General features: G+C 62.0%; 48 protein-coding genes (1 of these 48 running past the window's edge). 33 read left to right on the top strand and 15 right to left on the bottom strand.

The features are described from left to right. Together LUB09_RS15805 and rhlB are read left to right on the top strand one after the other, a co-directional pair. Window positions 1–188: the 3' end of an alpha/beta hydrolase gene (locus tag LUB09_RS15805; RefSeq protein WP_231423010.1), read on the top strand. It extends 469 nt beyond the left edge of the window; only the last 188 of its 657 coding nucleotides appear in the window; its start codon lies off the left edge, out of view; it ends in the stop codon at window positions 186–188. 95 nt (window positions 189–283) lie between these two features. Continuing rightward, window positions 284–1,729, top strand: a complete 1,446-nt coding sequence (gene rhlB / locus LUB09_RS15800) for an ATP-dependent RNA helicase RhlB (RefSeq protein WP_231423044.1) — start codon at window positions 284–286, stop codon at window positions 1,727–1,729. A 149-nt stretch (window positions 1,730–1,878) separates the two neighbouring features. On the opposite strand, the gene moaE is transcribed toward rhlB, so the two are convergent. The 5 genes from moaE to LUB09_RS15775 all read right to left on the bottom strand — a co-directional run bounded on the left by moaE (window position 1,879) and on the right by LUB09_RS15775 (window position 6,007). Continuing rightward, complete coding sequence (gene moaE / locus LUB09_RS15795; RefSeq protein ID WP_231423009.1) at window positions 1,879–2,328, bottom strand: molybdopterin synthase catalytic subunit MoaE; 450 nt, start codon at window positions 2,326–2,328, stop codon at window positions 1,879–1,881. A gap of 2 nt (window positions 2,329–2,330) precedes the next feature. Continuing rightward, window positions 2,331–2,573 carry a molybdopterin converting factor subunit 1 gene (gene moaD / locus LUB09_RS15790; RefSeq protein WP_209988908.1) on the bottom strand — a complete coding sequence of 81 codons (243 nt, stop codon included), beginning with the start codon at window positions 2,571–2,573 and terminating at the stop codon, window positions 2,331–2,333. Next, window positions 2,570–3,043 (bottom strand): cyclic pyranopterin monophosphate synthase MoaC, encoded by a 474-nt coding sequence (gene moaC, locus LUB09_RS15785; RefSeq protein WP_209988905.1) that lies wholly within the window; start codon window positions 3,041–3,043, stop codon window positions 2,570–2,572. Before moaC ends, moaD begins: the two co-directional genes overlap by 4 nt. A gap of 97 nt (window positions 3,044–3,140) precedes the next feature. Next, on the bottom strand, window positions 3,141–4,535 hold the full coding sequence (locus tag LUB09_RS15780) for a PhoH family protein (RefSeq protein ID WP_209988883.1): 1,395 nt from the start codon (window positions 4,533–4,535) through the stop codon (window positions 3,141–3,143). 347 nt (window positions 4,536–4,882) lie between these two features. Next, window positions 4,883–6,007 (bottom strand): polysaccharide deacetylase family protein, encoded by a 1,125-nt coding sequence (locus tag LUB09_RS15775; RefSeq protein ID WP_231423008.1) that lies wholly within the window; start codon window positions 6,005–6,007, stop codon window positions 4,883–4,885. A 443-nt stretch (window positions 6,008–6,450) separates the two neighbouring features. On the opposite strand from LUB09_RS15775, the gene yaaA reads away from it, so the two are divergent. The 13 genes from yaaA (at window position 6,451) to LUB09_RS15710 (ending at window position 24,318) form a co-directional block, all read left to right on the top strand. Beyond that, the gene (yaaA, locus tag LUB09_RS15770) at window positions 6,451–7,230 is read left to right on the top strand and encodes a peroxide stress protein YaaA (protein ID WP_209988876.1); all 780 of its coding nucleotides are present in this window, start codon (window positions 6,451–6,453) and stop codon (window positions 7,228–7,230) included. Window positions 7,231–8,042: 812 nt separating this feature from the next. After that, on the top strand, window positions 8,043–9,359 hold the full coding sequence (locus LUB09_RS15765; protein ID WP_209988873.1) for a nucleotide sugar dehydrogenase: 1,317 nt from the start codon (window positions 8,043–8,045) through the stop codon (window positions 9,357–9,359). Between the two features lie 77 nt (window positions 9,360–9,436). Then, window positions 9,437–10,918, top strand: a complete 1,482-nt coding sequence (gene alg8 / locus LUB09_RS15760) for a mannuronan synthase (RefSeq protein ID WP_209988870.1) — start codon at window positions 9,437–9,439, stop codon at window positions 10,916–10,918. A gap of 36 nt (window positions 10,919–10,954) precedes the next feature. Continuing rightward, window positions 10,955–12,121: an alginate biosynthesis protein Alg44 gene (locus LUB09_RS15755; protein WP_209988867.1), complete on the top strand. Its 1,167-nt coding sequence runs from the start codon at window positions 10,955–10,957 to the stop codon at window positions 12,119–12,121. Between the two features lie 131 nt (window positions 12,122–12,252). Further along, on the top strand, window positions 12,253–13,635 hold the full coding sequence (algK, locus tag LUB09_RS15750) for an alginate biosynthesis TPR repeat lipoprotein AlgK (protein ID WP_231423043.1): 1,383 nt from the start codon (window positions 12,253–12,255) through the stop codon (window positions 13,633–13,635). Then, window positions 13,632–15,119 (top strand): alginate export family protein, encoded by a 1,488-nt coding sequence (locus LUB09_RS15745; protein WP_231423007.1) that lies wholly within the window; start codon window positions 13,632–13,634, stop codon window positions 15,117–15,119. Before algK ends, LUB09_RS15745 begins: the two co-directional genes overlap by 4 nt. Further along, complete coding sequence (gene algG, locus LUB09_RS15740; RefSeq protein WP_231423006.1) at window positions 15,119–16,687, top strand: mannuronan 5-epimerase AlgG; 1,569 nt, start codon at window positions 15,119–15,121, stop codon at window positions 16,685–16,687. The genes LUB09_RS15745 and algG overlap by 1 nt, the downstream gene beginning before the upstream one ends. An 11-nt stretch (window positions 16,688–16,698) precedes the next feature. Next, the gene (locus tag LUB09_RS15735; RefSeq protein WP_231423005.1) at window positions 16,699–18,147 is read left to right on the top strand and encodes an alginate O-acetyltransferase; all 1,449 of its coding nucleotides are present in this window, start codon (window positions 16,699–16,701) and stop codon (window positions 18,145–18,147) included. Between the two features lie 8 nt (window positions 18,148–18,155). Continuing rightward, window positions 18,156–19,265 carry a mannuronate-specific alginate lyase gene (locus LUB09_RS15730; protein WP_209988839.1) on the top strand — a complete coding sequence of 370 codons (1,110 nt, stop codon included), beginning with the start codon at window positions 18,156–18,158 and terminating at the stop codon, window positions 19,263–19,265. A gap of 156 nt (window positions 19,266–19,421) precedes the next feature. Beyond that, a complete protein-coding gene (locus LUB09_RS15725; protein ID WP_231423004.1) occupies window positions 19,422–20,954 on the top strand; it encodes an MBOAT family O-acyltransferase in 1,533 nt (510 codons plus the stop codon). A gap of 11 nt (window positions 20,955–20,965) precedes the next feature. Continuing rightward, window positions 20,966–22,144, top strand: a complete 1,179-nt coding sequence (locus LUB09_RS15720; protein WP_209988835.1) for an alginate O-acetyltransferase — start codon at window positions 20,966–20,968, stop codon at window positions 22,142–22,144. A gap of 16 nt (window positions 22,145–22,160) precedes the next feature. Beyond that, entirely contained in the window at window positions 22,161–22,817 is a 657-nt protein-coding gene (locus LUB09_RS15715) for an alginate O-acetyltransferase AlgF (RefSeq protein ID WP_209988831.1), read from the top strand. 49 nt (window positions 22,818–22,866) lie between these two features. Next, window positions 22,867–24,318, top strand: a complete 1,452-nt coding sequence (locus LUB09_RS15710; RefSeq protein ID WP_209988827.1) for a mannose-1-phosphate guanylyltransferase/mannose-6-phosphate isomerase — start codon at window positions 22,867–22,869, stop codon at window positions 24,316–24,318. Window positions 24,319–24,430: 112 nt separating this feature from the next. On the opposite strand, the gene LUB09_RS15705 is transcribed toward LUB09_RS15710, so the two are convergent. Continuing rightward, window positions 24,431–26,944: a dermonecrotic toxin domain-containing protein gene (locus LUB09_RS15705; RefSeq protein WP_231423003.1), complete on the bottom strand. Its 2,514-nt coding sequence runs from the start codon at window positions 26,942–26,944 to the stop codon at window positions 24,431–24,433. Window positions 26,945–27,547: 603 nt separating this feature from the next. Here LUB09_RS15705 and LUB09_RS15700 point away from each other — a divergent pair. From LUB09_RS15700 to LUB09_RS15670, 7 genes are all read left to right on the top strand, one after another. Then, window positions 27,548–28,012 carry a multidrug transporter gene (locus tag LUB09_RS15700; protein ID WP_209988821.1) on the top strand — a complete coding sequence of 155 codons (465 nt, stop codon included), beginning with the start codon at window positions 27,548–27,550 and terminating at the stop codon, window positions 28,010–28,012. Between the two features lie 14 nt (window positions 28,013–28,026). Then, window positions 28,027–28,839, top strand: coding sequence for an SDR family oxidoreductase (locus LUB09_RS15695; RefSeq protein ID WP_209988818.1), 813 nt, complete (start codon window positions 28,027–28,029; stop codon window positions 28,837–28,839). Then, window positions 28,840–29,241: a DUF4440 domain-containing protein gene (locus LUB09_RS15690; protein ID WP_209988815.1), complete on the top strand. Its 402-nt coding sequence runs from the start codon at window positions 28,840–28,842 to the stop codon at window positions 29,239–29,241. Window positions 29,242–29,473: 232 nt separating this feature from the next. After that, window positions 29,474–30,847 carry a TolC family protein gene (locus LUB09_RS15685; RefSeq protein WP_231423002.1) on the top strand — a complete coding sequence of 458 codons (1,374 nt, stop codon included), beginning with the start codon at window positions 29,474–29,476 and terminating at the stop codon, window positions 30,845–30,847. After that, entirely contained in the window at window positions 30,847–31,977 is a 1,131-nt protein-coding gene (locus LUB09_RS15680; RefSeq protein ID WP_209988811.1) for an ABC transporter permease, read from the top strand. Before LUB09_RS15685 ends, LUB09_RS15680 begins: the two co-directional genes overlap by 1 nt. Before the next feature lie 7 nt (window positions 31,978–31,984). Further along, window positions 31,985–32,737, top strand: coding sequence for an ABC transporter ATP-binding protein (locus LUB09_RS15675; RefSeq protein ID WP_231423001.1), 753 nt, complete (start codon window positions 31,985–31,987; stop codon window positions 32,735–32,737). After that, window positions 32,734–33,636, top strand: a complete 903-nt coding sequence (locus LUB09_RS15670; RefSeq protein WP_231423000.1) for an HlyD family secretion protein — start codon at window positions 32,734–32,736, stop codon at window positions 33,634–33,636. The genes LUB09_RS15675 and LUB09_RS15670 overlap by 4 nt, the downstream gene beginning before the upstream one ends. A 213-nt stretch (window positions 33,637–33,849) precedes the next feature. Here LUB09_RS15670 and LUB09_RS15665 read toward each other — a convergent pair whose 3' ends face one another. Genes LUB09_RS15665 through LUB09_RS15650 form a run of 4 tightly spaced genes read right to left on the bottom strand, consistent with a single transcriptional unit; the run spans window position 33,850 to window position 38,500 of the window. Beyond that, the gene (locus tag LUB09_RS15665) at window positions 33,850–34,710 is read right to left on the bottom strand and encodes an efflux RND transporter periplasmic adaptor subunit (protein WP_231422999.1); all 861 of its coding nucleotides are present in this window, start codon (window positions 34,708–34,710) and stop codon (window positions 33,850–33,852) included. A 10-nt stretch (window positions 34,711–34,720) separates the two neighbouring features. Further along, window positions 34,721–34,921, bottom strand: a complete 201-nt coding sequence (locus tag LUB09_RS15660; protein ID WP_231422998.1) for a DUF1656 domain-containing protein — start codon at window positions 34,919–34,921, stop codon at window positions 34,721–34,723. Continuing rightward, a complete protein-coding gene (locus LUB09_RS15655) occupies window positions 34,911–37,046 on the bottom strand; it encodes an FUSC family protein (RefSeq protein ID WP_231422997.1) in 2,136 nt (711 codons plus the stop codon). Before LUB09_RS15655 ends, LUB09_RS15660 begins: the two co-directional genes overlap by 11 nt. Next, on the bottom strand, window positions 37,043–38,500 hold the full coding sequence (locus tag LUB09_RS15650; protein WP_231422996.1) for an efflux transporter outer membrane subunit: 1,458 nt from the start codon (window positions 38,498–38,500) through the stop codon (window positions 37,043–37,045). Before LUB09_RS15650 ends, LUB09_RS15655 begins: the two co-directional genes overlap by 4 nt. Before the next feature lie 181 nt (window positions 38,501–38,681). On the opposite strand from LUB09_RS15650, the gene LUB09_RS15645 reads away from it, so the two are divergent. The 5 genes from LUB09_RS15645 (at window position 38,682) to LUB09_RS15625 (ending at window position 43,328) form a co-directional block, all read left to right on the top strand. Next, the gene (locus LUB09_RS15645; RefSeq protein ID WP_209988790.1) at window positions 38,682–39,650 is read left to right on the top strand and encodes a LysR family transcriptional regulator; all 969 of its coding nucleotides are present in this window, start codon (window positions 38,682–38,684) and stop codon (window positions 39,648–39,650) included. A gap of 326 nt (window positions 39,651–39,976) precedes the next feature. After that, the gene (locus tag LUB09_RS15640; protein WP_209988787.1) at window positions 39,977–40,951 is read left to right on the top strand and encodes a 2-hydroxyacid dehydrogenase; all 975 of its coding nucleotides are present in this window, start codon (window positions 39,977–39,979) and stop codon (window positions 40,949–40,951) included. Between the two features lie 136 nt (window positions 40,952–41,087). Further along, window positions 41,088–41,990: a chemotaxis protein CheV gene (locus tag LUB09_RS15635; protein WP_209988784.1), complete on the top strand. Its 903-nt coding sequence runs from the start codon at window positions 41,088–41,090 to the stop codon at window positions 41,988–41,990. Between the two features lie 3 nt (window positions 41,991–41,993). Further along, window positions 41,994–42,476 (top strand): GNAT family N-acetyltransferase, encoded by a 483-nt coding sequence (locus tag LUB09_RS15630; RefSeq protein WP_209988781.1) that lies wholly within the window; start codon window positions 41,994–41,996, stop codon window positions 42,474–42,476. 108 nt (window positions 42,477–42,584) lie between these two features. Further along, entirely contained in the window at window positions 42,585–43,328 is a 744-nt protein-coding gene (locus LUB09_RS15625; protein ID WP_231422995.1) for a YkgJ family cysteine cluster protein, read from the top strand. A 9-nt stretch (window positions 43,329–43,337) separates the two neighbouring features. On the opposite strand, the gene LUB09_RS15620 is transcribed toward LUB09_RS15625, so the two are convergent. From LUB09_RS15620 to LUB09_RS15610, 3 genes are all read right to left on the bottom strand, one after another. Beyond that, window positions 43,338–44,495 carry a transporter substrate-binding domain-containing protein gene (locus LUB09_RS15620; RefSeq protein ID WP_231422994.1) on the bottom strand — a complete coding sequence of 386 codons (1,158 nt, stop codon included), beginning with the start codon at window positions 44,493–44,495 and terminating at the stop codon, window positions 43,338–43,340. 201 nt (window positions 44,496–44,696) lie between these two features. Then, a complete protein-coding gene (locus tag LUB09_RS15615) occupies window positions 44,697–45,524 on the bottom strand; it encodes a transporter substrate-binding domain-containing protein (protein ID WP_231422993.1) in 828 nt (275 codons plus the stop codon). Between the two features lie 133 nt (window positions 45,525–45,657). After that, on the bottom strand, window positions 45,658–45,891 hold the full coding sequence (locus LUB09_RS15610) for a hypothetical protein (RefSeq protein ID WP_231422992.1): 234 nt from the start codon (window positions 45,889–45,891) through the stop codon (window positions 45,658–45,660). Window positions 45,892–46,103: 212 nt separating this feature from the next. On the opposite strand from LUB09_RS15610, the gene LUB09_RS15605 reads away from it, so the two are divergent. The 6 genes from LUB09_RS15605 (at window position 46,104) to LUB09_RS15580 (ending at window position 55,401) form a co-directional block, all read left to right on the top strand. Further along, window positions 46,104–47,270, top strand: a complete 1,167-nt coding sequence (locus LUB09_RS15605; protein WP_231422991.1) for an efflux RND transporter periplasmic adaptor subunit — start codon at window positions 46,104–46,106, stop codon at window positions 47,268–47,270. Then, entirely contained in the window at window positions 47,267–50,353 is a 3,087-nt protein-coding gene (locus LUB09_RS15600; RefSeq protein ID WP_209988765.1) for a multidrug efflux RND transporter permease subunit, read from the top strand. Before LUB09_RS15605 ends, LUB09_RS15600 begins: the two co-directional genes overlap by 4 nt. Window positions 50,354–50,362: 9 nt before the next feature. Beyond that, on the top strand, window positions 50,363–51,040 hold the full coding sequence (locus LUB09_RS15595) for a heavy metal response regulator transcription factor (RefSeq protein ID WP_004371973.1): 678 nt from the start codon (window positions 50,363–50,365) through the stop codon (window positions 51,038–51,040). Beyond that, entirely contained in the window at window positions 51,030–52,394 is a 1,365-nt protein-coding gene (locus LUB09_RS15590) for a heavy metal sensor histidine kinase (protein ID WP_231422990.1), read from the top strand. The genes LUB09_RS15595 and LUB09_RS15590 overlap by 11 nt, the downstream gene beginning before the upstream one ends. A gap of 106 nt (window positions 52,395–52,500) precedes the next feature. Then, window positions 52,501–53,817, top strand: coding sequence for an OprD family porin (locus LUB09_RS15585; RefSeq protein WP_231422989.1), 1,317 nt, complete (start codon window positions 52,501–52,503; stop codon window positions 53,815–53,817). Between the two features lie 87 nt (window positions 53,818–53,904). Then, window positions 53,905–55,401: a sensor domain-containing diguanylate cyclase gene (locus LUB09_RS15580; RefSeq protein ID WP_231422988.1), complete on the top strand. Its 1,497-nt coding sequence runs from the start codon at window positions 53,905–53,907 to the stop codon at window positions 55,399–55,401. Window positions 55,402–55,444: 43 nt separating this feature from the next. On the opposite strand, the gene LUB09_RS15575 is transcribed toward LUB09_RS15580, so the two are convergent. Continuing rightward, window positions 55,445–56,455 carry a hypothetical protein gene (locus LUB09_RS15575; RefSeq protein ID WP_231422987.1) on the bottom strand — a complete coding sequence of 337 codons (1,011 nt, stop codon included), beginning with the start codon at window positions 56,453–56,455 and terminating at the stop codon, window positions 55,445–55,447. Between the two features lie 152 nt (window positions 56,456–56,607). Further along, entirely contained in the window at window positions 56,608–57,342 is a 735-nt protein-coding gene (locus tag LUB09_RS15570; RefSeq protein WP_231422986.1) for a hypothetical protein, read from the bottom strand. Between the last annotated feature and the right edge of the window lie 329 nt (window positions 57,343–57,671).

Raw genomic sequence — 57,671 nt, 5'->3', positions numbered from 1 at the left:
GTATTCCGGCGCTGTGCCTGCATGGCCAGTACGACGAGGTGGTACAGAACGCCATGGGCCGCAGCGCCTTCGAGCATTTGAAGAGCCGTGGTGTCACCGTGACATGGCAGGAATACCCAATGGGCCACGAAGTGTTACCTCAGGAGATTCACGACATCGGTGCCTGGTTGCTCGCGCGACTGAGCTGAACCCGGCCTTTATGTAGCCGTATGACAGACGCACTACGCCGCGCCCGATTCTTGCATTACACTGGCCGGCGTACATTCCTTAACCCATTAATGAGATCACCGTGCTCAAAGCACTCAAGAAGATGTTCGGCAAAAGCGAGGCTGAGCCGCTCGCGCCAGTTGCCAGTGCGCCTGTTCCTGCCGCCCCTCGGCGCACGGACGCTCATCAGCCAGGACGCAGCGCGCCGATTGCCCAACCGCCTGAACCTGCCGCAGCGGTGGAACCCGTCGCCGCTCCCAGGCCACCTCGCGAACGTGCGCCCAAGCCCAAACCGGTAGTCATCCCCTGGAAACTCGAAGACTTCGTCGTCGAGCCTCAGGAAGGCAAGACCCGCTTCCACGATTTCAAGCTCGCCCCGGAACTGATGCACGCCATCCAGGACCTGGGCTTCCCGTACTGCACGCCGATCCAGGCGCAGGTGCTGGGCTTCACCCTCGCCGGCAAGGACGCCATCGGCCGCGCCCAGACCGGCACCGGCAAGACCGCCGCGTTTCTCATCTCGATCATCACCCAGCTGCTGCAGACGCCACCGCCCAAAGAGCGCTATATGGGTGAACCGCGCGCACTGATCATCGCCCCCACCCGCGAGCTGGTGGTGCAGATCGCCAAGGACGCCGCCGACCTGACCAAGTACACCGGCCTCAACGTCATGACGTTCGTGGGCGGCATGGACTTCGACAAGCAACTCAAGCACCTCGAAGCCCGCCACTGCGACATCCTCGTGGCCACGCCAGGCCGCCTGCTCGACTTCAACCAGCGCGGCGACGTGCACCTGGACATGGTCGAAGTGATGGTGCTGGACGAAGCCGACCGCATGCTCGACATGGGCTTCATCCCGCAAGTGCGTCAGATCATTCGCCAGACCCCGCCAAAAGACGAACGTCAGACCCTGCTGTTCTCCGCGACCTTCACCGAAGACGTGATGAACCTCGCCAAGCAGTGGACCACTGACCCGTCCATCGTCGAGATCGAAGCGCTGAACGTCGCCAGCGAAAACGTCGAACAGCACATCTACGCCGTGGCCGGTGCCGACAAGTACAAGCTGCTCTACAACCTGATCAACGACAACGGTTGGGAGCGCGTGATGGTGTTCGCCAACCGCAAGGACGAAGTGCGCCGCATCGAGGAGCGCCTGGTGCGCGATGGCGTCAACGCCGCGCAACTGTCGGGCGATGTGCCGCAACACAAGCGCATCAAAACCCTCGAAGGCTTCCGCGAAGGCAAGATTCGCGTGCTGGTGGCCACCGACGTGGCCGGACGCGGGATTCACATTGACGGCATCAGCCACGTGATCAACTTCACCCTGCCGGAAGTGCCGGACGACTACGTACACCGCATCGGCCGGACCGGTCGTGCGGGTGCCGCTGGCGTGTCGATCAGCTTTGCCGGGGAGGATGACTCGTATCAGTTGCCGTCGATCGAGACGCTGCTGGGGCGCAAGATCAGCTGTGAAACGCCGTCGACGCATCTATTGCGGGCTGTGGAACGCAAACGCCCATAAGGGCTAAAACGCGGTCAACAATGTGGGAGGGGGCTTGCTCCCGATAACAGGTTGTCAGTCAATGATGTTGTGACTGATCCACCGCTATCGGGAGCAAGCCCCCTCCCACATTTTGATCTCTGCTGGTGTTGAGATATGTGTCCGGCTGGCTATTTCCAGCGATCCGCAGCCGCGTGATCACTGCTGCGCCCTTCCACCCAACGCGCCCCGTCCGGCGTGTTTTCCTTCTTCCAGAACGGCGCCCGGGTCTTCAGGTAATCCATCACAAACGCACAGGCATCAAACGCAGCCTGGCGATGCGCACTGGCGGCCGCGACGAACACAATCGGCTCGCCCGGCTCCAGCGCGCCAATGCGGTGCAGCACTTCCAGCTTGAGCAACGGCCAGCGCTGCTCGGCCTCCACGCCGATTTTCGCCAGGGCCTTTTCGGTCATGCCGGGATAGTGCTCAAGAAACATCCCCGTTACATCGCGCCCGTCATTGAAGTCGCGCACATAGCCGACAAAACTGACCACCGCGCCCACACCGGCATTGGCCGCGTGCATCGCATTGACCTCGGCGCCCGGGTCAAAGGCGCCGGCCTGCACACGAATCGCCATGTTCAGCCTCCGGTCACGGGCGGGAAAAACGCGATTTCATCACCGGCCTGCACCGGTTCATTGAGGTCGCACAATTCCTCGTTGCGCGCACACATCAAGCTGCTCTCGTTGAGCACTGCGAATTCAGGGTCGCTCGCCAACGCCAGGCGCACTGCATCGACGGTGGCGAAATCGCCCTCCATCTCCAGCGAATCAAAGCCCACCGCTTCGGCGTAGCGCGCAAAAAACAGCACATTGATGCTCATTGCTCATCCGCCTTGAAATGCCCGCTCTTGCCGCCGTGCTTTTCCAGCAGACGCACGCTTTCGATGGTCATGCCACGGTCCACGGCCTTGCACATGTCGTAGATCGTCAGCGCGGCAACACTGGCGGCGGTCAGGGCCTCCATCTCCACGCCAGTCTGGCCGGAGAGTTTGCAGCGCGCCACGATGCACACGGTATCCACGCCTTCGGCGCTGAGTTCGACCTTGACGCCGGTGAGCATCAGCGGGTGGCACAGAGGGATCAGATCACTGGTTTTTTTTGCCGCCTGGATCCCGGCGATGCGGGCCACAGCGAACACGTCGCCCTTGGGGTGGGCGCCGTCGACAATCATTTGCAGGGTGGCCGGCAACATGCGCACCCGCGCTTGGGCCACCGCCTCACGGAACGTCACGGACTTGTCGGTGACGTCGACCATATGGGCGCGACCTTGGGAATCGAGATGAGTCAGCACGGGGCCTCCTTGAGGCAGCAAAAAAAGCTACAAGCTGCAAGCGGCAAGTGAAAAGCTCACTGGACCCGCTTGCGGCTTGTAGCTTAAAGCTTGCTACTCAGAGATGCGACTCTGCGTATTCAGCCAGAATCGAGCGGGGTACCCCTTGCAGCGCAATGTGCACGCCGTTCGGGAAGTCCTTGAAGCGTTCCGTCAGGTAAGTCAGCCCGGAGCTGGTCGCGGACAGGTAAGGGGTGTCGATCTGCGCCAGGTTGCCCAGGCACACCACTTTGGAACCGGCGCCGGCACGGGTGATGATGGTTTTCATCTGGTGCGGCGTGAGGTTCTGGCATTCATCGATCAGGATCAGGCTCTGCTGGAAGCTGCGACCTCGAATGTAATTGAGGGATTTGAACTGCAACGGCACTTTGCTGAGGATATAGTCGACACTGCCATGGGTGTTTTCATCATCCATGTGCAAGGCTTCGAGGTTGTCGGTGATCGCCCCCAGCCACGGCTCCATTTTCTCCGCCTCGGTGCCGGGCAAAAAGCCGATCTCCTGGTCCAGGCCCTGCACACTGCGGGTCGCGATAATGCGGCGATAGCGCTTGGTGACCATGGTCTGCTCGATGGCGGCCGCCAGGGCGAGGATGGTTTTCCCCGAGCCTGCGGCGCCGGTCAGGTTGACCAGGTGAATGTCCGGGTCGAGCAACGCATACAGCGCCAGGCTCTGGTAGATGTCACGCGGTTTCAGGCCCCAGGCTTCCTGGTGCAACAGGGGCTCCTGATGCAGGTCGAGGATCAGCAGCTTGTCGACCTGGATCTCTTTGATCCAGCCTACAAAACCCTGTTCGTCGATGATGAACTCGTTGATGTGCACGGATGGCAGATTGTCGATCAACTGCACCTGGTGCCAGGTACGGCCATGGTCCTGACGGGTCTCGACCTTGGCCACCAGGTCCCAGAACGAGCCCGGCACCGTGTGATACCCGCGCGAGAGCATCGACACGTCGTCGACCAGTTGGTCGGTGCTGTAATCCTCGGCCGCGATCCCGCAGGCGCGGGCCTTGAGGCGCATGTTGATGTCTTTGGTCACCAGCACCAGGCGCAGGTCCTTGTCGCGCGCGTGCAGGTCGATCAATTGGTTGATGATCTTGTTGTCGTTGAGGTTTTCCGGCAGCAGGCTGTTGGGCTCGCCGCGCTTGCTCATCAGGATCGACAGCAGGCCCTTGGGTCCGCTTTTGCCACGCTGGATCGGCACGCCTACTTCAACGTCTTCGGGCGAAGCCTCGCCCAGTGTCTTGTCGATCAAGCGAATGGCCTGGCGGCATTCGGCGGCCACGCTGTGGTGCCCGCTTTTGAGTTTGTCGAGTTCCTCAAGCACGATCATGGGGATGGCGACGTGGTGTTCTTCGAAGTTGAGCAGTGCGTTCGGATCGTGGATCAATACGTTGGTATCAAGCACATAAAGGATTGGCTGGTCGGAAGAAGGGTTACGTCCATGATCATCCATACTCGGTCACCTTTGTGGGAGCCATTCGACGCAATACCTGAGCGGTGCTGCGCCTCGATTCGACCACCGCGCACACCTGAGTGACGTCAAGTGCATTGCCCACAGGAGGAGTCTTGGAAGACGCCACCTGTGTTGCAGGGTTCGGCGGTCTGACTTCGTAATACCGCAAAACCCATGACAGAAAAAAGCACTTTGACGCTTTTTTGAAGTTTATTTTTCAGGATGACGAATAGCACTAGCCGAGTGCCATCTACCCCGCTAAAGTCGGAAGTCCGCCTGCCTTGAAATACTTCGAAAATTCACCGCAAAAACGCCTCATACCCAACAGGGCCGGGCACTTGCGCTTTTCAGCGAAACGCCTCCCGACAGTCCTGCCATCCCAGCCCGCTCTGCGCCGTTTCATGCAACAACATCGGCACTGCCAACCGCGCCCGGTCCTGGGTGTCGTGGAATACGATCACGCCTTTGCGCCATAACAGCATGAGAGTGAGCACCCGCTGCGCCGACTCATCGGCCTTGAGTTTGCCCGGCTCGTCCTGGGAGTCGATATCCCACAACGCCACCTGCAAGCCCTGGGACTGGAAAAAGCCCTGGCTGTCGGCACGGCGCTGCCCATACGGCGGCCGGAACTGCGGCACATAGTTTTCCGGCATCAGGTTCTGCGCCAGCGTGGCGCTGCGGGTGATGGAGCTTTGCCAGTCGACCCAGTGGCTGTGGGAACGGTACTGCCAACCCTGAGTCCCCACGCACTGCCCCTGATACAACGCCTGCACGTCACTGGCCGAACTGCGCTCCACACGGGTTTGCAGGCTGCTGCCGAGCACGAAGAAGGTCGCGTTCATTTTCTGTTTGCGCAGGTAATCGGTGAGCCAGTCGGTATTGCCGCCGACCGCTGCCGGGCCGCCGTCGAAGGTGAGCAGGAACAGGCGGTCATTGAATTCGTCGCCGTTGCGTTCATGGTCGCCGAAGCGCGCAACTTCGCTGCTGATCTGCGGGAACAGGGCCGCCTTGCGCAGTAATTCGTCCAGGTAGCGCTCATGGAAGGCATGGCTCGGTGCGGCCCAGCCTATATAGAAGGAGTCTTCACTGAGCTCCAGCTTGCCGGCCTGCTCGCGCAGGTCGTCCATGCTCTCCACCAGGTAGCAGAACGAGGCATCTTCCTCGCAGCTCTGCTGGGCGAAGGTGTAGTTGGCCAGCAGGCGTTTCCACAGTTGGCGGCGCAGATCGTCGATGGCGGCCAGGTTGATGATTTTCAAGCCCAGGCGCTGTTTGAGCGCGGGCTCATCGAGGGACTCGCTGGCCAACAGGCTGCGGGAAAACATCAGGATTTCGGCGCGTGAAGCTACGTCGAACAGCGCCGGGCTGCCGAGCTTTTCGGGCCAGGTGCCGCGGTCCAGGCTGGCGACGTCAGCGGGGGCGGCTTGGGCGTTCAGGCATAGCAGATATGCAGACAATAAGAGTGCTAATCGCACAGGGGGACTCCCTTCCGGAATTGTTGGGCACTATAGCTGATCGACTCGAGGGATTGGGGTAAGTGCCCACCACTCGGTGCCTCGCTTAGGCTCGGCATGCCCAAGCGCAGGCCAGCGTGGTTGGCGGGGAACTTGAGATCAAGATCAAAAGCCAGAGCCAAGCAGATCAAAAGCAGTGTGATCTCCATCAGACAAATGGAGATCCAAATGTGGGAGGGGGCTTGCTCCCGATGAGGGTGGGTCAGTCAGCTTATTGGTAGCTGACCCACTGCTATCGGGAGCAAGCCCCCTCCCACATTTTGCACAGCGCTCGGCAAACCATTCCGGTCGGCTATTGGGCGCGCCGCAAGGGCGGAGCCCCCATCAGCCATTACCGCAGCAACGGATATACCCCCAATCCCCGCAACCCCCTACAATCCCCCAACGACTAAAGGAGCCAACCCATGCTGACGGTCATTTCCCCCGCCAAAACCCTAGACTTCGAATCCCCCCCGGCTACCCAGCGCTTCACCCAACCGCAATACCTCGACCACTCCCAGGAACTGATCGAACAACTGCGCCAACTGACCCCAGCGCAAATCAGCGAATTGATGCACGTCTCCGACAAGATCGGCGGCCTCAACGCCGCGCGCTTCGGCAGCTGGACGCCCTCCTTCACCCCCGAAAACGCCAAGCAGGCGCTGCTCGCGTTCAAGGGCGACGTCTACACCGGCCTCAACGCCGACACCCTCAGCGACGACGATTTCAGCTACGCCCAGGACCACCTGCGCATGCTCTCGGGCCTCTACGGCCTGCTGCGCCCGCTCGACCTGATGATGCCGTACCGCCTGGAAATGGGCACCAAACTCGCCAACGCCCGTGGCAAGGATCTGTACGCCTTCTGGGGCACGCGCATCAGCGAATGGCTCAACGAAGCGCTAGCCGCACAAGGCGATGACGTGCTGCTCAACCTGGCTTCCAACGAATACTTCTCGGCGGTCAAGCGTCCGGCCCTGAAGGCGCGGATCATCAACACCGAGTTCAAGGACCTGAAGAACGGCCAGTACAAGATCATCAGCTTCTACGCGAAAAAAGCCCGGGGCATGATGAGCCGCTTTGTTATCGAAGAACGCATCAACGATCCGGCCAGGCTCAAGGAGTTTGACGTGCAGGGCTATCGCTTCAATGCAGAGCAATCCAAACCGGACAAGCTGGTGTTCCTGCGCGATCACGCACCGCAATAGCGCCTGATCGACACTGACATCCACAGGTGGGAGCACGCAGCCTCCCACTTTTCTACCTGCCTCTCACGCCACGAAATGGTGTTTTATTGGCGTCAAAAAAAATTCACATGAAATCCTGAAAAATCTTTCACTCGACATTCGTCGATTTTTTTCGTAGTGGCACCACTTTTCCAAAACACTAGTGGCACAAAACTATCTTTGCGCACCATGTCCCCATGACTACTGGCTTAAATAGCAAGTGCTATCAATATAATACCAGTGCCATCTTTTCTAATATTTCAAGAAATTTCCAGAAACAGGATGAGCGGCCAGGAACTTCACCTCAAAGCACTGCTCATACCACCGGTAACGAAATTCTATGTTTCTGTAGGAGATGACTTACATGGCAGACCAACGGAAGTAGCGAAGTTGTCACATCAACTTTCGCTCAGGGGTCACAACACCAACCCACTAGTTAAGAGCGGCGATAAGGATGCATTGCCACACACTATAAGGCCAAGGCCGAGCTTCCCCTGATGGGTCAGTGAGACTACCCAAGCTATTGATAATTAAAGGCTTATAGCCACTATCAAGGCTTTGCGGCACTGGCGCCACGTCCTTCTCCCAGGAAGGCTGGCTGCATTTGAGGGCAGGCCCCAATAATAAGGCCACGTTGCGCACAACTTGAGTGCAATCGTTAGTCACTCGTTATTCAACATGCCTGTATGCGGCAAGTCGGCGTCTATTCGCCTAACTTTCGCGGCATTAATTACGCTTGCAAACATGAACTCCGGCCATCTAATGGCACTGATTTAAATACAGAGGTAATTGCGATGCGCATCAGCATATTTGGTTTGGGTTACGTTGGCGCAGTCTGTGCCGGTTGCCTGTCTGCCCGTGGCCACGATGTGGTTGGCGTAGACATTTCCAAGGACAAGATCGACCTGATCAACGCTGGCAAATCGCCTATCGTTGAACCCGGTCTGGGCGAGCTGTTGAGCCAGGGTATCGAAACCGGCCGGCTGCGTGGCACTACCGACTTCGCCGAAGCGATTCGTGACACCGACCTGTCGATGATCTGCGTCGGTACGCCAAGCAAGAAGAACGGCGACCTGGAACTGGACTACATCGAAGCCGTGTGCCGCGAAATCGGTTTTGTGCTGCGTGACAAGGCCACCCGTCATACCGTGGTAGTGCGCAGCACCGTGCTGCCAGGCACCGTGGCCAACGTGGTCATCCCGATTCTCGAAGACTGCTCGGGCAAAAAGGCCGGCGTCGACTTCGGCGTCGCGGTCAACCCGGAATTCCTGCGTGAATCCACTGCCATCGCCGACTACGACCTGCCGCCGATGACTGTTATCGGCGAGTTCGACAAAGCCTCCGGCGACGTCCTGCAGTCGCTGTACGAAGAACTCGACGCACCGATCATCCGCAAGGACATCGCCGTTGCCGAGATGATCAAGTACACCTGCAACGTGTGGCACGCCACCAAAGTGACCTTCGCCAACGAGATCGGCAACATTGCCAAGGCTGTCGGCGTCGACGGTCGCGAAGTGATGGAAGTGGTCTGCCAGGACAAGACCCTCAACCTGTCCCAGTACTACATGCGCCCTGGCTTCGCGTTCGGCGGCTCATGCCTGCCAAAGGACGTGCGCGCCCTGACCTACCGCGCAGGTTCGCTGGATGTGGAAGCGCCGCTGCTCAACTCGCTGATGCGCAGCAACGAGTCCCAGGTGCAGAACGCTTTCGACATCGTCTCCAGCCACGACAAGCGCAAAATCGCCCTGCTGGGCCTGAGCTTCAAGGCCGGCACCGATGACCTGCGCGAAAGCCCGCTGGTGGAACTGGCCGAAATGCTGATCGGCAAGGGCTATGACCTGAGCATCTACGACAGCAACGTCGAGTACGCCCGTGTCCACGGCGCGAACAAGGACTACATCGAGGGCAAGATCCCCCACGTGTCGTCCCTGCTCAACGCCGACTTCGACGATGTGATCAACAACTCCGACGTGATCATCCTCGGCAACCGTGACGAGAAATTCCGCGCCCTGGCGCATAACGCACCGCACGGCAAGCAAGTGGTCGACCTGGTGGGCTTCATGTCCAAGGCCACCAGCGTCAGCGGCCGCACCGAAGGCATTTGCTGGTAACAGCAACGGCGAGTTTCAAGCTGCAGGCGCACTCGGCGCCTGCGGCTTGAAGCCTTCTTCACCTTCGGATGACGCTTATGTCCAAGTTAAAACATGTACTCCTGCAATCGGCTGGCTGGCTGTTCTTTCTCAGCCTGCTGATGGGACTCGCCCTGCTGCTGCCGGCGAGCACGTTCGACTCCGAGTCGAAGAATTTTATTTTCCTGATTGGCGCCGTGGGTATCTGGCGCTATTCGATGGGTGCGACGCATTTCTTTCGCGGCATGCTGTTCCTGTACGTGGTGTACCCGCACCTGCGCCGCAAAGTGCGCAAGCTGGGCAAGGCTGCCGACCCGTCCCATGTGTTCCTCATGGTCACCAGTTTTCGTATCGATGCGCTGACCACCGCGCAGGTCTACAGCTCGGTGATCCGCGAAGCCATCGAATGCGGCTTCCCCACCACCGTGGTCTGCTCGCTGGTGGAAATGTCCGATGAGCTGCTGGTGAAAAGCCTGTGGGAGAAGATGAACCCACCCGAGCACGTGAAGCTCGACTTCGTGCGCATCGCCGGCACCGGCAAGCGCGACGGCCTGGCCTTTGGTTTTCGCGCCATCTCCCGCCACCTGCCGGATGACCGCGCCGTGGTAGCCGTGATCGATGGCGACACCGTGCTGGCCGAAGGCGTGGTGCGCAAGACCGTGCCGTGGTTCCAGCTGTTCGGCAACGTCGGTGGCCTGACCACCAACGAGTTCTGCGAAGTGCGCGGCGGCTACATCATGAGCGAGTGGCACAAGCTGCGCTTCGCCCAGCGCCACATCAACATGTGCTCCATGGCCCTGTCCAAGCGCGTGCTGACCATGACCGGACGCATGTCAGTGTTCCGTGCCAGCGTGGTCACCGACCCGGGCTTTATCGCCGACGTGGAAAGCGACTCGCTGCAACACTGGCGCCTGGGCCGCTTCAAGTTCCTCACCGGTGATGACAAGTCCAGCTGGTTCAGCCTGATGCGCCTGGGCTACGACACCTTCTACGTGCCGGACGCCGCGATCAACACCGTGGAACACCCGCCGGAAAAGAGCTTTATCAAGGCCAGCCGCAAGCTGATGTTCCGCTGGTATGGCAACAACCTGCGCCAGAACTCCCGTGCCCTGGGCCTGGGTGTGCGTCGGTTGGGCGTGTTCACCAGCATCGTGCTGTTCGACCAGCGCGTGTCGATGTGGACCTCCCTGCTCGGCTTGACCGTGGCGATCATTGCCACTTTCAAGTACGGCGGCGCCTTCATCCTCGCGTACCTGCTGTGGATCGGCATCACCCGCCTGATCCTGACCCTGCTGCTGTCGTGCTCCGGTCACACCATCGGCCCGGCTTACCCGGTCATTCTCTATTACAACCAGATCATGGGCGCGCTGGTGAAGATCTACGTGTTCTTCCGCCTTGATCAACAGTCCTGGACCCGCCAGGACACCAAACTGACCCGCGATTTGGCCAGCTTTCAACGTTGGTTCAACACCTGGTCGTCTCGGACCATGACCTTCTCCGCCGGCAGCATTTTCGTCGCCGTGCTCTTGATGATGGTCTGACCCTGCCAAGCCTGAATTAACCTAGGAATTACACCGATGAATAGCCAAGTAAACGCCAACGTTGTCCACGAGTCCGAAGCCCAGCGCCAACATGCCCGGGTCAAAATCCCGGCCAAGCTGCGCTTTTTCAACACCGACCGCACCCAGACCGAAGCACGGGTGATCGACCTGTCCGCCGGCGGCCTGGCGTTCACCGCCACCCAGCCGTTGACCGTGGGTGAAGTGCACAAGGGCCGCCTGCAATTTGTGATCGATAACCTCGGTCTGGCGATGGACGTGGAGCTGCAGATCCGCTCCTACGACCGCCAGACCGGCCGCACCGGTTGCCAGTTCCAGAACCTCGACGCCCAGGATATTTCCACCCTGCGCCACCTGATCACTTCGCACCTGTCCGGCGACATCGTGACCATGGGCGACGTGCTCGCCACGCTGCAGCGTGACAACTTCACCAAGGCACGCAAGGTCAAGGACGGCGGCAGCGGCATGACCGCGTTCGGTCGCCTGCGCGCCGTGGTGTTCAGCGCCGGTATCTTCATCGTCGGCCTGGCCGCGTTCGGGTTTGTCTTCAAATCGGTGTACGGCATGTACTTTGTCAGCCACGCCCAGGCCGGCCTGGTCAGCGTGCCCGGCATGAACGTGACCATGCCGCGCGACGGCACCGTGCAGAGCCTGCTCAAAGGTGACGCGATTGCCGCCAAAGGCGCACCGCTGGCCACCTTCAGCACCAGCATGCTCGACGTCCTCAAGGGCCATCTGGACGAAGACCAGCTGCAACCGGCCAAGGTTGAAGAGCTGTTCGGCAAGCAAATGACCGGCACCCTGACCTCGCCGTGCGATTGCGTGGTTGCCCAGCAAATGGTCGCCGACGGCCAATACGCCAGCAAAGGCGATGTGATCTTCCAACTGGTGCCACGCGGCGCCCAGGCCAACGTCGAAGCGCGCTTCACCTATCGCCAGTTCGGCGACGTGCGCCCAGGCACGCCGGTGAGTTTCCAGGTGGCCGATGAAGAACAGGTGCGTACCGGCACCATCGTCAGCAGCACCAGCCTGAACAGCGCTGACCTGTCCTCCGACATCCGCGTGCAGATCAAGCCCGATGCACCGCTGGACAGCGCCTACGCCGGCCGCCCGGTGGAAGTCACCAGCGACCGTGGCCCGTCGCTGAACTGGCTGATCGACAAAGCCATGGCTCACGGTCTGTAAGCGAGGACATGCCTGTGAAGCCTATTTCAAGCACAACACAATCGCTGTGGGAGCGGGCTTGCTCGCGATGGGATCAGCGCGGTTTGCCTGATTCACCGAGTCGCCTGCATCGGGGGCAAGCCCCCTCCCACATGGGTTCGGTGGCGTTGCTGGCGGTTGCGGTGAGCCTGGCCGGTTGTGCCGGCCTGCCCGACCAACGCCTGGCCAACGAAGCCCTCAAGCGCGGCGACACCGCCACCGCGCAGCAGAATTACCAGCACCTGGCCGACCTCGGTTACAGCGAGGCCCAGGTGGGCCTGGCCGATATCCAGGTGGGCACCCGCGATCCTGCGCAAATCAAACAGGCCGAAGCCACTTACCGCGCTGCGGCCGACACCTCGCCGCGCGCCCAGGCCCGCCTCGGCCGCCTGCTGGTGGCCAAGCCGGGCAGCACCGAAGCCGAGCACCATGAAGCCGAAGGCCTGCTGAAAAAAGCCTTTGCCAATGGCGAAGGCAACACGCTGATCCCGCTGGCGATGCTGTACCTGCAATACCCGCACAGTTTCCCGAACGTGAACGCGCAGCAACAGATCACCAAGTGGCAAGCCGCCGGTTACCCGGAAGCCGGCCTGGCCCAGGTGCTGCTGTATCGCACCCAGGACACCTACGACCAGCATCTGGCTGACGTCGAGCGCATCTGCAAGGCCGCGCTCAACACCACCGATATCTGCTATGTCGAGCTGGCCACCGTGTACCAGAAACAGGCCGCGCCGGAAAAACAGGCCGAACTGCTCAAGCAACTGGAAGCCGGCTACAGCCGTGGCACCGTCACTGCGCAGCGCGTCGACAGCGTTGCCCGCGTGCTTGGCGATGCCACCCTCGGCACCCCGGATGAAAAAACCGCCCAGGCCTTGCTGGAAAAAATCGCCCCCGGCTACCCGGCCTCCTGGGTCAGCCTGGCGCAACTGCTCTACGACTTCCCGGAACTGGGCGATGTCGACCAGATGATGCAGTACCTGGACAACGGCCGCGCGGCCGACCAGCCGCGCGCCGAACTGCTGCTGGGCAAGCTCTACTACGAAGGCAAGTGGGTGCCGGCAGACGCCAAGGCCGCCGAAGCGCATTTCGAAAAAGCCGTGGGCAGGGAAGTCGCTGCCGACTACTACCTCGGCCAGATCTACCGCCGTGGCTACCTGGGCAAGGTTTACCCGCAGAAGGCCCTGGACCACCTGCTGACCGCTGCGCGCAACGGCCAGAACAGCGCCGACTTCGCCATCGCCCAACTGTTTTCCCAAGGCAAAGGCACCAAGCCCGACCCATTGAACGCCTATGTCTTCAGCCAGCTGGCCAAGGCCCAGGACACCCCGGAAGCCAATGAGTTGGCCACCCAGCTCGAAGCACCGCTGACGCCTGAGCAACGCACCGAAGGCCAACGCCTGGTGCAGCAGGAATTGGCCGCCCGCGGCACCCTGGCCCAGAGCACGCTGCAATTGCACGCCCTGGATGAAGAAGACGACGGCGAGGAATCCCTATGAAGCTCAACCCATTCGTCAAGGCCGGAATCGGCCTGACCTTCGCCCTGCTGTGGTCGTGCCCGACCCTGGCCGCGCTCACCGAAGCGAAGAACTTCGGCCTGGAAGTCAAAGTCACCGGCCAGTCCGAGGACGACCGCGACCTGGGCACCCAGAAAGGCGGCGACGTCAACGGTATCGGTATCGACCTGCGCCCGTGGATCTTCGGTGAAAGCGGCAACTGGAGCGCTTACGCCATGGGCCAGGCCGTGGCCTCCAGCGACATCATCGAAACCGACACCCTGCAACAGTCGGCCGATGACGAGAACCAGCAAACCAGCAACAGCGACCGCAAGACCAAAAAGAATTACCTGGCAATGCGCGAATTCTGGGTGGCGTACGGCGGCTTCACGCCCTACCCCGGCGAGCTTCTCAAGTTCGGTCGCCAGCGCCTGCGCAATGACGACGGCCAATGGCGCGACACCAACATCGAAGCGCTGAACTGGACCTTCGACACCACCCTGCTCAAGGCCAATGTGGGCGCCGCCGAACGCTTCAGCGAATACCGCACCGACCTCAAGGAACTGTCCCCGGTCGACAAGGACCGCCAGCACCTCTACGCCGACGCCGCCTACCAGTGGACGCCGGGCCAGTGGATCGGCCTGCGCGGGCACCACACCCATGACAACGGCAAGCTCGACTTCCCGGAACCGGGCGTGGCCACCGACTCGCTGGACAAGCGCGAAAACGGCGACCTGACCTGGCTCGGCATCGAAGCCAACAGCGACGCCTATAACTGGCGCAACACCAACACCGTCAACTACTGGGCCAGCGTCACCGGCATGAAAGGCGACCGCGACACGGTCAACGCGCTGAACGCCGACGGCAGCCGCCCTGCCACCGCCAAGCGCAGCGACAACATCAGCGGCTGGGCCACCGACCTGGGCGTGCGTCTGCGCCTGGACCCGCAGTGGCAAGTGGGCGCGGCGTACTCCCGTGCCAGCGCCGAGTACGAGCAGAACGGCCTGCAAAGCAACCGTTCGAACTGGACCGGCACCCAGTCCCGCGTGCACCGCTTCGGCGAAGCGTTTCGCGGCGAGATGAACAACATGCAGTCCATGAGCCTGTTCGGTTCCTGGCAACTGCGTGAGGACTACGACGCCAGCCTGGTGTACCACAAGTTCTGGCGCGTGGACGGCAACAAGCCGGTGGGCAGCAACGGCATCGACGCGGTGCAGAACAACACCGATGACGTGACCGGCGCGATCCTCTCCAGCACCTCGCTGCCTCTGGAAGACGGCAAGAAAGACCTGGGCCAGGAGATGGACCTGGTCGTCACCAAATACTTCAAGAAAGGCCTGCTGCCGGCCGCGCTCAGCCAGTCGATTGACGAGCCGTCGGCGCTGGTGCGCTTTCGCGCCGGCGTGTTCAAGCCGGGCGACGCCTATGGCAGCCAGGTCGACTCGTACATGCATCGCGCCTTTGTCGACGTGATCTGGAAGTTCTGATGGGAGCCTGTGCAATGAATGCTCAAAGCCTACTCGTCGCGGCAATGCTGATGGCCAGCGCCACGGCCTTTGCCGACACGGCGGCCAAGGCGCCGACCATCGCCAAGGAACTGCAACAGGCCAAGACCTACACCATTTCCAGCCCGCCCACCGCGCCGCTGGAAATGGCCAAGCCGGCGCTGCCCGACCTCTCGGGCTACACCGCGGCGGCGATGGAAAAGAAGATCGTGCGCAGCAAGCCGGGCAAGGTCAGCATCCGTCGCATGATGCAGGAAGACGCGCTCAAGGACTTTATCGGCGGTGATAACAAGATGGCCGAATGGGTGGTGCGCCAGCACGGCATTCCCCAGGCGATCTTTGTCGACGACGGCTACATGAACCTCAAGGACCTGTTGGCCAAAGTGCCCAAACAGTACTTGAGCGAAACGTCGCCGGGAGTGTTCCTGGCCAAGCTGCCAATCGTGGTGGGCCGCAAGGGCATCCTCGAAATCGACGGGAAAACCCAGGAGCTGCGCCTGTCCCAGCAAGCCGGTTCGTTCCTGATCAACGACGGCCAGCTGTTTGTGCGCGACACCAAAATTACCGGTTGGGATGAAAAAGCCAACGGCCCGGCGCTGTTCAAGTCGCCCAACGAATTCCGCCCGTTCCTGCTGGCCTGGGGCGGTACCCAGACCTATATCGCCAACAGCAAGATGGCCAGCTTCGGCTACGCCAACAGCAAGTCGTACGGGGTGAGTATTTCCCAGTACACGCCAAACATGGCCAAGGTGCTCAAGCGCCCTGAGCCGACCGGCTGGATCATCGATTCAGAGTTCTCGGACATGTGGTACGGCTTCTACTGCTACGAGACCACGGGCTTTGTGATCAAGGGCAATACCTACAAGGACAACATCGTCTACGGCATTGACCCCCACGACCGATCCCACGGCCTGATCATCGCGGACAACACCGTGTACGGCACGAAGAAGAAGCACGGCATCATCATTTCCCGCGAAGTGAACGACAGCTTCATCTTCAACAACCGCAGCTACGACAACAAGCTCTCGGGCCTGGTGATCGACCGTAACAGCGTCAACAACCTGATCGCCGATAACGAGATCTACCGCAACCACACCGACGGCATCACCCTCTATGAGAGCGGCGACAACCTGCTGTGGGGCAACAAGGTGATCAGCAACCGTCGTCACGGCATCCGCGTGCGTAACAGCGTGAACATCAAGCTGTACGAAAACACTTCGATGGCCAACGGGCTGACCGGCGTGTACGGCCACATCAAGGACCTGACCGACACCGACCGCGACATCGCCCTCGACCCGTTCGACGCCAAGGTCTCGCTGATCGTGGTCGGCGGTGAACTGGCCGGTAACGGCAGCGGGCCGCTGTCGATCGACTCGCCGTTGAGCATCGAGCTGTACCGCGTGTCGATGCTGGCACCGACCAAAACCAGTGGCATCAGCTTCTCCGGGATTCTCGGTGAACGCCAGGAAGAAATTCTCGACCTGCTGGTGCGCCAGCAGAAAGCCGTGCTGATCGACCCTGTCGAACGCCAGACCGAAATGCTGGACTGAGGATGACCCTTATGCACCCACACATGATCAAACTGCTGAGCCTTTCGGGTCTGACCCTCGGCCTGCTGGCGGCCAGCCAGGGCGTGCGCGCCGACGAAGTGAAGGCGCCGACCTTCACCGCCGAACCGTGCTGCAGCCTGTGCCCGGCCGCCCATGACGCGAAGAACTACACCACGCGCTACCAGCAGAACTTCACCACCCTGGTGCAAGCCCAGGGCGACTGGCTGTTCCGTACCCAGGAAGACCTGCGCACCGAATTCGACACCAGCCCCGCCGGCTACAAGCGTCTGCAACAGCTGCACGATGCGTTCAAGGCCAAGGGCGTGGAACTGGTGCTGGTGTACCAGCCGACCCGTGGCCTGGTGAACCGCAACAAGCTCAACCCGGCGGAAAAAGCCTCTTTCGATTTCGACAAGGCACTGGGCAACTACAAAACCATGCTCGGCCGCTTCGCCAAAATGGGCTACGTGGTGCCGGACCTGTCGCCCTTGACCAACGAGCAACTGCCGGATGAATTGCCGGCCCACGATTTCTACTTCCGCGGCGACCAGCACTGGACCCCGTACGGCGCCCAGCGCACCGCGAAGATCGTCGGCGCCAAGGTGCGCTCACTGCCGGAATTTGCCGATATTCCTCGCCAGGAATTCGAAACCAAGCGTTCCGGGCGCATGGGCAAGACCGGCACCCTGCACAACATGGCCGGCCAGCTGTGCGGCACCAGCTACGCAATCCAGTACATGGACCAGTTCACCACCGAGCCCAAGGGCGAAGCGGGCGACGGCGACCTGTTCAGCGATTCGGGCAACCCGCAGATCACCCTGGTGGGCACCAGCCACAGCGGCAAGAACTACAACTTCGCCGGCTTCCTCCAACAGGAAATCGGCGCCGACATCCTCAATGTCGCCTTCCCCGGCGGTGGCCTGGAAGGCTCGATGATCCAGTACCTGGGCAGCGAAGAATTCCAGAAAACCCCGCCGAAAATCCTTATCTGGGAATTCTCGCCGCTGTATCGCCTGGACCAGGAAACCATCTACCGCCAGATGATGGCGCTGCTCGACAACGGCTGCGAAGGCAAGCCTGCGCAGATGAGTGCCAGCACCACGCTCAAACCCGGCAAGAACGAACTGATGGTCAACAGTTCGAACAAAGACCTGCGTAACGTGAACCACCAGGTCGATATCCGCTTCGCCGATCCATCGGTGAAAACCTTGCAAGCCACCCTCTGGTACATGAACGGGCGCCACGAGGACATCAAGATCGAGAAACCCGAAACATCCGATACAGACGGGCGTTTCGCCTTTGAACTGCGCACCGATGAAGACTGGGCCTCGCAGAACCTGCTGGCCGTGGAAGTGCAGGGCCCCGAAGCGGGTGCTGCCGCGCAGAAAGTCGAAGCGAAAATTTGCACACGCAACGTATTTCCAGGCGGCGGTCAACAGACCGCCCAACTCGGAAAGTGAGGTTACCTATGCAAAAGTTATTGATTCCATCGTTGCTCGGCCTGGCGATCTTTGCCGGCGCCGCCAACGCCGCCGCGCCGCTGCGTCCGCCCCAGGGCTATTTCGCCCCGATCGAAGCGTTCAAGACCGGCGACTTCAAGGAAAACTGCGACACCATGCCCACGCCCTACACCGGGCCATTGCAGTTTCGCAGCAAATACGAAGGCTCCGACAAGGCACGTTCCACGCTGAACCTGCAGTCGGAAAAAGCCTTTCGCGACAGCACCGCCGACATCACCAAGCTGGAAAAAGACACCAGCAAGCGGGTGATGCAGTTCATGCGCGACGGCCGTCCGCAGCAGCTTGAATGCACACTGAACTGGTTGGTGTCGTGGGCCAAGGCCGACGCCTTGATGTCCAAGGACTTCAACCACACCGGCAAGTCCATGCGCAAATGGGCACTGGGCAGCATGGCCTCGGCCTATGTGCGCCTGAAGTTCTCCGACTCGCACCCGCTGGCCAATCACCAGCAGGAATCGCAGTTGATCGAAGCCTGGTTCAACAAACTCGCCGACCAGGTGGTGAGCGACTGGGACAACCTGCCGCTGGAAAAAACCAACAACCATTCCTACTGGGCCGCCTGGTCGGTGATGGCCACGTCCGTCGCCACCAACCGTCGCGACCTGTTTGACTGGGCCGTGAAGGAATACAAGGTCGGCGTGAACCAGGTCGACGACCAGGGCTTTTTGCCCAATGAATTGAAGCGCCAGCAACGCGCCCTGTCGTACCACAACTACGCCCTGCCGCCGCTGTCGATGATCGCCAGTTTCGCGCTGGTGAACGGTGTGGACCTGCGCCAGGAAAACAACAGCGCGCTCAAGCGCCTGGGCGACAAAGTGCTGGCCGGGGTCAAGGACCCGGAGATCTTCGAGCAGAAGAACGGCAAAGAGCAGGACATGAAGGACCTGAAACAGGACATGAAATTCGCCTGGCTCGAACCCTTCTGCACCCTCTACACCTGCGCCCCGGACGTGATCGAGCGCAAGCACGGCATGCAACCGTTCAAGACCTTCCGCCTGGGCGGTGACCTGACCAAGGTCTACGACCCGGCGCATGAAAAAGGCAACAAAGGTTCCTGAGCAAACTCGGTTAGAAATATGGGAGGGGGCAAGCCCCCTCCCACAGTTTGAGCCGGTTTCGTCAGTAGGAATGTTGTACCGCCCTCCCCGTCTTTTCGTGGGGGGGTTTGGGGGGGCTGCGGCCCTTGACTGTTGGTTAAACATGGAGAGATCGGGATGGTTTTCTCGTCCAATGTGTTCCTGTTTCTGTTCTTGCCGATCTTTCTCGGCTTGTACTACTTGAGCGGGCAACGCTATCGCAACCTGCTGCTGCTGATTGCCAGCTATGTGTTCTACGCCTGGTGGCGAGTGGACTTCCTGGCGCTGTTCGCCGCCGTCACGCTGTGGAATTACTGGATCGGCCTGAAGGTCGGTGTGGCGGGCGTGCGCACCAAGCCGGCCCAACGCTGGCTGCTGCTGGGCGTGGCCGTCGACCTGTGCATTCTCGGCTACTTCAAGTACGCCAACTTCGGCGTCGACAGCATCAACGTGATGATGAAGTCGGCGGGCCTGGAGCCGTTCATCCTCACCCACGTGCTGTTGCCGATCGGCATCTCGTTCTACATCTTCGAGTCCATCAGCTACATCATCGACGTGTATCGCGGCGACACCCCGGCCACGCGCAACCTCATCGACTTTGCCGCGTTCGTGGCGATCTTCCCGCACTTGATCGCCGGCCCCGTGCTGCGTTTTCGCGACCTGGCCGACCAGTTCAACAACCGCACGCACACCCTCGATAAATTCTCCGAGGGCTGCACGCGGTTCATGCAGGGTTTCATCAAGAAGGTATTCATTGCCGACACCCTCGCGGTGGTGGCCGACCATTGCTTCGCCCTGCAAAACCCCACCACGGGCGATGCCTGGCTCGGCGCGCTGGCCTACACCGCGCAGCTGTACTTCGACTTCTCCGGCTACAGCGACATGGCCATCGGCCTGGGCTTGATGATGGGTTTTCGCTTCATGGAAAACTTCAAGCAGCCGTACATCAGCCAGTCGATCACCGAGTTCTGGCGGCGCTGGCACATCAGCCTCTCCACCTGGCTGCGTGACTACCTCTACATCACCCTGGGCGGCAACCGCAAAGGCACACTGACCACCTACCGCAACCTGTTCCTGACCATGCTGCTCGGTGGCCTGTGGCACGGCGCGAACATCACCTACATCGTGTGGGGCGCCTGGCACGGCATGTGGCTGGCGATTGAAAAAGCCATTGGCCTGAACACCGCGCCGCGCAGCTTCAACGTGGTGCGCTGGGCCTTCACCTTCCTGCTGGTGGTGATGGGCTGGGTGATCTTCCGCGCCGAAAACCTGCACGTGGCCGGGCGTATGTACGGCGCCATGTTCAGCTTTGGCGAGTGGTCGCTGTCGGAACTCAACCGTTCCAGCCTCACCGGCCTGCAAGTGGCAACCCTGGTGGTGGCCTACGCCACCCTGGCGTTCTTCGGCCTGCGCGACTTCTACACCAACCGCCCTGCGGATAAAGCCAAACCGGCCGACCCGAGCCTGATCAAGGCGGTACCGGGCGACAACCCCGGCAGCATCCATCAGCCCGGTTTCAGCGTGGGTCGCGATGCGGCCGTGCAACCGGCCTACTGGACCGCTGACTGGCCACGCTACGCCATGCGCGCGGCGGTGCTGCTGCTGTTCGTGGCGTCGATTCTGAAACTGTCGGCGCAGAGTTTCTCGCCGTTCCTTTACTTCCAATTCTGAGGGAGCCGACCATGACCCGTTCATTACGCGTCCTCTATATAAGCCTGTTCCTGGCGCTGCTGCTGGCCCTGGGCGCCTGGTCGCTGCGCAGCTTCATGGGCTTTAGCACCAACGCCGACGCGACCGTGCTCAACGGTCGCTGGACCAAGGCCGTCGAGACCCATTACGACAAAGAGTTCCCGATCAAACGCCTGGGCACCAACCTGTGGGCAGCGCTGGACTACAAGCTGTTCAACGAAGGCCGCACCGGCGTGGTACTGGGTCGCGATCACTGGCTGTACAGCGATGAGGAATTCAACGCCATCGCCAACCAGGACCAGAACCTGCAAGACAACTACGCGCTGGTCGAGGGCGTACGCCAGCAGCTCAAGGCCCGTGGCATCCAGCTGGTGATGGCGATTGTGCCGGCCAAGGTGCGCCTGTACCCGGAGCATCTGGATGAGGTGAAACCGGCGAGCATCCACGCCAACCTGTACCAGGACTTCCACGCCCGTGTCGCCGCCGACAAGATCGTCGCGCCGGACCTGCTGGGGCCGCTGCAACAGGCCAAGCTGGCTGGCACGCAAGTGTTCCTGCGCACCGACACCCACTGGACTCCGGACGGCGCTGAAATCGCGGCCAGGCAGTTGGCCAAAACCATCTCCGAGAAAACGCCGTTGAGCGGCGAGCCGCAGCGCTTTGTCACCGAGGCGGAAAAAACCGAGCCGCACAAAGGTGACCTGCGCCTGTTCCTGCCCCTGGACCCGCTGTTCGAAAACCTGATGCCGCCCAAGGAGCCCCTGCAAAAGCGCGTGACGCACCTGGCTGAAGACAAAGGCGACGACGCCCTGTTTGCCGACAGCGAGACCCCGGTGGCACTGGTGGGCACCAGCTACAGCGCCAACCCCAACTGGAACTTCGTCGGCGCGCTCAAGCAGGCCCTGCACAGCGACGTCATCAACTACTCCGAAGACGGCCACGGCCCGATCCTGCCGATGCTCAGCTACCTGAAAAGCGATGACTTCAAGAACAACCCGCCGCAAGTGCTGATCTGGGAATTTCCTGAACGTTATCTGCCTGTGAACAACGAAATCGGCGACGCCGACCCCGACTGGGTTGCGCAGCTCAAACAAGCCGGTATGCGCCAGCAAGACATGGCGTTGAACAACACCCTTAAAAAATCCGAGACGCCCGACCGGGCGCAAAACTGAAAGAGAGGTAACTCACATGACTTTCACTACAACTGCGCGCCATCTCGCCAAGTCCCTGGCCATCGCTGCCGGCGTAAGCTTCGTATCGATGTCCGCCTTCGCCGGTGGTGACGCCGCCCTGTACGGCCCCACCGCGCCAAAAGGCTCGAGCTTTGTGCGCATCTACAACGCCAGCAACCAGGAAGTCAGCGCCACCGTGGGCAACACCAACCTCAGTGAGGTTGCGCCACTGGCCAGCAGCGACTTCAGCTTCATGCCCGGCGGTGACTACAGCGCCAAGGTCGGCAGCCAGACCGTGCCGGTCAAACTGGCCGCCGATCACTACTACACCCTGGTCAACAGCGGCAGCGGCCAGCCGCAGCTGATCGAAGAGCCGCCGTTCAAGAACAAGCAGAAATCCCTGGTGCGCGTGCAGAACCTCAGCGACAAGGCCCTGACCCTGAAAACCGCCGACGGCAAGACCGATGTGGTCAAGTCGGTGGCCGCCAAGGGCCGTGGCGAGCGTGAAATCAACCCGGTGAAGGTAAGCCTGGCGTTGTATGACGGTGACAAGAAAGTCGGCGATGTGAAGCCGGTTGCGTTGGAACGTGGTGAAGCGGCGGTGCTGTATGTCACCGGCACAGGTTCGAGCCTGTCGCCAGTGTGGGTGAAACGCCCGGTATCGACCCGCTGATTAGCTTTTGAAATTGACTCTGACTCAATCGATTCAAGGAGAAATACCGATGATTCCAGTAATCCTTTCCGGTGGCAGCGGCTCACGTCTTTGGCCGCTTTCGCGCAAACAGTTCCCAAAACAGTTCCTGGCCCTGACCGGTGAGCACACCCTGTTCCAGCAAACCCTGGAGCGCCTGGTGTTCGAAGGCATGGACGCGCCGATTGTGGTGTGCAACAAGGACCACCGTTTCATCGTCAACGAGCAGTTGAGCGCCCGCAAGCTCGAGTGCCAGCGCATCCTGATGGAACCCTTCGGCCGCAACACCGCGCCAGCCGTGGCGCTGACCGCGATGATGCTGGTCAACGAAGGCCGTGACGACCTGATGCTGGTGCTGCCGGCCGACCACGTGATCGACGACCAGAAAGCCCTGCAACGCGCCCTGGCCCTGGCCACCGTGGCCGCCGAGCGCGGCGAGATGGTGCTGTTCGGTGTCCCGGCCACCCGCCCGGAAACCGGTTATGGCTATATCAAGTCGGCCAACGACTCGCTGCTGCCCGAAGGCGTCAGCCGTGTTGAGCAGTTCGTGGAAAAACCAAACGAGAAGCGCGCCGTCGAGTTCGTCAAAAGCGGCGGCTATTTCTGGAACAGCGGCATGTTCCTGTTCCGCGCCAGCCGCTTCCTCGAAGAGTTGAAAAAGCACGATCCGGACATCTACGACACCTGCCTGCTGACCCTGGAGCGCAGCGAGCAGACCGCCGACACCGTGACCTTCGACGAGGCTACCTTCGCCTGCTGCCCGGACAACTCCATCGACTACGCCGTGATGGAAAAAACCCAGCGCGCCTGCGTGGTGCCGCTGAGCGCCGGCTGGAGCGACGTGGGCTGCTGGGCCTCGCTGTGGGCGGTCAACGAAAAGGACGCCAACGGCAACGTGAGCAAGGGCGACGTGGTGATCCAGGACAGCCGTAACTGCATGGTGCACGGCAACGGCAAGCTGGTGTCGGTGATCGGTCTGGACAATATCGTCGTGGTGGAAACCAAGGACGCGATGATGATTGCCCACAAGGACAAGGTCCAGGGCGTCAAGCAGATGGTCAACACCCTCAACGAGCAGGGCCGCAGCGAAACCCAGAACCACTGCGAAGTCTATCGTCCGTGGGGCTCCTACGACTCGGTGGACATGGGCGGGCGCTTCCAGGTCAAGCACATCTCGGTCAAGCCGGGCGCGTGCCTGTCGCTGCAGATGCACCACCACCGCGCCGAACACTGGATCGTGGTGAGCGGCACCGCCGAGGTCACCTGTGACGAGAACGTGTTCCTGCTCTGCGAGAACCAGTCCACCTACATCCCGATCGCCTCGGTGCACCGCCTGCGCAACCCGGGCAAGATCCCGCTGGAGATCATCGAAGTGCAATCGGGCAGCTACCTGGGCGAAGACGACATCGAACGCTTCGAAGACATCTACGGCCGCTCGACGCCGATTGAACGTGGCGTGTCGGTGAAAACTATCGCGCAGTAACACGGTCGTAGAACAAGCCCCCACCCGGCCCACTGCGTCCCCTATCCGCAGTGGGCCGGGTGGGGGCTTTTTTTTGGATTGCTGGCGACTGTGAAAGCCCCTGCGCTTTTGCCTAGCCAGGATTAGGCGGCATATAGGGCGTCTCACCACGAGAGATGACTCGATTGGTCAGCCCCGAGCCAGGGCCGGTCCTGTACTGCAATGGGATGTCGAACTTGGTGTCCACATAGAAAATATGTGGGTAATCCGGGTCGCTCAACAGCACCAGGCCTGAGGTGTTGACCTCGAAATAGTTGGTCATTTTATCCAGCGTGTTGCCATATCTTCGCCGCCCGAAAATCAGCCGGGATATCTGCTCCGTTGGCCTGTCTTCAGGGGCCAGGTCCGTAAAGTAGTGCCTGCCCTGCCCTCGGGGCAGAGGGGTTCCGTTCAAATGCGTGGAGGATGGCTCGAAGGCGCGTTGCGCGACGAACGAAGCCTGACGGTCTTGCGACGTATATTTGTAGAACACGTTCTTTCCTTTGACGGGAGGCTCCAGCTCAGCCTTTTCACCGGGAAAGGCTTCAGCCAACCTGGGCCGCTTGAACGTGGATTGCCCGGCCTGCCCGTCGCTGGACGTTGCTGAAGCCGAGGTCCCAGTCGCGTCTCGCGGGCGCTTGCTCGGTAACTGCTGCCCTTCCCTGCCACCGCCGAGCATTCTGTTCATGCGCCACTGGCCGTTGCCTGTCGGCTCCAGCAGCATCACCCTGGCTCTGGTCACCGGATTGATGACCCAGACAGGTCCTCCGGATTTGTAGACACGACTGATTTCGAAAACCCCGCGTTCATCCCCGCCTTCGCCGTAGCGCACATAATGCTGCTCCCCGACTTGGTAAGTACCGTCGCCCTTGATCGTGCAGCCCTCCAACAGGGCATCGGGCAACGCGTGTTCGCTGAAGTCAGGTAACCCGATATCGGCCTCGCTGAACTCCGGCACGATCACGGGAGGCCCTTCCTGGGGAAGCGTAAAGGGGTCGTCGACTTTTGCCCCGCCACTGATCGAGAACAGGGTGTTGAGCATGCCGTCGATCACCTTGGCGTTTCCAACCGCACGCTCTGCCTGTGTATCGCCAGAAACAGTTTTTTCGACCCCCACTGCAGCTTCCGCAAGGCCTGTGAATACGGCCGCCGCCGCAGCAGGCGCGCCCAGAGGCGCCAATCTGGCCAACAATTGGGCGGCAACCGACAGGTCGTTAAGCCAGGTGTCGCGGGTGACTTCACTGTCGGATTTGATGGCAATATCCGCGTCGCTGTACATACGCTCGGCTGTCAGTTGCGCCATGTGGCTGAAAATATCGTCCTTGATGGCGAAATTGCTGCGGTCAATGACGGTACCTTCCAGATTATCGCTGGCGCCCGTACCGAGATGTTCCAGGGACACGTCGACGCCTTCCTTCGGGCGGCTGGGAATCAGCGCGATCAGCTCGGTCAGCGGGTTCACGGCGTGAAGCAGGTTCAGCCAAAAGGTATCGGCCCCCCTGTCCTGCCGATTTTCCAATGAGAAGTGCGATTCCAGAGCTTTTCGCGTTGATGCAGAACGGGCTTGGTCGGCGACCCACTGGTCCATTTTCTCCAGTGAGGCGAATGTAAGAAATGCGGGCCTGGCGCCCGGTATATAGAGGATCTGCCTGCCGTTGAGGCGGCCCTTCAAGTACTCGCGCGGGCCTGTGTCGGGCAGAGTGAAACGCAAAATATCAGTGGACTTGAATCCATTGATATCGAAGGCGTGAACGTCAACGCTGCCGCTGACCGGAAACGGGGCCTTCAACTGTTCGACGCCCAGAGGCTGGTTTTCATCCACAGGCACGCCGCCTATCGCTTCCATCAGCCTGCGAAAATCATTACGGGAGAACTGATGCTCAGGGACCTGCAATGCCCGCTCGGCAGGCAGACTGTTCAATTGGGTTTGCAGTTGCTGACGCGCCTGGTAGATGAATTCGCCTTTCAGGACTGTTCGGTAGTCATCGACATGATCTTTCCAGAAACGGCTAATTTTTTCGGTGACCTTCGCCTGCAAATCGTACTTCCAGACGCCGCGCATAAAATCCGACGGGGCCAGCGGAATTTGATTATGCGCGCCGTACCCTGATTTTTGACTCTGGCCGCGGCCGTCTTTATACAACCCGGCCTCCAGGTCCAGATTGCCTGGAACCCAATCATGCTCGGAAAAGTTGTTCAATACTGCGTCGGTCAAGCTGATTGAGGAGGCTGGTTCCTCATCCAGATGTTCCCAACCGGATGCGGTCGAGGCCGATTGCGAACCATGAAAACGGTTCAGGTAGGTCTTGTCGGCATCCACCTGCAAGCCGGTCAGGTCGAACACAATTGCTTCAGCGCATCGCCTGGCTTCGGCGCGCACATCCGGGAGTGCAGCCGCCGCACTCATTGCAAGCTTGCTGAACTTGTCTTTCTCGAGCGAGGCCCTGGCGGCTTGCCCGGTATCGACCACAGGGGCATTTGAGCGTACCGCCAACGGGACAGAACGGACAGGCTCTTGCGGCATAGACCGCACCGCCACCGGCTCTGGCGGATAGGCAGGCTCACTGGGAGCTGTCTGATGTTGCGAACGCTGAGGAGCGGTGATCATTGGCGGGGGCTCATACACGTTGACAGACCATCTGGTCTGGGAATTATCCGAAAGGACGTCATGACCTGAGTGTCAATCCGAGCAAAAAAACGCGAACACACTCCGTTAGGATTAATGTCTATTGCAGAACATTGCGCCCGTCATCCGCAGCGAGTTGGACACCGCTTTTTTTGGGACGTGTGGTGGCATCCCCATCAAACATGCACGCGAACGCACCAGCGACGTATCAGGCATTGCCCGTGTACTCACACTGGCTGTTCAGTCAGTAAGCGTTCGCGAGCAAATCGCACCGCCGCTTCCACAGAGCATCTGCACTTGACTGAACGGCATCAGGGCTTGCCCCGCATTGGGCTGCGCAGCAGCCCCAAAACCATGTTCTGCGTAGTGTCACGTACACCGCGTTTTCTTTGATTGGGGGCGCTTCGCGCCCCAACGCGGGGCAAGCCCGCTCGCCACAGGAATGTGGCTGCCTGAAACTTCAGGTTTTAAAATCAATAAGTTTGATAAGCGCTGGCTTGCCTGCGATGGCGTGCGAAAGCACACCGGATAGTCAACCCGCCTCCCTCACAGTAGGATGGTCCATCCATTCGCGAGGCGGTCTCCATGTTCTTCGGCGTTCTCCTGATCATCACCTGGTTGATCCTGCTGCTGCGCTACCCGGCCAAAGCCTTGCCGGTGTCCCTGGCCGCCGCCGCAGGCCTGGGTCTGGTCGCGGTGTGGGTGGTGTGGCTGGACAACCGCGAAGCCTCGCAACTGGCGCGCCTTGAACTGCGCATCGTCTACGCACCCCAGGAATGCCCCGCCGACCGCCCACTGAAACTGACCCTGAACAACGGCAACGACGTACCCCTCACCGAACTGCGCTGGCGCGTCGCCGCCTACGCACCGGGCGACAGCGTGAACCTGGCCGACAACGTCTACGCCGCTCCGCGCTATCGCGGCCCCGGCGAACTGCAGGCCGGCGCCACCTGGGACGACTGCCTGCCCACCCCGCCACTGCGCCCCGGTTACCGCGCGCAAACCCTGGAATTTCGTGCCGAGCACCTGCAAGGCAGTTTCTCGGACTGACAAAGGATTGACCCATGCCCAACGTACTCATCACCGGCTGCTCCAGCGGCATCGGCCGCGCCCTGGCCGACGCGTTTAAAAGCGCAGGCTTCGACGTGTGGGCCAGCGCCCGCCGCGCGGACGATGTCGCCGCCCTCGCCGCCGCAGGCTTGCGGGCCGTGCAACTGGACGTCAACGACAGCGCCGCCCTGCAGCACCTGGCCGAGCAACTGGGCGAGCTGGATGTGCTGGTCAACAACGCCGGCTACGGCGGCATGGGGCCGCTGCTCGACGGCGGCACCGAAGCCATGCAGCGCCAGTTCGAGACCAATGTGTTTTCCATTGTCGGCGTGACCCAGGCGCTGTTCCCCGCCCTGCGGCGCAGCAAGGGCCTGGTGGTGAACATCGGCAGCGTCTCCGGTGTGCTGGTCACCCCGTTTGCCGGCGCCTACTGCGCCTCCAAAGCCGCCGTGCACGCCCTGAGCGATGCCCTGCGCATGGAACTGGCACCGTTCGGCATCCGTGTGATGGAAGTGCAACCCGGCGCGATCAATACCCAATTTGCGAAAAACGCCGGCGCCCAGGCCGAACAGTTGATCAACGAACAATCACCCTGGTGGCCCCTGCGCGAAAGCATCCGCGCCCGCACCCAGGCCTCACAGGACAAGCCGACACCCGCCGGCGTATTCGCGGCGCATGTGCTCCAGGCCGCGCAGCGGCAACAGCCCCCGCGCCTGCTGCGCTCGGGCAATGGCAGCCGGGTGTTGCCGCTGATGGCGGCGTTGTTGCCCAGGGGCTTATTGGAAAAAGCATTGAAGAAACGCTTTGGCTTGAATGGGAGTTTATAAATGATCGACTACAGCGACTTTTTCGAAGAAGTGATTCAGACCCACATCGAGATCGAGCAATGGTTCGCCGGTGTCGCGCCGCAGGGCACGCTGCAACAGTTGCTGGCGCGCTTCTCGCCGGAGTTCACCATGATTGCGCCGTCCACCGGTACGCGCATGAATGCGGCCGGGGTCAATTATCTGTTTACGCGGCTCGGCGGGCAGCGGCCGGGGTTGAAGATCACCTTGAGCGAGCTGACCGGCATTGACCGGCACGCACGCGGGGCCATCGTCAGTTACCGCGAGCATCAGGTCGATGACAGCGGCACCCAGACAGACCGCCGGGCCACGGTGGTGTTCGAGAAGCTGGCCAGCGGCGCCCTGCTGTGGCGCCATTTGCACGAGACCTACTGCCAGGCCTGATCGGCCACTTCCCCAAGGCTGGCCCGCGCGCGCGGTCGCCAGCCCGCTCATTGCGCTGCAATACAATTTCGCTACAGAACTGAACGGGCGCTATGGGTACAGTCGCGTCCTGAATCCAGACTCAGCATCCTCAGACCCCTCTCGCGTTTGTCGTTGATCGTAGTCCGCCTCGATCCAATCACGCCCTTGGGTGACCCCTATCAAGTTTCCTAGCAGATCGCGCTCGTGTCGCATGCTATGCACCCTGTCCCTGGTGTTGATCGCCGGCTGTTCGGTAGCCCCCCTGCCGGCCTTGAAACCGTCCACGCCGCAGGTCTGGCGCAACACCCCGCCAGACCTGGCGCCGCGCAAGCCCGACGTCAATCAGTGGTGGCGCGCCTTCAACGACCCCGAACTCGATGCCCTGGTGGTGCGTGCCCTGCACAACAATCTGGAGGCGGGCGCGGCCATCGAGCGGTTGCGTGCCACCCGCGTGCTCAGCCGCAGCGCGCAGGCACCTTACCTGCCGTCGCTGGGCGTGAAGACCCATGATGCGATCAGCCCTGACACCAGCACCTCGTACTTTCTGATCGGCTTCGATGCGCAGTGGGAGTTGCCCCTGTTCGGTGCCCGGCAGAGTGCCGAACGCCTGGCCCAGGGCCATGAAGCGCTGCTGCAGGCCGAGGTGCGCAGCGTGCAAGTGTCACTGGTGGCCGAACTCACGCGGCAGTGGCTGGAGCTGCGTTCGGCGCAACAGGCGCAGCTCAGCCTGACCCGCCAGCGCGACACCCAGCGGGAAAAACTGGCGCTGCTGCGAGTGCGCGAGCACCTGGCCCTGGCCTCGCCCGCCGAAGTGGCCGCCGCTGAAGTGGAACTGGCGCAGGCCGAGATGAGCCTGAGCACGCCGCGTCAGTTGATCAACCGCCACGCGCAACAGTTGGCGCTGCTGGCGGGCCAATCCGAACCTGAACCGCGCTGGCTGCAACCGCGACCGCTGCCCACCCTTGGCCCGTGGCAACTCGACAACCTGCCGGCGGACCTGCTGCGCACACGCCCGGAAATCGCCAGCGCCGAAGCCCAGGTGCTGGTCGCCGCCGGTGAGCTGGGCATGAGCCGCGCCGACATGTACCCACGCCTGAGCCTGGGCGCCTCGTTGCAGTGGTCGGTGAACATCGCCAGCAACCGCAAACGCACGCCCAGCGGCAACGGCATTTTCTCGGCCGGACCGGGCATCAGCATTCCGCTGTTCGACTGGGGCCAACGCGCCAGCGCCGCTCGCGCCAGCGACCACCTGCTGCAGGCCGCCCTGCTGGATTATCGCCAGGCCGTCCTGCAAGGCGTCACTCAGGTGGAAATGGCGCTGGGGGATCTGGAACAGACACGCTTGCGTGAACAGGCATCCCGCCAGGCACAGGCAGCGACGCAAGCACGCCTGCACGCCTTGCGACAGCGCACGCAGCTGGGGTTGATGAGCACGCTGGAGCTGGCGGGCGCCGAGGTGCAGGCGCAGCAGGCCCGGCAACAGGCCGACGCTGCCAGCACTGAACGGGGTATCGCCTACATCGCGCTGTACAAGGCGCTTGGTGGCGCGCCGTTGCCGGCCGGCGCAATCAAGGAAACGGACTGATGGTTGCGCTCGCCCGCCTGACCCTGATCCATGAATGGCGCCGCTTCCTGCCGGCAATCATTGCCGTGGGCTTCGCCGGGTTGCTGCAATTGCTGCAGGCCGCATTGGTGCTGGGCATCTTTGGCAGCGCCAGCGTGTATATCACCGGCTCCACGGCCGACCTGTGGGTCGGTTACCCCGGCACCCAGAGCGTCAACCTCGGCAGGCCCATCGACGCCGGCGTAGAGATGCGCTTGCGCATGGACGCCGATGTGGTGCGGGTGGAACCGTTTCGCTGGGTCGACGCCGATTGGCGCGGCGCACGGGACACCGGCGGCGTGTCGGTGTTTGTGTCGGGTATCGACGCGGGTCCGCAAGGCCTGATGTTTGAACGCGTGCTATCGACCGATCTGCGCGCACGCCTGGACGAACCCGGCGCCGTGATCGTCGACCGCGCCGACCTCGACAGCCTGGGCGTCAACCTGGGGGACGCCGCAACCATCAACGGCCATCGCGTGCGCGTGGTCGGCATCGCCAGCGGCCTGCGCGCGCTGGGCGGGGTGAACGTGCTGGCGTCGCTGACCACCGCGCGACAACTCGACACCACCGCTCCCGCAGACCGCATTACCTACCTGGTGGCCAAGGTGCGCGACCCGGCTCAGGCCGAGGCGGTTGCCACACGCCTGGGCGACGGCGCCGCGTTCGGCAGCTACGCGGTGTGGACGGCACAACAGTTCGCCCAGCGCTCGCAGTGGTACTGGATGTTCGACACGGGCGCCGGGGCCGGCGTGCTGTTTCTGGCGGCCATCGTATTTCTGGTGGGCGCCGTGATCACCAGCCAGACGCTGGTGGCTGCGGTCGTCGGCTCGATCCGCGAATACGCCACCTTGAACGCCCTCGGCGTCGGCGTCACGGCCTTGCGCAAAGTGGTGATGGAGCAGGCGTTCTGGGTCGGGGCCCTGGGCCTGCTCGGCAGTTCGCTGCTGGCCGGGCTGTTCTTCGTGCTGGCCGGCTACTACAACGTGCCACTGCAGCTCTCGCCCATCGCAGCCCTGGCGTGCCTGCTGCTGAGCATGACCCTGGCCCTGGTGTCAGGCCTGGCGGCCATCCGCACTTTACGTCACGCCGACCCGGCGAGCCTTTTGAGATGACCCGCCCATGCGCATCCTGACCTCGGCAGCCCCTATCACCCTGCACGCCAGCGGGATCAGCAAATCCTTCACCTCGGGACGGGTGGTGACCCCCGTGCTGCACGACATCACCCTGGCGATACGCCCCGGCGAACTGACCCTGATCTCCGGCCCGTCCGGCTGCGGCAAAAGCACCCTGCTCGCGATTCTCAGCGGCCTGCAGCGGCCCGACCGCGGCAGCGCCAGCGCACTCGGGCACGACTTGGACAGCTTCGACGCACGCGCCCTGGAGCAGTTTCGCCTACGGCACACCGGCTTTGTGTTCCAGGGCTTCAACCTGTTTCCGGCGTTGACCGCGCTGCAGCAGGTGGCGCTGCCGTTGGGCTACCTCGGGCTGCCGGCCAGGGAAATCCAGCAACGCGCCATCGAAGCGCTGGAAGAGGTCGGCCTGGGTGCGCGCCTGAAACTGCGCCCGGCCGAATTGTCCGGCGGCGAAAAGCAGCGCGTCGCGATTGCGCGGGCAGTGGCCAAGGCGCCCGAGTTGTTGTTCGCCGACGAACCGACCAGTGCGCTGGACGCCGCCAACGGCCACATCGTGATCGACATCCTGCACCGCATCGCCCGCACGCGGGGCACCACGGTGCTGTGCGTCAGTCACGACCCGCGGTTGATCAGCAATGCCGACCGGGTGTTGACCATTGAAGACGGCCGCATCCTCAACGACACCCCTTCTCCCTTCCAGCCGGCGACGATCGCCGGTGCCCAGGAACCCAGCGCATGAACCCACGTCTGTTTCGCCCCTGGCTGTTGTTGAGCAGCGCACTGCTGGTGCTGAGTGCCTGCTCCCGTGAAGACGTCCCGGCCAAGCCCGCTGCGGCGCCCCCGACCTATCTCGCGGTGGCGCGCGGCCGCATCGACGTGGAGGGCGGCCTGCTCAGGCTGGGCGTCACCCGTGACGGCGTGGTGGCCGAGGTCAAGGTCAATGAAGGCGAGTCCGTCAAGCAGGGCCAACTGCTCGCCACGCTGGACAGTGAGGCCGCGCAACTGGCGGTGGCTGCCGCGTTGGGGGAGCAACAGCAGGTGGAGGTCCAGGCCAGGCAACTGGCCAGGCAACTCACGTTCGCCGAGCAGACGGCCACGCGCCTGAGCACGGCCGCTGCCGCCGGTGCTGGCGATAGCCAGAGCGCCGACGAGGCCCGCGAGAGCGCCGCGCGGTTACGCGACGCGCTTGAAAAGAATCAGGGCGACGCCCAGGCAGCCGCAAGAAAACTGACGGCGGCCCGCTACGAACTGACCCGGCGCAGCCTGCGTGCGCCCATCGACGCCGAAGTGGTCCGCCGCCTGATCCAGCCTGGCGCCGCCGTCTCCGCACAATCGGGCGCAGCATTCGTGTTGCTGCCCAACCAGCCACGCATCGTGCGCGCCGAGCTGAATGAGTCATTCACCGGCGTGGTGGTCCCGGGGATGAAAGCCGAGGTCACCGACGACAGCGTCAACGGCTCCACGCCGCTGACCGCCCACGTGGTGCGCATCAGCTCAGTGCTGGGCAGCAGCACCCTGGAAGACGACCCCCAGGTCAGAGCCAATATGCGCACGGTCGAATGCATACTCGCGTTCGACCAACCACCGCCGGCATCGCTGCGGGTGGGGCAGCGCATGCTGGTGCGGTTTGGGCCTTAGCTATCGGCAAAGGCTGCCCTGTGGCAGACGGGCTACTGTGGCGAGCAGGCTTGTCCTGCGTTGGGCTGCGCAGCAGCCCCAAAACCAGGCGCTGAGGCGTATCAGGTACACCGCATTTTGCTGGATTGGGGGCGCTTCGCACCCCAACGCGGGGCAAGCCCGCTCGCCACAAAAGACCGCCGTCACAGCTTGCTCGCCACAGTTCGCCAAGGTTCAGTGCCGCACGGGCTTCACGATTACGGTGCAGGTGATCCCGGCCGCCAACAACACACCTTCTGGCACCCGATCGATATGAATGCGCACCGGCACGCGCTGGGCCAGTCTCACCCAGTTGAAGGTCGGATTCACATCCGCAATCAGCTGCCGGCTCTCGGGGTTGTCGCGGTCGTAGATGCCGCGCGAAATGCTTTCCACATGGCCTTTCAAGGTCTCGCCGCTCATCAATTGCATATCGGCGCTGTCGCCCACCTTCACATGGGGCAACTTGGTTTCTTCAAAGAAGCCGTAGACCCAGAACGAGTTCATGTCCACCACGGCCATTTTGGCTTCGCCGATGCGTGCATAGTCGCCGCGGTGCACGTTGAGGTTGGTGACGTAGCCGTCGACCGCCGCGAGCACTCGGGTGCGTTTGAGGTTGAGTTCGGCGGCCTCCAGTTGCGCCAGGGCGTGCTGGTAATCGGCCAGGGCCGCGTCGGCGATGTTGCTGGCGTCGTCGCGGTTTTCCCTGGAGATCACCAGCGCGTCGAGGTCGGCGCGGCGGTGGGCGTTGACCTTGCGCATGTCCCAGGTGGCTTTGCGGGAGGCCACCAGGGACTGCGCCTGCTTGACCGCAATGCGGTAATGCTCGGGGTCGATCTGCATCAGCAGGTCACCTTTTTTGACCAACTGGTTATCGCGCACGGGCACCTCGACCACCTCGCCGGTCACGTCGGCCGCGACGTTGATGATGTCGGCACGCACGCGGCCGTCGCGGGTCCAGGGTGTGTCCATGTAGTGCACCCACAGCGTGCGGCCAATCCAGATCGCCAGCGCCAATACCAGCAAGGTGGCGAGCAGGCTGAAAAACTTTTTCATCGGGGCATTCTCAACGGTAGATGCAGAGCGCCAAGGCGCCGAACAGGCAGACGAACAGGCTCAGGCGCAGCAACGCCGGGTGCCAGAAGAAACGGTACAGATCAAACCCCGCCATACAGCGATCCAGCCCCCAGGCAAGGCCCGCCGCGATCAGGAACATCAGGCTGATGCTTGGCATGTAGAGGCCGTGGAACGCGATTTCACGAGGCATGCAGCGGTCCTTGCGGGTCGAGCAACGAGGTGCGGATAAAGTGCAGGTAGCTTTTGATCCGGCGCAGGGCCGAGGTGTCGAAGTGCGGGGCGAAGGGTTCGTCGGTGGCCTGCACGCGGCTGATCGCGTGGTCGACGGCGATCAACCCGCGCTCCAGATTGCCGGCGTTGGGTTGCAGGAACAGGCGCATCAGCGCACGGCCCATCACGCGGATGGACTGGCGCCAGGGTTGGGACTCGGCGTAGGCCGGGTGCACCGGCAGCATCGCCTGCTCGTTGCGCAACTCAATGATCGCGTGGCCGACTTCCTGCACCAGCAGCATCCAGCGCAGCAGGTCGCGTTGCACCTGCGGCTGCGCGACGGCGAGGCCGTAGGCCTGGTGCAGCAGGTCACGGGTGCGGCTTTCGAACCGTGCGGCCAGGCCCTTGAGTTTGCCACCGATGGCATACACCACTTGCTCGCGCAGGTCCTGTTCGAGGCGGCGCCACAGCCAGCGGCTGTTCGGCGGCAGGATGATCGCCCCGGCCGCCGCGCACACCAGCATGCCGATCACCATGGCCAGGTAATCGTTGATAAAGGTGTAGGGGTTGTAGACCGTGAGGTTGTCCGGCACCGAGCCGGTGCTGAAGAAAATCAGCAGGCCAAGGCCCGCCCCGGCGTACTGCGGGCGTGAGGCGAGGAAGGCACCCAATACGATCACCGGCGCAAGCACCACGCACAGCAGCGGGAAACCGTCGATCCAGGGGAAGATGAAGAACATTTCGACAAACCCCACCAGCGCGCCGATCAAGGTGCCGCAGGCCATCTGGAACGCCATGCGTTTGGGGTTGGGCGTGGCGGCGGAAAGGCCGACCGTCGCAGCGGCGATCAGCGTCATGGTAGCTCCGCTGGGCCAGGCGGTGGCCACCCAGTAACTGCCCAGAACAATCAGGATAAACGCCGCGCGAATGCCCGAAGCGGCGCAGGCCAGCCAGTTGGTTTTGGGGGTGTAGGGTTCGTTCCCTTGTTCGCGCGCATGGCGATGATCGGCCAGGGACGCGTGGGTTTGCACGTAGTTGTGCAGGTCGTCGACGAAGCGATAGAGCAGCTCGCAGGCGGTATGGAAGTCCAGTTGCTCGGCGTCGCCTGGGCTGCCCTGCTCAAAGTGCGCACGCAGGCTGCGCAGCGCAGTGGGCAGGTCTTGCCGATAGGCGCGCAGTTGCTCGGCAAGGCGTGCGGCGTCGGCACTGGTGAGAGCGCGGCCCGAGAAACCATCGAGGTGTTCTGCGAGGTCCTGCAGGCCCGGTTTGATTGCATCCACCGCATGATCGGCGCCGCCCGCCCGCAGTCGCGCGAGCAACTGATGCAGGGCGTTGAAGCGCGTGGTCAGGCTCATGAATTCGCTGTTGAGGCGGTTGAGCCGACCGTTGCGCCGACGCATGTGCGGGTCTTCGAACACCGTGACGCTGCGCAGCCCTTCCAGGCCCACGGCCTCGGCGATAAAACGCACATTGGCGGTTTCGAACCCATCGCGTTGGTAGCGCCCACGCAGGCCTTCGGTGACAAACAGCGCGAACATGCCAAAACGCTGATACAGCGCATTGCGCATCGCGGCGCTGGCGGTTTGCGGCAGGATCGCGGCGCTGACCAGCGTGGAGCAGAGGATCCCCAGGGAAATTTCCAGCACGCGCCACACTGCCGCCATGAAGGCGCTGTCCGGGTGCGCCAGCGCTGGCAGGCCGACCATTGCCGCCGTGTAGCCGGCCAGCACAAAACCATAGGCGCGAAAGTTGCGGTTGCGCGTCGCGCCCGCCGTGCACAGGCCAACCCAGATCGCCAGCGCGCCGAGGAACAGTTCGGTGTGCTGCGCAAACAGCGCAATCAGCAACACCATCACCGCCGAGCCGGCCAGGGTGCCGAGCAAGCGATAGAAACTCTTGGCGAACACCTGGCCGCTCTGCGGCTGCATCACGATAAACACGGTGATCATGGCCGTGCGTGGCTGCGGCAATTCCAGGCGCATGGCCAGCCATAGCGTGAGGAACGCGGCGATCAGCACCTTGAAGATAGATACCCAGGTCACGCCGTCGCTGCGCGCCCAGTCGAAGAAACCACGGCGCCATTCAAGGGACTGCAGGTATTTCATTGCGGCGCGTCCTGCCCGGCGTCGAGGCCACCGCCCAGTGCCGTCACCAGTTCGGCATGGGCACTCAGGCGTGCGGCCTGCACCTGCTGCTCGACCTGCTGCTGGCGAAACAGCAGGGTCTGCGCGTTCAGCACATTGAGGTAGTCGGTGAGGCCGCGTTGGTAGGCGATGGTCGCGATGTCATAGGTGTTCTGCGCTGACGCCACCGATTGCGCGGCGAAAGAGGCTTGCTTGTCCATGGATTCGCGGCGGATCAATTGGTCACTGATGCCCTTGAGTGCATTGACCAGGGTCTGGTTGTAGTGCGCTACGGCGATGTCATACCCGGCGCTGGCTTCTCCCAGCTCGGCACGCAACCGCCCGCCGTCGAAGATCGGCAAGGTGATCGCCGGCCCGAGGGTGTAGTTGAATGTGTGGCCGGCCAGAAAGGCCAGCAAACCGCCGCCGGTGGCCATGTAGCCAAGGCCGCCGACCAGGTCGACATTGGGGTAGAAACCGGCCTGCGCGACATCAATGCCACGTGCCTGCGCCGCGACCTGCCAGCGACTGGCGACCACGTCCGGGCGCTGACCGAGCAACTGCGCAGGCAGGCGCGATGGCAACTTCAGCGGCGCGGCGAGTGACAGCGTCGGGCGCTGCAACTGCGCGCCCTCGCCGGGCCCTTTACCGGCAAGCGCCGCCAGCTGGTTGCGGCCGAGGGCGATTTCTTCGTCGAGAGCGTCCAGTTGGCGACGGGTTTCCGCTAATGGGGTTTCAGCCTGGCTAACCTCGAGATGCGTGCCGATGCCCGCGTCCAGACGCTTATTGGCCAGATCGAGAATTTGCTGTTGCTGGGCCAGCGTGGCCGCCACGCTATCGCGGTTGGCGTAATGCAACGACCACTGGATATAGGCGCGCACCACGTTGTTTTGCAGCTCGAGCTGAGCCTGGCGCGCCTCGGCCGCGCGCATATGGGCCAGGTCGACGCCACGCTCGGTGGCATTGCTTTCGCGGCCCCACAGGTCAAGGGCGTAGCTCAGGCCCAGGGATGAAGTGTTGTCCCAGGTGGTCGACCCGCTCAGCTCGCCAGGGCCATAGAACTGATCCGTCGGCCAATGGTGGCGCTTGAGGGTGGTGTCGCTGTTGATCTGCAGGGATTCGGCCGACTCGGCAATGCCGGCCAGCGCGCGTGCCTGACGCACTCTGGCGGCGGCCATGGCCATGCTCGGGCTGCTGTGGGTGGCAAGCTCGACCCAGCGGTTGAGCTGAGGATCGCCGTAGGCCTGCCACCATTGCGCGGTGGGCCAGTGCGCGTCTCGGGCGGCGTGCTGGATAGCCTCATCGGTGGCCAGGTCATTGGCGTTCAAGGACTGGCCTTGGGGGGCGATGCCTGCGGTTCCGATACAGCCGCTGATTGCTAACGATAAAGCCCAAACACTGAGAGTCTTCAGCTCTCTGCTGATGCGACGCGGCACGGCAAGCGAATTCCTGAGGTGAGGTGCGGGAGAGGCGGCGCAATTCTAGGCGGGGCGTTGGAGGAGGATAAGCTGGCATTCCTGTGAATCTTTGTTACCGTTCACGCGATAATCCGTTGGTAGGGATCACTGGACGGGGCCACTTTCTGTCACAATTTGTCATCTCCCCTGAGAACTCTCCATGGACACTTTGCAAAACATGCGCGCGTTCAGTTGCGTGGCCGAAGCCGGCAGCTTCACCGCCGCCGCCGTGCAACTGGACACCACCACCGCCAACGTCTCGCGCGCGGTCTCCAACCTTGAGGCCCACCTGCAAACCCGCTTGCTCAACCGCACCACCCGCCGCATCGCCCTCACCGAAGCCGGCAAACGCTACCTGCTGCGCTGCGAACAGATCCTGGCCTATGTCGAGGAAGCCGAGGCCGAAGCCAGCGATGCCCATGCGCGCCCCGCCGGGCAATTGAAAGTGCACACCATGACCGGTATCGGCCAGCATTTCGTGATTGACGCCATCGCGCGCTACCGCCGCACGCACCCCGACGTGACCTTCGACCTGACCCTGGCCAACCGCGTGCCCGACCTGCTGGACGAGGGCTACGACGTGTCCATCGTGCTGGCCAGCGAACTGCCGGACTCGGGCTTCGTCTCCCAGCGCCTGGGCATCACCTACAGCATCGCCTGCGCTTCGCCGGATTACGTCAAGGCCAAGGGCTGCGCCCATCGCCCCCATGACCTGCTCAACCACGCCTGCCTGCGCCTGGTCAGCCCGGTGATCCAGTTGGACAAATGGATCTTCAACGGCCCCGAAGGCCAGGAAAGCGTGGCGATCAACAGTTCGCCGTTTCTGGTGAACTCCGCCGACGCAATGAAAACCGCGATCACCAGCGGCATGGGCATCGGCCTGCTGCCGGTGTATGCGGCCATCGAGGGCCTGCGCAACGGCACGCTGGTGCGGGTGATGCCCAACTACCGTTCCCAGGAGCTGAACCTGTACGCCATCTACCCGTCGCGCCAGTACCTGGATGCGAAGATCAAGACTTGGGTGGAATACCTGCGCGGTTCGTTGCCGGAGATTCTGGCGGCGCATCAGGCGGAGCTGGTGGCGTATGAGCTGAGTGGCAGCCTCAGCGGGGCGCGGCTGGCTAACTGAGCTGTCCGCTATTTCAGGTGACCAGATCGCTATGGCTTAAGGGCTTGTTGTGGCGAGCGGGCTTGTCCTGCGTTGGGCTGCGCAGCAGGCCCAAAGCCAGCCTCCGCGTAGTATCAGGTATACCGAGGGTTTCTTGATTGGGGGCGCTTCGCACCCCAACGCGGGGCAAGCCCGCTCGCCACAATAAGCCCACACATGTTCCTTGACTGAACGGCATTAGGGCTTGCCACAACAAAGCCCGCTCGTGCTGGCTGCGCGGCCTGACAATTGTCGGTGGGGATGTTAGCGTGCCTGGCATTCTTCCGTAGTCGATGAGCCCGCCTGCCATGAAAAAGACTGTCCTCGCCTTCAGCCGTATCACCGCGCCCATGATCGAACGCCTGCAACAGGATTTCGAGGTGATCGCGCCCAATCCCAAGCTCGGCGACATCAACGCGCAGTTCAATGAAGCCCTGCCCCATGTCCACGGTCTGATCGGCGTGGGGCGCAAGCTGGGCCGCGAGCAGTTGCAGGGCGCGAGCAAACTGGAGGTGGTGTCCAGCGTGTCGGTGGGCTACGACAACTATGACGTGGCGTATTTCAATGAGCGCGGGATCATGCTCACCAATACCCCGGATGTGCTGACCGAAAGCACTGCTGACCTCGCTTTTGCGCTGCTGATGAGCAGCGCACGCCGGGTGGCCGAGCTGGACGCCTGGACCAAGGCCGGGCAGTGGAAAGCCAGCGTTGGCGCACCGCTGTTTGGCTGCGATGTGCACGGCAAGACCCTGGGTATCGTCGGCATGGGCAATATCGGCGCCGCCGTGGCGCGGCGCGGGCGCCTGGGTTTCAACATGCCGATCCTGTACAGCGGCAACAGCCGCAAGACCGCCCTCGAGCAGGAGCTGGGTGCGCAGTTTCGCAGCCTGGAGCAACTGCTGGCCGAGGCGGACTTTGTCTGCCTGGTAGTGCCGTTGAGCGACAAGACGCGTCATCTGATCAGCACCCGGGAGCTGGCGCTGATGAAGTCCAGTGCCATCCTGATCAACATTTCCCGAGGCCCGGTGGTGGATGAGCCGGCGTTGATCCAGGCCTTGCAGAACCAGACCATTCGCGGCGCCGGGCTGGATGTGTACGAGCAGGAACCGCTGGCCGAGTCGCCGCTGTTCCAGTTGAGCAATGCGGTGACGCTGCCGCACATTGGCTCGGCGACCGATGAAACCCGCGAAGCCATGGCCAACCGCGCCCTCGACAACCTGCGCAGCGCCCTGCTGGGCCAGCGCCCGCAGGATCTGGTGAACCCGCAGGTGTGGAAGGGCTGACAGCACACACAGTGTGGGAGAAGGCTTGCTCCCTCCCACATTGGGTCGCCACATGAACGAAAAATCGGTTAAAGGCTGGCTTCTTCAAGTCGATAAAGGTTCATAGACTGTCTTCCCTGATCCACAGAAGGTTTTTATGCCCACCACCAAAGCCCGCGCAGACTCACTCTCGCTTCTGCTCTTTACCTTGCGCAGCGGCAAGCTGATGGCGATCAACCTGCTCAAGGTCAGCGAAATCATCCCCTGCCCGCCGCTGACCAAGCTGCCGGAGTCGCACCCGCACGTCAAAGGCATCGCCACCCTGCGCGGTAACTCGCTGGCAGTGATCGACCTGAGCCGGGCGCTGGGTGAAATGCCCCTGGCGGACCCCGACGGTGGCTGCCTGATCGTCACCGATGTGAGCCGTTCCAAGCAGGGCCTGCATGTGCAGGCAGTGAGCAAGATCGTGCATTGCCTGACCACCGACATCCGCCCGCCGCCCTACGGCTCGGGCGGTAACCGTGCGTTTATCACCGGGGTGACTCAGGTGGAAGGCGGCCTGGTGCAGGTGCTGGATATCGAGAAGGTGATCCACGGCATCGCGCCGGCACCGATTGAAGCGGCGCCTACCGACTTGACCATGGACGAAGCCGAAGTACTCGGCAACGCCCGCATTCTGGTGGTGGACGACAGCCAGGTGGCCCTGCAGCAATCGGTGCACACCCTGCGCAACCTCGGCCTGACCTGCCACACCGCGCGCAGCGCCAAGGAAGCCATCGATGTGCTGCTGGAGCTGCAAGGCACCGTCGAGCAGATCAATGTGGTGGTGTCCGACATCGAAATGTCGGAAATGGACGGCTACGCCCTCACCCGCACCCTGCGTGAAACGCCGGACTTCCAGAACCTCTACGTGCTGCTGCACACCTCCCTGGACAGCGCGATGAACAGCGAAAAAGCCCGCCTGGCCGGCGCCGACGCGGTGCTGACCAAGTTCTCCTCGCCCGAGCTGACCAAGTGCCTGGTGGTGGCCGCACAGACCGTGGCGCAAAAAGGCCTGTAAAGGGTGACCGAGTATTACCAGTTGCTGCGGCGCGACCTCATGGGCAACTTGCCCGCGCCGCAGTGGCCGCCGGCTATGCGGCTGGAGCCTTACCGCGACGAGCTGGCGCCGGCGATTCATGCGCTGTTGCGCCTGACCGAAGACCAGGGCGGTGGTCGTGTCGCCAGTCTGGCGCAATGGCGCCAGTCGTTTTTCACCGATGCCGAGTTCGATCCTGCGTTGTGCCTGGTGGTCAGTCGCGCGAATTCCGTCCTCGGCGTGGCGCAATGCTGGACCAGCGCGTTTATCAAGAACCTGTCCGTACACCCTTGCGCCCAGGGCCAGGGGCTGGGCCGGGCCTTGTTGCTGCACGCTTTTGCAGTGTTCAAGCAGCGCGGCGAACCCTGTGTCGACCTCAAGGTACGCGAAAGCAACCTGCGCGCTCGACAGCTGTATGAAAGCGTCGGCATGAGATTCGTCCTGCGCGACCTGGTGCCTGACGCCTGACAACCACTGGCGCATAACTTGCTTCCAGAGAGTCTGAACGCTGGGTAGCGGTAAAAAACCGCCGCCGTTCAAGAGCGCCCTCTGACCTTGCCTGGTGACAGATACGCCATGAACACTCACTTTTCCTGCGTCGGTTGCGGCAAGTGCTGCACTGACCATCACGTGCCCCTCACCCTCGCCGAGGCCCGCCAGTGGGCGGCCGATGGCGGCAATGTCATCATCCTGGTGGAAGCTTTTCTCGGCAATGGCCTGGGCCTTCCGACAGACCAGCGCGAGCATGCCGAGCGCCGTTCGGTGGTGGTGCCCAGCGGCACGGCCGAGGCGTTCGTGGCGATCACCTTCGCCGCCTACAACGCCGGACGCTGCCGGAATCTTGACGAAGACAACCGCTGCGGCATCTATGAACGTCGTCCATTGGTGTGCCGTATCTACCCGATGGAAATCAACCCGCACATCCCGCTCAACCCCGGTGCCAAGGACTGCCCGCCGGAATCCTGGGAACAGGGCCCTGCACTGATCGTTGGCGGTGAACTGGTAGACGGGGAATTGGCCGAGCTGATCAAGCGTTCACGCCAGGCCGACCGCGATGACGTGCAGACCAAGGAGGCGGTGTGCGCGCTGCTGGGCATCTGCACCACCGCCCTGAAAGGGGATGGATTTACCGCGTACCTGCCGGATATGAACGCCTTTGCCCAGGCGATCGAATTGGCTATGCAACAGCCGGCAGAGAGCAACGAGTGGGTGTTTCATGTGTCGGCAATGGACATTGCCGAACAGATGCTCGATTCCGGCGCCCGGATTGCCACACAAGTGCCAGCCAATTACGCCTTTATTTCATTGCGCGCGTCCTAGCGCGCCAGCTCACAGCCCGGCCAGGCATTCGATTTCTATGCGGGCATCGTCCAACAGCTTGCCGGCGGCGAACGTGGTACGCGCCGGCAGGCGATCGGACGGGAAATAGCGGGTGTAGACGCTGTTCATCGCCGAAAAATCGTTGATGTCGGCAAGAATCACCGTGCACTTGGCCACCCTGTCCATTCCCAAGCCTCTGCTCTTGAGGGTATTGCGCAGGGTCTCAAGGGCCTGGGCCGTTTCTGCGCGAATGCCACCGCGCACGAGCTTGCCGCTTTCATCCTGCCCCAGCACCCCGGAGAGGTAGAGGGTTTGCCCCAGTTGCACGGTTTGCGAAAACGGCAGACCAGCGCCTGCCGGTACGTAAACCATCGTGGCCTGCTGTGGCCTGGCGGCCGCCGGCGCCAGGTACGACTGGGTGATCGCCGCGTATTTGCCGTTGTCTTTCAAGTTTTGCAGGGCACGGTTGAGGGCTTCCGTCAAAGCGGGGTCAGTCTTGCGTGTGGCAATCGCAACACCGCCGCCGAGCATTTCATCGACAATGCTGGGGCCCGCGAAGGCAAACGCAGCGCCTTTCGGGGTGTTCAACAAGGCTTCGGTGATTTCGATGGTGTTCTGCAAGGTCGCGTCCAACTCGCCTTTGAACAGGCTGGCGATCAACTCACCATTGAGGTTGAAGCTGCGTACCACCACGCCCTGGGGCGCCCAGCGTGCCTGGGCGAAGGCTTCCCGGCTGGTGCCGGCCAATACGCCGACACGCTTGCCCTTGAGCGATTGCGCATCGGGCAACAGATTGGCCCCGGTACGCGCTACCAGGCGGCTTTCCAATGGATAAAGCAGGTGGGTGAAGTCGAGGGTTTCGCGCCGCGCCGGGGTCGGCGTCATCGGCATGATTGCATCGAAGCGCCCGCTCTGCAGCGCCGCAATATTGGTGGCATAGGGCTGATCGACCCACACGCAGCGTGCGTTGAGTTCGGCACACAGCGCATTGCCCAATTCGATATCCAGGCCCTTGAGCTCGCCTCGCTCATCCCGGTACTCGAACGGTTTCACATCGGCTTCGACGCCAAAACGTATTTCGCTCCACGAAGCTGCAGGCGGCGGGGGAACCGCACATCCGCTCCCGGCAAACAATGCCAGGCTAAGCGCCAGTATTCGTCTAGTCATACAAACTGTCCTGCGCAAAGAGGGTGGGAGGCGTCGCGGCTCAACCGATCAGGCCCGAACGCACTCAACTTTCCAGAAGATAACTTTCCAGCAGACACTTTTTAGCAGGCACCCGACAATGTCCAAGCGCGACGTGTCCGTTTACCGCGTAGGGAATTTCCCAGAGACACCGAAAGGCATGGGTCCATCGTCACAGATCACTCAGCCATCACCCTGGGGAGCGAGCGCATCAAGGCGGTAAGGCTGGACGATCCGCTGGTACTCGCCGTTGTGCATCAACTGCTCAAGCGCGCCGTTGAGATCGCGCCGCAACGCGCTATCGGACTTGCGCACCGCGATCGCTACGCTGTTGCCAAGGAGGCTCGACGAGACAACCGGGCCGAGAAAGCCGAAATCCTGGCCAACAGCGGTGTCGAGCAGCACCTCGCGAATTTCCACGGTGCCTTGCAATGTAGCGTCGATATCCCCCGCCACCAGCGCGCGAATCAGTTGATCGTTGAGCCAGTAACTCTTGACCCTGACCCCCTTGGGGGCCCACTCGGCCAAGGCGAAGGCCTCGCGATTGCTGCCCAGCAAGACGCCCACGCACTTGCCCTTGAGCGCGCGCGCGGAGGGCATCAGGCCGGAGTTTTTGCGCGCAACCAGGCGCGTGGTGAACGGATAGAGGTCGTCGGTGAAGCTCACCTGTCGGCGACGCTGCGGTGTCGGGGCGATGCCCATGATCGCGTCGAATTGCCTGGCCTCAAGGCCCGAGAAATTTTCTGACAACACCTGGTCGACCCAGGTGCACCGCACATTGAGCTGCTGGCACAAGGCACTGCCCAGCTCGATATGCAGCCCTACCAACTGGTCCTGCCGATTACGGCTTTGGAAGGGCGGAAATTGTGCGACGACGGCAAAACGGATTTCGTTTCGCGGCGAATCATCCGCCAGGGCGAAGGGAAAAATACCCGTCGATAGCGCTAAGGCAAACACTACGCAGGTGCGTATCTGGGCCACGGGAACGTCCTTTTCCAGAGAGATCGGCATGGGTAACGGCCCCTTTCAGGTGGGGCCATGGGCAAATGCCGTGCAAGCTTTCAAGAAACGGACGTGGACCTACAAGCGGAAATATCAGCCAGCTTTGTAGGCAAAGGCCGATAAAGTGCTCAGCCGAATATTCTCAACGTTTACCCATTGACCGACGCGTACCCGGTGGCGCCATGCCCGGCGACTTGGTGTGACCGTTTTTGGCACCGTTCTTGTACCAGGGCTGGGCAGTCTGCTTGGCGCCGGCCAGTTCACCCGGTTTGAACGGGAATTTGAACGGCGCAATCCCGGCTTTTTCAACGCCGTCAGCGCTGGCCGGATCGACGAGATTAGTCGCTTCAACAGGGGGTTGTGTCGGGGAAGTCATGGGGCGCTCCGGGCGTGCAAAAAATGATGCGAGGCCGGCTTGCGGGCCACGTTGGCGCGCAGTATACCTGCGCGGTTCAGATGTTTAAGCACGTCCGTACGAATGGTCGGTGTTTACTGACAGCGCTGTCAGTTAGCAGTCACCGTGCTGACCCGATTGCCCGGCTATAAAGAACGCTCACGTCTCCCTCCTTGCCCCGGCGCGCCTACCTGATGCCCAATCAACGCAAAACCGCTCTTATCGTCGGCCTCCTCGCGGTGCTGGCCGTGACCGCCTGGGCCCTGACCCGCCCGGCCAAAACCCGGCTGGCAGCGCCCAGCGCCATACCCGTAAGGGTGGTGACCGTGGCGCAGCAGGACGTTCCGCGCTTTGTCAGCGGCATCGGCACGGTGCTGTCGTTGCACAGCGTGGTCATTCGGCCCCAGGTAGACGGCATTCTTACCCAATTGCTGGTCAAGGAAGGCCAACGGGTCAAGGCCGGCGACCTGCTTGCCACCCTCGACGACCGCTCGATCCGCGCCAGTCTCGCCCAGGCCAGGGCGCAATTGGGCGAGAACCAGGCCCAGTTGCAAGTGGCGTTGATCAACCTCAAGCGTTACAAGGAACTGAGCGTCGATAATGGCGTGTCGAAGCAGACCTATGACCAGCAACAGGCCCTGGTCAACCAGCTCAGGGCCACTGCGCAAGGCAACCAGGCGGCGATTGATGCGGCGCAGGTGCAGCTTTCCTACACGCAAATTCGTTCGCCGGTCAGCGGTCGCGTGGGGATTCGTACCGTCGACGAAGGAAACTTCCTGCGCACAAGCGACACTCAGGGATTGTTTTCGGTCACCCAGATCGACCCGATTGCCGTCGAGTTCTCCCTGCCGCAACAAATGCTGCCGACCCTGCAGGCCCTGATCGCTGCCCCCGACAAAGCCAGCGTCGACGCGTATCTGGGCGCCGACACCGACGGCCAGACCGGTGACCTGCTCGGCGCCGGCCACTTGAGCCTGATCGACAACCAGATCAGTTCCACCACCGGCACCCTGCGCGCCAAGGCCGAGTTCAATAACGCCACGCAACGCCTGTGGCCGGGTCAACTGGTGACCATCAAGATCCAGACCGCCCTCGACAAAAATGCCCTGGTGGTGCCGCCTACCGTGGTGCAACGCGGGCTGGACACGCACTTTGTGTACCGGGTCAACGCGGGCAAGGTTGAAGCGGTGCCCGTGCAAGTGACCTATCAGAACAGCGACCTCAACATCATCAAGGGCGTGCAGGCCGGCGACGTGCTGGTGAGCGACGGGCAATCGCGGCTCAAGGCCGGCGCCCAGGTGGACGTCCTCAAGGAGCCGCCGCAGGTGATCCAGACCGTCGATGCCAAGGTGCAGCCATGAAGTCGCCCTCGGCCTGGTGCGTCGACCACCCGGTCGCCACCCTGCTGCTGACTTTCGCCCTGGTGCTGCTCGGGATCATTGCCTTCCCGCGCCTGGCCATCGCCCCACTGCCGGAGGCGGAATTTCCGACGATCCAGGTCACCGCGCAACTGCCCGGCGCCAGCCCCGACACCATGGCCTCATCGGTGGCAACGCCACTGGAGGTGCAGTTCAGCGCCATCCCCGGCATGACCCAGATGACCTCCAGCAGCGCACTGGGCTCAAGCCTGCTGACCCTGCAGTTCACCCTCAGCAAGAGCATCGACACCGCCGCGCAGGAAGTGCAGGCGGCAATCAATACTGCAGCCGGCAAGTTGCCCCGTGACATGCCCAACCTGCCGACCTGGAAGAAGGTCAACCCGGCCGACAGCCCGGTGCTGATCCTCAGCGTCAGCTCCAGCAGCATGCCCGGCACCGAGCTGAGCGACTACGTGGAAACCCTGCTGGCGCGTCAGATCAGCCAGATCGACGGGGTCGGCCAGATCAATATCACCGGCCAGCAACGCCCGGCGATCCGTGTGCAGGCCTCGCCGGACAAACTCGCTGCCATCGGCCTGACCCTGGCCGACGTGCGCCTGGCCATCCAGCAGTCCAGCCTCAACCTGGCCAAGGGCGCGATCTACGGCAAGGACAGCGTGTCGACCCTGTCGACCAACGACCAGCTGTTTCAACCCGAGGACTACGCCCAACTGATTGTGTCCTACCGAAACGGTGCACCGGTTCAACTGCGCGACATCGCCAACGTCGTCAACGGATCGGAAAACGCCTACGTGCAGGCCTGGTCCGGCGATACGCCCGGCGTCAACCTGGTGATCTCGCGCCAACCCGGCGCCAACATCGTCGAGACCGTGGACCGCATCCAGGCCGAGTTGCCGCGCCTGGAGGCGATGTTGCCGGCGTCGGTGCAGGTCAGCGTGTTGACCGACCGCACCCGGACCATTCGCGCCTCGCTGCATGAAGTGGAAGTAACCCTGCTGATCGCCATCCTGCTGGTGGTGGCGGTGATGGCGCTGTTCCTGCGCCAGCTGTCGGCCACACTGATTGTGTCCAGCGTGCTGGGGGTGTCGCTGATCGCCAGTTTCGCCTTGATGTACCTGATGGGTTTCAGCCTGAACAACCTGACGCTGGTGGCGATCGTGATCGCCGTGGGCTTTGTGGTGGACGATGCAATCGTGGTGGTGGAGAACATCCACCGTCACCTCGAGGCCGGACTGGGCCAGCGTGAAGCGGCGATCAAGGGCGCCGGTGAGATCGGCTTTACCGTGGTGTCCATCAGCTTTTCGCTGGTGGCGGCGTTTATTCCGCTGTTGTTCATGGGCGGTGTGGTCGGGCGGCTGTTCAAGGAGTTCGCGCTGACGGCGACGTCGACCATCCTGATTTCGGTGGTGGTCTCGCTGACGCTGGCGCCCACCCTCGCCGCGCTGTTCATGCGCGCGCCCACGCACCCGGCCCACGACAAACCGGGCTTCAGCGAACGCCTGCTGGCCGGTTACGCGCGCAACCTGCGCCGCGCACTGGCCCATCAGCGCAGCATGGCGGCACTCTTTCTGGTGACGCTGGCGCTGGCCGTGATCGGCTACGTGTTTATCCCCAAGGGCTTTTTCCCGGTGCAGGACACCGGCTTTGTGCTCGGCACCAGCGAAGCAGCGGCCGACGTGTCGTACCCGGACATGGTCGCCAAGCACAAGGCCCTGGCCGAGATCGTCAAGGACGACCCGGCGGTGCTGGCGTTTTCCCATTCGGTGGGCGTTACCGGCAGCAATCAGACCATCGCCAACGGCCGCTTCTGGATCGCCTTGAAGGACCGCGGCGAGCGCGATGTGTCCGCCAGCCAGTTCATCGACCGTATCCGCGCGAAACTGGCGAAGGTGCCGGGCATCGTCCTGTACCTGCGCGCGGGGCAGGACATCAACCTCAGCTCCGGCCCCAGTCGCGCCCAGTACCAGTACGTGCTCAAGAGCAACGACGGTGCGACGCTGAACACTTGGACCCAACGGCTCACCGAAAAACTGCGTGGCAATCCGGCGTTTCGCGACCTGTCCAACGACCTGCAACTGGGCGGCAGCATCACCCACATCAGCATCGACCGCCAGGCCGCCGCGCGCTTCGGCCTCACCGCCACCGATGTCGACCAGGCGCTGTACGACGCGTTCGGCCAGCGCCAGATCAACGAGTTCCAGACCGAGACCAACCAGTACCAGGTGGTGCTGGAGCTGGACACTCGGCAACGCGGCAAGGCCGAAAGCCTCCACTACTTTTACCTGCGCTCGCCACTGACCAATGAAATGGTGCCGCTGTCGGCGCTGGCCAAGGTCGACGCGCCCACGGTCGGGCCGCTGTCGATCAGCCATGACGGCATGTTCCCGGCCGCCAACCTGTCGTTCAACCTCGCGCCCGGCGTGGCCCTGGGCGACGCGGTGATCATGCTTGAGCAGGCCAAGAATGAAATCGGTATGCCGACCACGATCATCGGCAACTTCCAGGGCGCGGCCCAGGCGTTCCAGAGTTCGCTGGCCAGCCAGCCCTGGCTGATCCTCGCGGCGCTGGTGGCGGTCTACATCATCCTGGGGGTGCTGTACGAAAGCTTCGTGCACCCACTGACGATTATTTCCACCTTGCCGTCAGCCGGGCTGGGGGCGCTGATCATGCTGACGTTGATGGGCCAGGACTTTTCGATCATGGCGCTGATCGGCCTGGTGCTGCTGATCGGTATCGTCAAGAAAAACGGCATCCTGATGATCGATTTCGCCCTGGAGGCACAACGTGTACGCGGCCTGCCACCCCACGAGGCGATTTACGAGGCCTGTGTCACGCGGTTCCGGCCGATCATCATGACTACGCTCGCCGCCCTGCTCGGCGCCGTGCCGTTGATGCTGGGTGCCGGCCCCGGTGCCGAGTTGCGCCAGCCACTGGGCATCGCGGTGGTCGGCGGGTTGCTGGTGAGCCAGGCACTGACGCTGTTCACCACGCCGGTCATATACTTGTACCTCGAGAAGTTTTTCCACCGGCCCAAACCAGCTGCCGAGCTGGCGACCACACGCTGAGGCGGTGTCATGCGCGTCCTGATTATCGAAGATGAAGAAAAAACCGCGGACTACCTGCACCGCGGCCTCACCGAGCAAGGCTACACGGTGGACGTGGCGCGCGAGGGCGTCGAGGGTTTGCACCTGGCGCTGGAGAACGATTACGCGGTGATCGTGCTCGACGTGATGCTGCCCGGCCTCGACGGCTTCGGCGTGCTGCGGGCGTTGCGCGCGCGCAAGCAGACACCGGTGATCATGCTGACTGCCCGCGAACGTGTGGAAGACCGCATTCGCGGCCTGCGTGAAGGCGCCGACGATTACCTGGGCAAGCCGTTTTCCTTCCTCGAACTGGTGGCGCGCCTGCAGGCGCTGACCCGGCGCAGCGGCGGCCACGAGCCGGTGCAGGTGACGGTCGCCGACCTGTGGATCGACCTGATCAGCCGCAAGGCCAGCCGCAACGGCGTGCGCCTGGACCTTACCGCCAAAGAGTTTTCGCTGCTCAGCGTGCTGGCCCGGCGCCAGGGTGAAATCCTCTCCAAGACGGCGATTGCCGAAATGGTCTGGGACATCAATTTCGACAGCGACGCCAATGTGGTCGAAGTGGCGATCAAGCGCCTGCGCGCCAAGCTCGACGGGCCGTTCGAGCACAAACTGCTGCACACCATTCGTGGCATGGGCTATGTGCTGGAGAACCGCAGTGTCGGTTAACTCGATTGCCGTGCGTCTGAGCGGCCTGTTCACCCTGGTGGCGGCGCTGATTTTTCTGTTGATTGGCGGCGTGCTGTATCAGCAGGTGGATCGCGGCCTTGGCCTGTTGCCAGGGGCGGAGCTGGACGCGCGTTACAGCGTGCTGGAGTCCTCGGTCAATCGCTTCGGCACGCCGGAGCACTGGGTGAAGATCCGCGCCAAGCTCAAGCTGCTCGGTGAAGAAGACAAACGCATCCGCTTTTGGGTGGTCAGCAGTGACCCCAACTACGAGTACGGCGAACCGGACGCGCAGATTCGCGCATTCGCCGCAGGCCCCGTCGGCAAGCGCGATTTGCGCCTGCCGGGCCATGCCTACCCGTTCAAAGTGCTGGTGAGCCAGTTCGCCGCCCGGGACCAGCGACCGCCGCTGCGTTTCATGATTGCCATCGACACCGAGAACTTTCGCGCCACCCAGCACCACCTGCTGGTGGCATTGGTCAGCCTGGCGCTGGCCGGCGTGGTGCTGGCCTCGCTGCTGGGTTTCTGGGTGGCGCGTATCGGCCTCAAGCCGCTGGAAAGGCTCTCGGGCGAAGCGCGCAAGCTGGCGCCGCCCAAACTTTCCGGACGCCTGCAACTGTCGCCGCTGCCGCCGGAGCTGAGTCAGTTCGTCAACTCGTTCAACGCCACCCTCGACCGCGTCGAACAGGCCTATTCACGCCTGGAATCGTTCAATGCCGACGTGGCCCACGAGCTGCGCTCACCGCTGACCAACCTGATCGGCCAGACCCAGGTGGCCCTTACACGCGGGCGCTCGGCCGAGCATTACTTCGAGGTGCTGCAATCGAACCTGGAAGAGCTCGAGCGTCTGCGTTCGATCATCAACGACATGCTGTTCCTGGCCAGCGCCGACCAGGGCAGCAAGGCCACCAAACTGATCGAAAGCTCCCTGGCCAATGAAGTTGCGACCACGCTCGACTACCTGGACTTCATCCTCGAAGACGCTCAGGTCGAGGTACGGGTACAGGGCGACGCCCAGGTGCAGATCGAAAAAGCCCACCTGCGCCGTGCACTGATCAACCTGCTGAGTAATGCGGTGCAACACACCACGCCGGGACAGGTCATTGAGGTCAATATCGATGTGCAACAGGATCGTGTGGTGATTGGCGTGACCAACCCCGGCGAGGCGATTGCCGACGAGCATCTGCCACGGCTGTTCGAGCGTTTCTATCGGGTGGACGCGTCGCGCAGCAACAGCGGGGCCAATCACGGGCTGGGGCTCGCCATCGTCAAGGCGATTGCGTTGATGCACGGCGGCGATGTGTTCGTGCGCAGCGAAAGTGGTGCGAATACCTTCGGCATCACCCTGCCCCTCTAAGCACTGTTGCGGTTTGGGCAACAGTCATTATCTTGTTACACTCCTCGCTTCCAAAAGCCGCTGCTCTTCAGCGGTTTTTTTTTGCCATCCATACAGGAGCCCACCGGTGCAGACCTCGCTCACCCCGTTATTCCTCGCCATTGCAGCAACGATCAGCCCCCTTGCCCACGCAGCCGACACCACCCCCACCGACGGCTTCGTCGAAGGCTCCAGCCTCAAACTCAATGCCCGCAACTACTACATGAACCGCGACCGTCGCGACATTCATACCGACGACAGCAAGGAGTGGGGCCAGGGCTTTCTCGGCACGTTCGAATCAGGTTATACCCAGGGCCCCGTGGGTTTTGGCCTCGACGCCCATGCCATGCTCGGCCTCAAGCTGGACGGCGGTGGCGGCACCGACGGTTCCAGCATCCTTCCCTACGGCGGCGGCAACGGCAAGGCGCCCGGCGCGTTCTCGACCGCTGGCGGCACCCTGAAAATGCGCGCGTTCGACACGGAGCTCAAGGCCGGCGACCTGTTCCTCAACAACCCGGTGATCGCCGGCGGCATGACCCGTATGCTGCCCCAGACCTTCCGTGGCGTCAGCCTGACCAACCACAGCATCGACGGCTGGCTGCTCGAAGGCGGCCAGGCCAGTTTCACCAAGCCCTACAACCAGAGCGGCCACCGACGCATCGGCACCAGTTACGGCGCGCTGCCGCTGAACACCGACAGCCAGCACCTGAACTGGGCGGGCGTATCGTTCAGCGCCATTCCCAGTGTAACCAGCAACCTCTACGCCTCCGAACTCAAGGACGTATGGCAGCAGTACTACTACGACCTGGACTACACCTATGTGGTGAACGAGATGATCAGTCTCAATCCCGGCCTGCACTACTACCATACCCAGGACACCGGACAGTCGCTGCTGGGGGCTATCGACAACAACACCTACAGCCTGCACTTCACCGTCGCCGCCGGCCATCACAGCGTCACTGCCGCGTACCAGCGGGTCAACGGCAACACCCCGTTCGACTACATTGCCCAGGGCGACAGCGTGTTCCTCGACAACTCCCAGCAGTACTCGGACTTCAACGGCCCCAACGAACGCTCGTGGAAACTCAAGTACGCCTATAACTTCGGTGGCCTGGGCCTGCCCGGCCTGACCTCGGCCGTGTCCTACATCAGCGGCCAGACCGACCTGACCAGCGTCGACCCGCAGAGCCGTGGCTACAGCGCGTGGTACAGCGCCGACGGCAAGAATGCCAGGCACTGGGAACGGGATATCGATTTGAAGTATGTGGTGCAGAGCGGCAAGGCCAAGGACCTCGCCGTACGTCTGCAATGGGCTACCCACCGGGGTAGCAACGGCTACTCGGCGGTGGACCGGGACGTGGATGAGTACCGCATGATTCTCGACTATGCATTCGAAGTGTTCTGACGCGCCAAATCTTTCTTTTTAGCAGAGCATTCACTTTTTATCGGGTAGAACTAAACTGCCAGCATCTGCGCTGCTGAAGTCTGCCCGATGAATAAACGCTCTGGTCGCACCCCGCCTGCTCGCCCGGAACTGTTACTGATGTTGGGCAGCGGTCTTACCGTCGCGCTGATTATGATCATCGTCACGGGGCTGTTGATCCGTGAGCATGCCAGCACGCTGCTGGCGGCCACGCGCTCGACCACCAACATTGCCCAGTTGATCAATGCCGATGTGCTGCGCAACGTCGAGCTGTACGACCTGGCCCTCACCGGATTGATCGAGGCCAGGCAGCGCGGAGACTTGTCCGGGGTAGCCGCGGACATTCGCCATCGGCTGCAGTTTGATCTGTCTACTGCCGCGCCTTACAAGGGCGAAGTGCTGTTACTGGACGCCAAGGGCGACGTGATCGCGGACTCCTCGACCCTCAAGCCCACGCCGCGTAATTTTGCCAAACGTGATTATTTCCAGGCGCACGCCAGCGACGCAAAGACCGGCTTGTTCATCAGCCGCCCTTTCAGGATTCACTGCAACTGCGACCAGGTCTGGCGCATGGCATTCAGCCGGCGTGTGTCGGGGCCCAACGGTGAGTTCGCAGGCGTCGCGGTGGCGACCATGCGCCTGGCCTACTTCGACCAGCTGTTCAGCAGCCTGACCATCGGCAACGGCAGCAGCATCAACCTGTTGAGCAGCAAAGGCGTCCTGTTGGCCCAACAGCCGCTGATGGAGCGCGACATGATTGACAAGGACCTGAGCGACCGTCCCAACTTCAAGCGAATACTGCGTGAGGGCATGGGCAGTTTCCAGGCGATTTCCGCCATCAGCGGCAAGGAGCGCCTGTACACCTTCACCAGTGTCGGCGCGCTGCCACTGATCGTGGTGGTGGCGCTGTCCAGCGAGGATGTCTTCGCCCAATGGCACCGCGCGGCGCTGCTGACCGGTGGGGCCACCGGCATATTGTGCATTGGCGTACTGTGGCTGAGCTGGATGCTGCGCCGCGAACTGCGACGTCGGCATCGCGCCGAACGCGTGCTGTCGGAACTGGCCGCCACCGATGCGCTGACCGGTCTGCCCAACCGTCGCATTCTCGATGAGCGCCTGCGTCTGGAATGGGACCGCGCCCAGCGCTCAACCGAGTCGCTTACGCTGCTGATGATCGACGTGGACCACTTCAAGGCCTTCAATGACCGGCATGGCCATAACGGCGGCGACGAGGCACTGCGCAACGTGGCCCAGGTGATCGGCAGCAACATTCGTCGCCCGGCCGATCTGGCGGCGCGCTATGGCGGGGAAGAGTTTGCAGTGGTGCTGCCGCATACCGACGCCAAGGGCGCCTGGGTGATTGCCGAGCATATCCGCAGCGGCGTGGAGCATTTGCCCAGGGTGGCCGAAGATGGCCGCCCCATCACCGTGAGCATCGGCATGAGCACCTGGAACAAGCGCAGTCGAACCTCCCTGGAGGCGTTGCTGCTCAGTGCGGATCAGGCGTTGTATGAAGCCAAGCACACGGGCCGCAACCGGATTGTGGATGCTGCAGCCCTGGGTTGAAAAACGCCTGCCTTTGGCACAGGCGTTTTCTGAGTGCCGGCGTTTAAACCGTATAGCTGGCGTCGGCAGAGAACCTGACATAGGGTTGAGCTGCAACGGAAGCGCTGAGACTGACCGGCCAATCGCGGGGTAACAACGACACGCCGACGCTAAGGTCCCCGTCCACCCGCACTCCGGGTGACACGGACACTTCAGTTTTGGGGGGCGTCTTGCTCGCAAGGTCAGTGCTGAACGTCACTTTGTACTTGACCGTAACACCCGGTGAGACCCTGGCCCCCGCATTGACCGTAATAGGACCGGCCTGGGCGTTCGCGTTGACGGACGTTCGCGGCAGGAAGCTGTAACTGTTGGAGATGGACACCGTTTTATCAAAGTTCTGCGTTATCGTCGGCCTTCCAGCAGGTGTCATTTCGAACTTGACGCCTGGACCGCCGAGCTTGAACTCTTGCTGCGTCTGATGCGTAAAAGCCTGATCCACCCCAGCGCCAGCGCCAAATCCCGAGGCTGAAACACGGCCCTGCACCCCACCATTAAGCCCAATACGCTGGGTAGTTGTCAGTGCGGGATTGAGATTGGCGCTTACGTTAAATGAAAGGTCCGGATTCAGATTGAAGCTGGCCTGCGGAGCATTGAACGTAAACCACTTGGAAGCACTGCCGCCGCCCCTCACGCCAATCCCCGTCCCCAGGATATTGGGAATGCCAGCCGTTAAATCGGCGTTCAGTTCGAGCTGCATCTTGGGCGTTACGCTGACATTGAGGCCGCCCGCATCGTTTGGACGCAAGACGATTTCGGGTAGAAACTTCGCCGTCGCGCTTGCACCCACGCTCGGGCCGCCAGGCAACGGAGTGATTCTGGCCGCAATGGTGGCAGACGTAGCGGGCACAAAAGTGACGGTGGGAATGGGTTGAAACTTGGCCTCGCCTCCAAACACATTGGCGGTATAAGGGGCAGTGAAGGCCCGCGAAGGGTGTTGTTGTTTATTCACCTCACTATTGTTTTGTGGCTGTGGGGTAGGCGAACGATACGGAGAATTTGCAGAAATCTGGTTCATGGCTAATACACTCGCTTTATTGGTTTGTGCAGCCCCTGATGAATTGACGATTATCTATTCGAATGTCGTAATTCGACGGGTCTACGCAAACTATGTGGGACACAGCGAAGTAACAGTTCCTACAAATACTGCGTAGGTAGTTTCAACAAATGTCACGAGGAAGACGTGCTTGCACCCGAGATCGATACCGTTCTGTCGAAATTGCTGGATATTCTTGGCTGGCCGGTGGAACTCAACTGAAACTGAACGCCCGGTCCACCGACTCTTAACTGCTGCGCAAGACTGTGTGAAAAACGCTGATCCGCACCGACACTGACAGCGCCCGCACCAAAGTTCGCGCCAGCATTCACGCTTAATGTTTGCTCACTGCCAAACGTGGGATGTAAATCGGCCTTGGCTTTGAATACGCCCGTCGGTTCGAGATTGGCCCTGAATTGCGGAGCACCAAACGTAAACTTCTGTGCGCCACCCAGCCCCCCATTCACGCCCAGTCCAGTATTAAAGATATTCGTCAGGCCTGCACGGACGGCTCCGCTTAATTCCACTTCCAGCCGTGGAGCGAAGCCCACAGTGACGCCGCCAGTGTCTGTCGGGCTGATCCTGATCAACGGATCGAATCGAATGGTCTTGCTGGCGCCCGCGCTGACAAGACCAGGAATCAGGTTGGCTGTCGCATTGAGCGTGAGATAAGTCTTAGGGCGAAAAACAAGCGTGGGGATTGGCTGAAACGAGGCCTGACCACCGAAAACATTCGCGGTATAGGCGGCAGTCAAAGCGCGCGGTGCCTGGATGGCGTCGGATTTTTTTTGCTGTTTTCCTATATCGCCCTCAATGCGTGACCGAATATTAGCGGGACGATAAGTTTGAGCTGCAGACACGCCATTCATAAACAACCTCTTTAGTTGTTACTAATAGTTTATTTTCCATATCGACCTTTATCCAACATTCACACTCCATTAATAGCTCATCCCTACTTGCATATTGGATTATTCGACGATCTGATATTTAACTTGTGGTACGTATAGCTGTATCAGTTCCCACAAAAACAATGACTGCTTTCAAAAAAATATCATCTGCGCCGAATTTTCAGATCGAGTAGGAGGCGGGATTACTCCCGCCGTCCTCTCACACCACCGTACGTACGGTTCCGTATACGGCGGTTCAGGCTATGCGGTTGAGTCGGTTTATCGTATCCAGTATCGAGACCAGCCCGAGT

Origin of the sequence: Pseudomonas sp. Leaf59 (assembly GCF_920984685.1) — a bacterium.
Taxonomy (GTDB): Bacteria; Pseudomonadota; Gammaproteobacteria; order Pseudomonadales; family Pseudomonadaceae; genus Aquipseudomonas.
This window is presented reverse-complemented; position numbering and strand designations above follow the sequence as displayed.

Coding starts and splice junctions, on each gene's coding strand:
- LUB09_RS15595 (WP_004371973.1), top strand. CDS start 50,363: ATGCGCGTCCTGATTATCGAAGATGAAGAAAAAACCGCGGACTACCTG.
- LUB09_RS15680 (WP_209988811.1), top strand. CDS start 30,847: ATGGTTGCGCTCGCCCGCCTGACCCTGATCCATGAATGGCGCCGCTTC.
- LUB09_RS15635 (WP_209988784.1), top strand. CDS start 41,088: ATGCCCACCACCAAAGCCCGCGCAGACTCACTCTCGCTTCTGCTCTTT.
- moaD (WP_209988908.1), bottom strand. CDS start 2,573: ATGAGCATCAATGTGCTGTTTTTTGCGCGCTACGCCGAAGCGGTGGGC.
- LUB09_RS15615 (WP_231422993.1), bottom strand. CDS start 45,524: ATGCCGATCTCTCTGGAAAAGGACGTTCCCGTGGCCCAGATACGCACC.
- LUB09_RS15725 (WP_231423004.1), top strand. CDS start 19,422: ATGGTTTTCTCGTCCAATGTGTTCCTGTTTCTGTTCTTGCCGATCTTT.
- LUB09_RS15645 (WP_209988790.1), top strand. CDS start 38,682: ATGGACACTTTGCAAAACATGCGCGCGTTCAGTTGCGTGGCCGAAGCC.
- LUB09_RS15625 (WP_231422995.1), top strand. CDS start 42,585: ATGAACACTCACTTTTCCTGCGTCGGTTGCGGCAAGTGCTGCACTGAC.
- LUB09_RS15665 (WP_231422999.1), bottom strand. CDS start 34,710: ATGAAAAAGTTTTTCAGCCTGCTCGCCACCTTGCTGGTATTGGCGCTG.
- LUB09_RS15605 (WP_231422991.1), top strand. CDS start 46,104: ATGCCCAATCAACGCAAAACCGCTCTTATCGTCGGCCTCCTCGCGGTG.
- LUB09_RS15720 (WP_209988835.1), top strand. CDS start 20,966: ATGACCCGTTCATTACGCGTCCTCTATATAAGCCTGTTCCTGGCGCTG.
- LUB09_RS15675 (WP_231423001.1), top strand. CDS start 31,985: ATGCGCATCCTGACCTCGGCAGCCCCTATCACCCTGCACGCCAGCGGG.
- LUB09_RS15745 (WP_231423007.1), top strand. CDS start 13,632: ATGAAGCTCAACCCATTCGTCAAGGCCGGAATCGGCCTGACCTTCGCC.
- yaaA (WP_209988876.1), top strand. CDS start 6,451: ATGCTGACGGTCATTTCCCCCGCCAAAACCCTAGACTTCGAATCCCCC.
- LUB09_RS15780 (WP_209988883.1), bottom strand. CDS start 4,535: ATGGATGATCATGGACGTAACCCTTCTTCCGACCAGCCAATCCTTTAT.
- LUB09_RS15705 (WP_231423003.1), bottom strand. CDS start 26,944: ATGATCACCGCTCCTCAGCGTTCGCAACATCAGACAGCTCCCAGTGAG.
- LUB09_RS15620 (WP_231422994.1), bottom strand. CDS start 44,495: ATGACTAGACGAATACTGGCGCTTAGCCTGGCATTGTTTGCCGGGAGC.
- LUB09_RS15670 (WP_231423000.1), top strand. CDS start 32,734: ATGAACCCACGTCTGTTTCGCCCCTGGCTGTTGTTGAGCAGCGCACTG.
- alg8 (WP_209988870.1), top strand. CDS start 9,437: ATGTCCAAGTTAAAACATGTACTCCTGCAATCGGCTGGCTGGCTGTTC.
- LUB09_RS15640 (WP_209988787.1), top strand. CDS start 39,977: ATGAAAAAGACTGTCCTCGCCTTCAGCCGTATCACCGCGCCCATGATC.
- algG (WP_231423006.1), top strand. CDS start 15,119: ATGGGAGCCTGTGCAATGAATGCTCAAAGCCTACTCGTCGCGGCAATG.
- LUB09_RS15730 (WP_209988839.1), top strand. CDS start 18,156: ATGCAAAAGTTATTGATTCCATCGTTGCTCGGCCTGGCGATCTTTGCC.
- LUB09_RS15710 (WP_209988827.1), top strand. CDS start 22,867: ATGATTCCAGTAATCCTTTCCGGTGGCAGCGGCTCACGTCTTTGGCCG.
- moaE (WP_231423009.1), bottom strand. CDS start 2,328: ATGGCGATTCGTGTGCAGGCCGGCGCCTTTGACCCGGGCGCCGAGGTC.
- LUB09_RS15735 (WP_231423005.1), top strand. CDS start 16,699: ATGCACCCACACATGATCAAACTGCTGAGCCTTTCGGGTCTGACCCTC.
- LUB09_RS15690 (WP_209988815.1), top strand. CDS start 28,840: ATGATCGACTACAGCGACTTTTTCGAAGAAGTGATTCAGACCCACATC.
- LUB09_RS15685 (WP_231423002.1), top strand. CDS start 29,474: ATGCTATGCACCCTGTCCCTGGTGTTGATCGCCGGCTGTTCGGTAGCC.
- LUB09_RS15655 (WP_231422997.1), bottom strand. CDS start 37,046: ATGAAATACCTGCAGTCCCTTGAATGGCGCCGTGGTTTCTTCGACTGG.
- LUB09_RS15660 (WP_231422998.1), bottom strand. CDS start 34,921: ATGCCTCGTGAAATCGCGTTCCACGGCCTCTACATGCCAAGCATCAGC.
- LUB09_RS15700 (WP_209988821.1), top strand. CDS start 27,548: ATGTTCTTCGGCGTTCTCCTGATCATCACCTGGTTGATCCTGCTGCTG.
- LUB09_RS15600 (WP_209988765.1), top strand. CDS start 47,267: ATGAAGTCGCCCTCGGCCTGGTGCGTCGACCACCCGGTCGCCACCCTG.
- LUB09_RS15755 (WP_209988867.1), top strand. CDS start 10,955: ATGAATAGCCAAGTAAACGCCAACGTTGTCCACGAGTCCGAAGCCCAG.
- LUB09_RS15610 (WP_231422992.1), bottom strand. CDS start 45,891: ATGACTTCCCCGACACAACCCCCTGTTGAAGCGACTAATCTCGTCGAT.
- LUB09_RS15580 (WP_231422988.1), top strand. CDS start 53,905: ATGAATAAACGCTCTGGTCGCACCCCGCCTGCTCGCCCGGAACTGTTA.
- LUB09_RS15570 (WP_231422986.1), bottom strand. CDS start 57,342: ATGAATGGCGTGTCTGCAGCTCAAACTTATCGTCCCGCTAATATTCGG.
- LUB09_RS15575 (WP_231422987.1), bottom strand. CDS start 56,455: ATGAACCAGATTTCTGCAAATTCTCCGTATCGTTCGCCTACCCCACAG.
- algK (WP_231423043.1), top strand. CDS start 12,253: ATGGGTTCGGTGGCGTTGCTGGCGGTTGCGGTGAGCCTGGCCGGTTGT.
- LUB09_RS15715 (WP_209988831.1), top strand. CDS start 22,161: ATGACTTTCACTACAACTGCGCGCCATCTCGCCAAGTCCCTGGCCATC.
- LUB09_RS15695 (WP_209988818.1), top strand. CDS start 28,027: ATGCCCAACGTACTCATCACCGGCTGCTCCAGCGGCATCGGCCGCGCC.
- LUB09_RS15765 (WP_209988873.1), top strand. CDS start 8,043: ATGCGCATCAGCATATTTGGTTTGGGTTACGTTGGCGCAGTCTGTGCC.